Origin of the sequence: Parafrankia sp. EUN1f (assembly GCF_000177675.1) — a bacterium.
In the GTDB taxonomy this organism is placed as follows: domain Bacteria; phylum Actinomycetota; class Actinomycetes; order Frankiales; family Frankiaceae; genus Parafrankia.
On record NZ_ADGX01000023.1, the window covers coordinates 1 to 57,671 of the forward strand.

At 71.9% G+C, this 57,671-nt stretch carries 43 protein-coding genes and 2 pseudogenes (1 of these 45 running past the window's edge); 19 read left to right on the plus strand and 26 right to left on the minus strand.

Translation table 11 applies throughout. The annotated features are described in order from the left end of the window. A pseudogene (locus FREUN1FDRAFT_RS09350) lies at positions 1-270 on the minus strand (3-phosphoshikimate 1-carboxyvinyltransferase); the annotation flags it as partial. Between the two features lie 26 nt (positions 271-296). Next, entirely contained in the window at positions 297-1,103 is an 807-nt protein-coding gene (locus FREUN1FDRAFT_RS09355) for a methyltransferase domain-containing protein (protein WP_006539768.1), read from the minus strand. A gap of 128 nt (positions 1,104-1,231) precedes the next feature. On the opposite strand from FREUN1FDRAFT_RS09355, the gene FREUN1FDRAFT_RS09360 reads away from it, so the two are divergent. The 5 genes from FREUN1FDRAFT_RS09360 (at position 1,232) to FREUN1FDRAFT_RS09380 (ending at position 4,594) form a co-directional block, all read left to right on the plus strand. Then, the gene (locus tag FREUN1FDRAFT_RS09360; RefSeq protein ID WP_157474547.1) at positions 1,232-1,372 is read left to right on the plus strand and encodes a hypothetical protein; all 141 of its coding nucleotides are present in this window, start codon (positions 1,232-1,234) and stop codon (positions 1,370-1,372) included. After that, positions 1,369-2,079 carry an alpha/beta family hydrolase gene (locus FREUN1FDRAFT_RS09365; RefSeq protein WP_006539770.1) on the plus strand — a complete coding sequence of 237 codons (711 nt, stop codon included), beginning with the start codon at positions 1,369-1,371 and terminating at the stop codon, positions 2,077-2,079. Before FREUN1FDRAFT_RS09360 ends, FREUN1FDRAFT_RS09365 begins: the two co-directional genes overlap by 4 nt. Positions 2,080-2,301: 222 nt before the next feature. Further along, positions 2,302-3,114 (plus strand): sigma-70 family RNA polymerase sigma factor, encoded by an 813-nt coding sequence (locus tag FREUN1FDRAFT_RS09370; RefSeq protein ID WP_006539771.1) that lies wholly within the window; start codon positions 2,302-2,304, stop codon positions 3,112-3,114. Next, a complete protein-coding gene (gene rsrA / locus FREUN1FDRAFT_RS09375; protein WP_006539772.1) occupies positions 3,111-3,398 on the plus strand; it encodes a mycothiol system anti-sigma-R factor in 288 nt (95 codons plus the stop codon). Before FREUN1FDRAFT_RS09370 ends, rsrA begins: the two co-directional genes overlap by 4 nt. A gap of 227 nt (positions 3,399-3,625) precedes the next feature. Beyond that, the gene (locus FREUN1FDRAFT_RS09380; RefSeq protein ID WP_006539773.1) at positions 3,626-4,594 is read left to right on the plus strand and encodes an NAD-dependent epimerase/dehydratase family protein; all 969 of its coding nucleotides are present in this window, start codon (positions 3,626-3,628) and stop codon (positions 4,592-4,594) included. A gap of 70 nt (positions 4,595-4,664) precedes the next feature. Here FREUN1FDRAFT_RS09380 and FREUN1FDRAFT_RS47960 read toward each other — a convergent pair whose 3' ends face one another. Next, positions 4,665-4,739, minus strand: a complete 75-nt coding sequence (locus FREUN1FDRAFT_RS47960) for a 50S ribosomal protein bL37 (RefSeq protein WP_369809780.1) — start codon at positions 4,737-4,739, stop codon at positions 4,665-4,667. A gap of 76 nt (positions 4,740-4,815) precedes the next feature. Continuing rightward, a complete protein-coding gene (locus FREUN1FDRAFT_RS45045) occupies positions 4,816-5,724 on the minus strand; it encodes a DUF5317 domain-containing protein (protein WP_232295123.1) in 909 nt (302 codons plus the stop codon). 298 nt (positions 5,725-6,022) lie between these two features. Between FREUN1FDRAFT_RS45045 and FREUN1FDRAFT_RS09390 the strand changes: the two genes are divergently transcribed. Both FREUN1FDRAFT_RS09390 and FREUN1FDRAFT_RS09395 read left to right on the plus strand, forming a co-directional pair. Next, on the plus strand, positions 6,023-6,241 hold the full coding sequence (locus tag FREUN1FDRAFT_RS09390; protein WP_006539775.1) for a biotin/lipoyl-binding carrier protein: 219 nt from the start codon (positions 6,023-6,025) through the stop codon (positions 6,239-6,241). Between the two features lie 83 nt (positions 6,242-6,324). Then, the gene (locus FREUN1FDRAFT_RS09395) at positions 6,325-6,513 is read left to right on the plus strand and encodes a hypothetical protein (protein ID WP_035951111.1); all 189 of its coding nucleotides are present in this window, start codon (positions 6,325-6,327) and stop codon (positions 6,511-6,513) included. Between the two features lie 88 nt (positions 6,514-6,601). On the opposite strand, the gene bioB is transcribed toward FREUN1FDRAFT_RS09395, so the two are convergent. From bioB to FREUN1FDRAFT_RS09410, 3 genes are all read right to left on the minus strand, one after another. Beyond that, a complete protein-coding gene (gene bioB, locus FREUN1FDRAFT_RS09400; RefSeq protein WP_006539776.1) occupies positions 6,602-7,669 on the minus strand; it encodes a biotin synthase BioB in 1,068 nt (355 codons plus the stop codon). A 147-nt stretch (positions 7,670-7,816) separates the two neighbouring features. After that, the gene (gene bioD, locus FREUN1FDRAFT_RS09405; RefSeq protein WP_006539777.1) at positions 7,817-8,533 is read right to left on the minus strand and encodes a dethiobiotin synthase; all 717 of its coding nucleotides are present in this window, start codon (positions 8,531-8,533) and stop codon (positions 7,817-7,819) included. Further along, positions 8,530-9,834: an 8-amino-7-oxononanoate synthase gene (locus FREUN1FDRAFT_RS09410; protein WP_006539778.1), complete on the minus strand. Its 1,305-nt coding sequence runs from the start codon at positions 9,832-9,834 to the stop codon at positions 8,530-8,532. The genes bioD and FREUN1FDRAFT_RS09410 overlap by 4 nt, the downstream gene beginning before the upstream one ends. A 52-nt stretch (positions 9,835-9,886) precedes the next feature. On the opposite strand from FREUN1FDRAFT_RS09410, the gene FREUN1FDRAFT_RS09415 reads away from it, so the two are divergent. Further along, entirely contained in the window at positions 9,887-11,356 is a 1,470-nt protein-coding gene (locus tag FREUN1FDRAFT_RS09415) for a sensor histidine kinase (protein ID WP_006539779.1), read from the plus strand. Between the two features lie 411 nt (positions 11,357-11,767). Here FREUN1FDRAFT_RS09415 and FREUN1FDRAFT_RS09420 read toward each other — a convergent pair whose 3' ends face one another. Continuing rightward, on the minus strand, positions 11,768-12,016 hold the full coding sequence (locus FREUN1FDRAFT_RS09420; RefSeq protein ID WP_006539780.1) for a WhiB family transcriptional regulator: 249 nt from the start codon (positions 12,014-12,016) through the stop codon (positions 11,768-11,770). A gap of 645 nt (positions 12,017-12,661) precedes the next feature. Here FREUN1FDRAFT_RS09420 and FREUN1FDRAFT_RS41275 point away from each other — a divergent pair. Further along, a pseudogene (locus tag FREUN1FDRAFT_RS41275) lies at positions 12,662-13,387 on the plus strand (glycerophosphodiester phosphodiesterase); the annotation flags it as partial. 129 nt (positions 13,388-13,516) lie between these two features. Here the strand turns inward: FREUN1FDRAFT_RS41275 and FREUN1FDRAFT_RS09430 are convergent. Beyond that, positions 13,517-14,512 carry a diacylglycerol kinase family protein gene (locus FREUN1FDRAFT_RS09430; RefSeq protein WP_006539781.1) on the minus strand — a complete coding sequence of 332 codons (996 nt, stop codon included), beginning with the start codon at positions 14,510-14,512 and terminating at the stop codon, positions 13,517-13,519. Between the two features lie 121 nt (positions 14,513-14,633). On the opposite strand from FREUN1FDRAFT_RS09430, the gene FREUN1FDRAFT_RS09435 reads away from it, so the two are divergent. Continuing rightward, positions 14,634-15,134 carry a hypothetical protein gene (locus FREUN1FDRAFT_RS09435; RefSeq protein WP_050795795.1) on the plus strand — a complete coding sequence of 167 codons (501 nt, stop codon included), beginning with the start codon at positions 14,634-14,636 and terminating at the stop codon, positions 15,132-15,134. Positions 15,135-15,170: 36 nt separating this feature from the next. On the opposite strand, the gene FREUN1FDRAFT_RS41280 is transcribed toward FREUN1FDRAFT_RS09435, so the two are convergent. From FREUN1FDRAFT_RS41280 to sodN, 4 genes are all read right to left on the minus strand, one after another. Next, complete coding sequence (locus FREUN1FDRAFT_RS41280; protein ID WP_006539783.1) at positions 15,171-16,349, minus strand: RNA polymerase sigma factor SigF; 1,179 nt, start codon at positions 16,347-16,349, stop codon at positions 15,171-15,173. Then, the gene (locus FREUN1FDRAFT_RS09445) at positions 16,346-16,882 is read right to left on the minus strand and encodes a hypothetical protein (RefSeq protein WP_006539784.1); all 537 of its coding nucleotides are present in this window, start codon (positions 16,880-16,882) and stop codon (positions 16,346-16,348) included. The genes FREUN1FDRAFT_RS41280 and FREUN1FDRAFT_RS09445 overlap by 4 nt, the downstream gene beginning before the upstream one ends. Positions 16,883-17,336: 454 nt before the next feature. Beyond that, positions 17,337-17,828, minus strand: coding sequence for a GNAT family N-acetyltransferase (locus FREUN1FDRAFT_RS09450; protein WP_006539786.1), 492 nt, complete (start codon positions 17,826-17,828; stop codon positions 17,337-17,339). A gap of 156 nt (positions 17,829-17,984) precedes the next feature. Beyond that, on the minus strand, positions 17,985-18,383 hold the full coding sequence (sodN, locus tag FREUN1FDRAFT_RS09455) for a superoxide dismutase, Ni (protein WP_035951140.1): 399 nt from the start codon (positions 18,381-18,383) through the stop codon (positions 17,985-17,987). Positions 18,384-18,495: 112 nt separating this feature from the next. Here sodN and FREUN1FDRAFT_RS09460 point away from each other — a divergent pair, with 112 nt between their 5' ends. Next, entirely contained in the window at positions 18,496-18,882 is a 387-nt protein-coding gene (locus FREUN1FDRAFT_RS09460) for a S24/S26 family peptidase (RefSeq protein WP_255348207.1), read from the plus strand. A 186-nt stretch (positions 18,883-19,068) separates the two neighbouring features. Here FREUN1FDRAFT_RS09460 and FREUN1FDRAFT_RS09465 read toward each other — a convergent pair whose 3' ends face one another. Further along, entirely contained in the window at positions 19,069-19,692 is a 624-nt protein-coding gene (locus tag FREUN1FDRAFT_RS09465; RefSeq protein ID WP_006539789.1) for a dTDP-4-dehydrorhamnose 3,5-epimerase family protein, read from the minus strand. 1,202 nt (positions 19,693-20,894) lie between these two features. Here FREUN1FDRAFT_RS09465 and FREUN1FDRAFT_RS09470 point away from each other — a divergent pair. Then, positions 20,895-22,169, plus strand: a complete 1,275-nt coding sequence (locus FREUN1FDRAFT_RS09470; protein ID WP_006539790.1) for an NADP-dependent malic enzyme — start codon at positions 20,895-20,897, stop codon at positions 22,167-22,169. A gap of 165 nt (positions 22,170-22,334) precedes the next feature. Here FREUN1FDRAFT_RS09470 and FREUN1FDRAFT_RS46080 read toward each other — a convergent pair whose 3' ends face one another. After that, positions 22,335-22,478 carry a hypothetical protein gene (locus FREUN1FDRAFT_RS46080; RefSeq protein ID WP_006539791.1) on the minus strand — a complete coding sequence of 48 codons (144 nt, stop codon included), beginning with the start codon at positions 22,476-22,478 and terminating at the stop codon, positions 22,335-22,337. A 297-nt stretch (positions 22,479-22,775) separates the two neighbouring features. On the opposite strand from FREUN1FDRAFT_RS46080, the gene FREUN1FDRAFT_RS09480 reads away from it, so the two are divergent. Continuing rightward, a complete protein-coding gene (locus FREUN1FDRAFT_RS09480; RefSeq protein ID WP_006539792.1) occupies positions 22,776-23,750 on the plus strand; it encodes a zinc-binding dehydrogenase in 975 nt (324 codons plus the stop codon). Positions 23,751-23,804: 54 nt separating this feature from the next. Here FREUN1FDRAFT_RS09480 and FREUN1FDRAFT_RS09485 read toward each other — a convergent pair whose 3' ends face one another. Both FREUN1FDRAFT_RS09485 and FREUN1FDRAFT_RS09490 read right to left on the minus strand, forming a co-directional pair. Continuing rightward, positions 23,805-23,984, minus strand: a complete 180-nt coding sequence (locus tag FREUN1FDRAFT_RS09485) for a DUF6104 family protein (protein WP_006539793.1) — start codon at positions 23,982-23,984, stop codon at positions 23,805-23,807. Positions 23,985-24,279: 295 nt separating this feature from the next. Beyond that, positions 24,280-27,990, minus strand: a complete 3,711-nt coding sequence (locus FREUN1FDRAFT_RS09490) for a multifunctional oxoglutarate decarboxylase/oxoglutarate dehydrogenase thiamine pyrophosphate-binding subunit/dihydrolipoyllysine-residue succinyltransferase subunit (RefSeq protein ID WP_006539794.1) — start codon at positions 27,988-27,990, stop codon at positions 24,280-24,282. A 406-nt stretch (positions 27,991-28,396) separates the two neighbouring features. Between FREUN1FDRAFT_RS09490 and FREUN1FDRAFT_RS09495 the strand changes: the two genes are divergently transcribed. Both FREUN1FDRAFT_RS09495 and FREUN1FDRAFT_RS09500 read left to right on the plus strand, forming a co-directional pair. After that, the gene (locus FREUN1FDRAFT_RS09495; RefSeq protein WP_083828637.1) at positions 28,397-30,583 is read left to right on the plus strand and encodes a hydantoinase/oxoprolinase family protein; all 2,187 of its coding nucleotides are present in this window, start codon (positions 28,397-28,399) and stop codon (positions 30,581-30,583) included. 385 nt (positions 30,584-30,968) lie between these two features. Further along, entirely contained in the window at positions 30,969-31,613 is a 645-nt protein-coding gene (locus FREUN1FDRAFT_RS09500; protein ID WP_006539796.1) for a thymidylate kinase, read from the plus strand. Between the two features lie 108 nt (positions 31,614-31,721). Here the strand turns inward: FREUN1FDRAFT_RS09500 and FREUN1FDRAFT_RS09505 are convergent, their stop codons facing one another. Beyond that, entirely contained in the window at positions 31,722-32,780 is a 1,059-nt protein-coding gene (locus FREUN1FDRAFT_RS09505) for a thiamine-phosphate kinase (protein ID WP_050795796.1), read from the minus strand. 342 nt (positions 32,781-33,122) lie between these two features. Between FREUN1FDRAFT_RS09505 and FREUN1FDRAFT_RS09510 the strand changes: the two genes are divergently transcribed. After that, on the plus strand, positions 33,123-34,463 hold the full coding sequence (locus FREUN1FDRAFT_RS09510) for an acetamidase/formamidase family protein (RefSeq protein WP_006539798.1): 1,341 nt from the start codon (positions 33,123-33,125) through the stop codon (positions 34,461-34,463). Between the two features lie 511 nt (positions 34,464-34,974). On the opposite strand, the gene FREUN1FDRAFT_RS09515 is transcribed toward FREUN1FDRAFT_RS09510, so the two are convergent. After that, positions 34,975-41,889 carry an AAA domain-containing protein gene (locus FREUN1FDRAFT_RS09515; protein WP_006539800.1) on the minus strand — a complete coding sequence of 2,305 codons (6,915 nt, stop codon included), beginning with the start codon at positions 41,887-41,889 and terminating at the stop codon, positions 34,975-34,977. A gap of 379 nt (positions 41,890-42,268) precedes the next feature. Between FREUN1FDRAFT_RS09515 and FREUN1FDRAFT_RS09520 the strand changes: the two genes are divergently transcribed. Beyond that, positions 42,269-45,742 carry a UvrD-helicase domain-containing protein gene (locus tag FREUN1FDRAFT_RS09520; RefSeq protein WP_006539801.1) on the plus strand — a complete coding sequence of 1,158 codons (3,474 nt, stop codon included), beginning with the start codon at positions 42,269-42,271 and terminating at the stop codon, positions 45,740-45,742. A 30-nt stretch (positions 45,743-45,772) separates the two neighbouring features. On the opposite strand, the gene FREUN1FDRAFT_RS09525 is transcribed toward FREUN1FDRAFT_RS09520, so the two are convergent. From FREUN1FDRAFT_RS09525 to FREUN1FDRAFT_RS09540, 4 genes are all read right to left on the minus strand, one after another. Then, complete coding sequence (locus tag FREUN1FDRAFT_RS09525; RefSeq protein ID WP_006539802.1) at positions 45,773-46,546, minus strand: MerR family transcriptional regulator; 774 nt, start codon at positions 46,544-46,546, stop codon at positions 45,773-45,775. A gap of 23 nt (positions 46,547-46,569) precedes the next feature. Then, positions 46,570-47,382: an ABC transporter permease gene (locus FREUN1FDRAFT_RS09530; protein ID WP_006539803.1), complete on the minus strand. Its 813-nt coding sequence runs from the start codon at positions 47,380-47,382 to the stop codon at positions 46,570-46,572. Continuing rightward, entirely contained in the window at positions 47,379-48,338 is a 960-nt protein-coding gene (locus FREUN1FDRAFT_RS09535; RefSeq protein ID WP_006539804.1) for an ABC transporter ATP-binding protein, read from the minus strand. The genes FREUN1FDRAFT_RS09530 and FREUN1FDRAFT_RS09535 overlap by 4 nt, the downstream gene beginning before the upstream one ends. Positions 48,339-48,488: 150 nt before the next feature. Then, entirely contained in the window at positions 48,489-49,850 is a 1,362-nt protein-coding gene (locus tag FREUN1FDRAFT_RS09540) for a pyridoxal phosphate-dependent aminotransferase family protein (RefSeq protein ID WP_006539805.1), read from the minus strand. 678 nt (positions 49,851-50,528) lie between these two features. Here FREUN1FDRAFT_RS09540 and FREUN1FDRAFT_RS09545 point away from each other — a divergent pair. Beyond that, positions 50,529-51,266, plus strand: a complete 738-nt coding sequence (locus tag FREUN1FDRAFT_RS09545; RefSeq protein ID WP_035951143.1) for a class I SAM-dependent methyltransferase — start codon at positions 50,529-50,531, stop codon at positions 51,264-51,266. A gap of 201 nt (positions 51,267-51,467) precedes the next feature. On the opposite strand, the gene FREUN1FDRAFT_RS09550 is transcribed toward FREUN1FDRAFT_RS09545, so the two are convergent. The 3 genes from FREUN1FDRAFT_RS09550 to FREUN1FDRAFT_RS09560 all read right to left on the minus strand — a co-directional run bounded on the left by FREUN1FDRAFT_RS09550 (position 51,468) and on the right by FREUN1FDRAFT_RS09560 (position 56,573). Then, positions 51,468-52,745: an ABC transporter substrate-binding protein gene (locus FREUN1FDRAFT_RS09550; RefSeq protein ID WP_006539807.1), complete on the minus strand. Its 1,278-nt coding sequence runs from the start codon at positions 52,743-52,745 to the stop codon at positions 51,468-51,470. 649 nt (positions 52,746-53,394) lie between these two features. Beyond that, positions 53,395-54,273, minus strand: a complete 879-nt coding sequence (aat, locus tag FREUN1FDRAFT_RS09555; protein WP_006539808.1) for a leucyl/phenylalanyl-tRNA--protein transferase — start codon at positions 54,271-54,273, stop codon at positions 53,395-53,397. Then, positions 54,267-56,573 carry a putative bifunctional diguanylate cyclase/phosphodiesterase gene (locus FREUN1FDRAFT_RS09560; RefSeq protein WP_369809779.1) on the minus strand — a complete coding sequence of 769 codons (2,307 nt, stop codon included), beginning with the start codon at positions 56,571-56,573 and terminating at the stop codon, positions 54,267-54,269. Before FREUN1FDRAFT_RS09560 ends, aat begins: the two co-directional genes overlap by 7 nt. A 276-nt stretch (positions 56,574-56,849) precedes the next feature. On the opposite strand from FREUN1FDRAFT_RS09560, the gene FREUN1FDRAFT_RS09565 reads away from it, so the two are divergent. Continuing rightward, positions 56,850-57,671, plus strand: the 5' portion of a protein-coding gene (locus FREUN1FDRAFT_RS09565) for an LLM class F420-dependent oxidoreductase (protein ID WP_006539810.1). The gene runs 51 nt beyond the window's last position; 822 of the gene's 873 nt are visible here — the first part of the coding sequence; it begins with the start codon at positions 56,850-56,852; its stop codon lies beyond the right edge, outside the window.

Genomic DNA, 57,671 nt, shown 5'->3' on the forward strand with positions numbered 1-57,671 from the left:
GCCGCCCGGACCGGGGTCGGTGGCGGTGCCGGGCGCGTCCGTCACCTGCGCGCCCAGATTGCGCAGTGCGGCCGCCATCAGCAGCGTGTCCCGTGAGCGGAGCGGACCACGCAGCCGGGAGACCCCGTCCGCGAGGGCGGCTAGGACCAGCGCGCGGTTGGTGCCGGATTTGGAGCCGGGTACCGCGACGGTTGCTCTGACCGGCCCGGTCGCTACCGGCGCCGGCCACGGGTCGTGTTGCTCGCGCTGCTCGCGGGTGGTGGTGGTCACGGTGCCAGCATGCCGGATTCCGGCCGTCAGTCAGGCCGGCGGGCCGAGGCGATCAGATGAATACCGATCGACTCCCCCTCGCGCTCGGCGGCCAGTTCGACCTCGGTACGGACCAGGGTGGGGAAGCATGAGACGTCCTCGGCGACGGCCCGGCGGACCGCCTCGGCCGAGAGCACGGTGCGCGGGCGGATCCAGTCGACCTCCAGCCCGGCACTGGTCAGCAGGGCACGCAGCTCCTCGGGCCAGAAGCAGCGCGTGATGCTGCCGTCCTCGGCCGGAACCAGGACGACGTCCGCGCGTGGCACGTCCGACAGCTCTGCCCACCGGTGCTGCTCGGCGAGCCGGGCGAGGCCCAGCAGCAGCGAGTCGACACAGAGCAGCAGACGGCCACCTGGCCGCAGCATCTGGTAGATCTCCTCGAGGGTCGTCTCCGTCGCCAGGCAGAACGACAGCGCGCGTGCCTCGGCGAGGACGGCGTCGAAGGACCCGGGCCGGAACCAGTCGAGCGAGCGCGCGTCGCCGACGACCCGCTGCAGCCGGCCGGAGCCGGGCGCCGGGGCGCTCGCACCCGGTGCGTCATCAATGGTCAGGCTGCTGACCACCCGCACCACCTCGTGACCCGCGGCGGCCATCTGGCGTGCGAACCTGGCACGCGGGCCGGAGACGTCGAGGACGCGGACCGGCCCGGTGGGCAGCCATTCCCGCAGCTGGGCCGAGGCGACTTCCTCGTAGAAGGCCCAGTAGGGGTCGTCACTGTTGGCCGGGGCCTCACAGACCAGCGTGTTCGTGTTCGCCCGGGACGAGTGAGCGTCGGCTTCGGCGCCAGACAGCATGGACCGTTCCTACCCTTCGAGGGGCAATGATGCGAGGCATGTCACACACGCAAGGTGAAATTCTGACAGATGTTCGGGCCGACCACGCAGTGTCCTTCCATAGCGGTTCGGGCAACAGGGAGACCCGCGTGCCGCTGGTGCACGTTCCGGTTCCCCTGTTCGCCGTTTCCCCGCTCGCCGCGAAGGCCCGTCCGGCGCGGGCCACGACCGGCGGGCCGGTGACTGACAGGCTGGTGGCCGACGCCAGCCCGGTGGAGCGCTCGCGGTGATCGGAGATCTCATCTCTGTCGACGGCGGACGCCTGCGGCTAGTTCCCGCTCCGCTGGACGCGGGTCCGGGGTCTGCCCAGGCCAGCGCCCCGCTCGCGGGTATCGCCGCACCTCCCGGAGCGACGGTGGTGCTGCTGCACGGTGCTGGCAGCGGCACCGACACGCCGGTGCTGACCGCGCTCGCCGGCCGCCTGGCGGGGGCCGGAACACGGGTCGCCACGCTGGAGATGCCCTACCGGGTGGCCGGTCGCCGCGCGCCGGACCGCCCGAGCCGGCTGGACGGGGTCCTCACGGCCGCGGTGGCGGCCCTGGGCTCCCCGGCGTTCCTCGGGCTCGCCGGCGCGTCGATGGGGTCCCGCGTGGCGGTCCGCTGTGCCCGCACGGTCGGGGCCCGCGCGGTGCTGGCGCTGGGCTTCCCGCTGCAGCCGCCGGGTGGGCGGCCCTCGCGCGAGCCGGAGCTGGCCGACGCCGGTGTGCCGGTGCTGGTGATCCAGGGTGAACGTGACGCCTTCGGCACCCCGGCGGCCGACCCGTCCCGACAGGTCGAGGTGCGGATCGTGGCCGGTGCCGACCACTCGTTCCGGGTTCGGGTCCGTGACGCGAGGACGGTGGACGAGGTGGCCGACGAGGCCGCGGATCTCGGTTCGTCCTGGCTGCTCGGGCAGTTGGCCGGCGCCGCCGGCGTTGGCACCGGTGCCGAGGGCTGAGGCGGCCCCGGAAGGGCCGAAGGCCGTGGCGGACCGCAGGAGAGCGTGGCGCGCCCCGGATGTGTGCTCACGTCCACCTCTGGTACCCAGGTTCGCGTCGCTGGAACCGGGAATTGCGGCCGACGTTCGCTGGTTTGCCGGAGTGGAAGGGCAAGAGGCAGGCACCGGGCGAGGGGCACCGAGGTGGTGCGGCTCCCACGGTGGCCGCGTCGTGGAGGTTCGATGAGGTCCCACCACATTGTTCCGGCTGCGCCGCCGACGGAATGTCGTCCGCCGCGCCCGGGGCACGGAGGTAACGCCGCGGCGCCGCCACGCGCATGGTCCGTGGCAGGGGTATCGTCCGGCGCGGAGAGTTGGGCGGTCCGGGCAGTCGTCGGTGGGCCGGTGACTGGTACCGGGCACGGTGAAGGAGTGATCCTGGTCGACGAGACCGGCGACGAGACAGCCGAGGCACGCGGCGCTCGCTTTGAGCGGGATGCGCTGCCGTTCCTCGACCAGCTTTACGCGGCCGCGTTGCGGATGACGCGCAACCCCGCGGACGCGGAGGATCTCGTCCAGGAGACCTTCGTCAAGGCGTTCGCGGCGTTTCACCAGTTCCAGGAGGGCACCAACCTCAAGGCCTGGCTGTACCGCATCCTGACGAACACCTTCATCAACACCTACCGGAAGCGCCAGCGCCAGCCGTTGCAGAGTCCGACCGAGCAGGTCGAGGACTGGCAGCTCGCCGAGGCCGAGTCACACACGTCGACCGGCCTCAAAAGCGCCGAGGCTGAGGCGCTGGAGCATCTGCCTGACAGCGACATCACCGAGGCGCTCCAGGCCCTGCCCGAGGATTTCCGGATGGCGGTCTACCTGGCCGATGTCGAAGGGTTCTCCTACAAGGAGATCGCTGAGATCATGGGCACGCCGATCGGAACGGTCATGTCCCGGTTGCACCGTGGGCGGCGTGGTCTGCGGAAGTCGCTGGAGCAGTACGCGCAGGAGCGCGGGCTTGTTCCGGCCGGGTCCGCCGAGAACGAGGGCGGTGGGTCGTGAGCTGTGGAGCAAGCCACAACATTGACTGCCGGAAGGTGCTCGACGCCGTTTTTCTTTACCTGGACGGCGAGTGCAACGGTTCACAGCAGAACCTCATCCGGTCGCATCTCGACGAGTGTTCGCCATGCCTGCGGGAGTTCGGCGTGGAACACGAGGTGAAAATGCTTGTCGCCCGCAAGTGCGGCGGTGAGCGGGCGCCGGATTCGCTGCGGTTGAGCGTGCTCGCGCGCCTGCGGGCGGCCCGCTCCGATACCGACGCAGCCGCCGAGTTCCAGCCGGAGTAGGGGGCAGCCGCCGGCGGGTCTGGAGCGGGGTGCCTGCGGCGGCTGCGTGTGCGGCGCCGTCCCGGGTGCGCCCGGGTGTCTCGACACCTCCGGCGACCCCCGGCGTGGAGTGGGGCGAGCAGGTGCCGGGTCGGCCGGCAGGCCGGCGGTGGCCGTGAGCGCGGAAGCGGTGCTTTTCAGGTGCGGTGCTTATCGGGCTCACAGCCGCTGCGGTTAGGCTTCTGTGCGTGCGTATCCTCGTGACCGGCGCGGCCGGTTTCATCGGTTCCACGGTCGTTGACCGGATGCTTGCCGATGGTCATTCGGTCGTCGGGCTTGACGACCTGTCGTCCGGGCGAATGGAAAATCTCGCGCAGGCGGGGTCGGATGCCCGTTTCTCCTTCGAGAAGGGCGATATCACGGCCACCGGCCTCACCGACTTCGTCGCGCGGGTGCGGCCGGATGTCGTGGCTCATCTCGCCGCGCAGATCGACGTCCGGGTGAGTGTGGCCGATCCGCTGCGCGACGCACGCCTCAATGTGCTGGGCACGATCAACGTGCTGGAGGCGGCGCGACTGGCGGGTGCGTCGAAGGTGATCCACACGTCGTCGGGCGGGTCGATCTACGGCACCCCGGCCGTGCTGCCGGTCAGCGAGGCCGTCGCGCCGTCCCCGGAATCGCCGTACGCGGCCGGCAAGGCCGCGGGCGAGCTCTACCTCAACGTCTACCGCGCGACCTACGGCCTGGCCAGCACCGCGCTGGCGCTGGGCAACGTCTTCGGCCCGCGGCAGGATCCGCACGGCGAGGCCGGCGTGGTCGCGATCTTCGGCACCGCGCTGCTGGAGGGCCGCCCGACCAAGATCTTCGGTGACGGCACGACCAGCCGGGACTACGTCTACGTCGCGGACGTCGCGGACGCCTTCGCCCGGTGCGTGCCGGCCGAGGCCGCCAACGGCCTCCGGCTCAACATCGGGACGGCGGTCGAGACCACGGTGCGGGACCTGCACAGCCGTGTCGCGCGTCTGGTGGGTGTGCCGGACGATCCGCAGTTCGCCGCGCCGCGGCCCGGGGAGCTCCAGCGCATCGCGCTGGATGTCGCCCTCGCCCAGCGGGCGATCGGCTGGCACCCGCAGATCAGCCTGGACGCCGGGCTCGGGCACACCATCGACTGGATCCGGGGCCGGCTCGGCAGCACGGCCACCGCCGCCGGCGTCTAGCAAGCCCAGGGCCCGGGTGGCCCGGTGAGAGACGCGTCAACGCCCGCCGCCGGCCCACCCGGACCACCTGTCAGGTGTTCGGGCGCTTGCCGTGGTTGGCCTTGTGCTTGGCCCTGGCGCGCCGCTTGCGCTTCTTCTTCGCCATGACGCCCTCCTCTCATTCCTTCGGCCACATACTGCCAGCCCGTCGGCGTACGTCGTCGTGACGGTTCGGTCGACGATCAGGGGGTGTCGACCGGGTGACGGGGGCCGTTCCCGGTGACGTGGTCCGTGGCCGTGTCGGTCCCGGCGGCCTCGACGGCCCCCGCGGCTTCGGCCGCTCCGGCGGCGCCGGCGGCCTGGGCCGCGGGCGCGCCCGCCGCGGTCACGTTGTCGGTCCAGCCGTCCTCGGCGAAGCTGTCGTCCTCGGCGAAGTCGTCGCCCTCCGGGAATCCGTCATCCCCGGCGAGGTCACCGACCGGCTCGGTGCGGACGGCGACTGCCGCCGCGAGGTCGTCGCCGGCCTCCGCGGGTCCGTCGCCGATGGTGCCCTGACCGGGGCCCGCCGCCGCGGCCCGGCCGGCCCGGCCGGCCCGCGTACCGCGCTCCGCCGAGTCCGCGTTCGCCGTTCTGCGTGGCCGGTCGAGGCCGGCGACCATCCGCGACTGCAGGGTCCGGCGTGCCCGCACCGGGCCGACGCCGCCGAACAGGCCCAGCCCCGCGGCCATCAGGACGTCCCCGAAGCTCACCACCGCCGCGGACCCGGGCATGGGCAGCGGCAGGATGTCGCTGAGGAGGCGCAGCGAGGTCTGCGAGTCCGCCACGGTGTGGAAATGCGAGGCCGTGACCTCCTCGATGGGCACCCCCGCCCGGTCCGCGGCCCAGGCCGAGACCGGCATGTCCCCGCCGTTGGCGTTGATCACGACAGCGTTGAGGATCACGCCGGCACAGAGCAGCCCCAGCCCGGGAAGCCGGCGGTTCGTCAGGGTGAAGACCACCAGGCTGGCCGACGCGAGGATCCATGCGGGGCCGTGCAGTGGGCCTATGAGCCGGCCAACCGCCAGGACGGCCACCGCTGCGACGAACAGCGGGGGCCGGGCGACATACACGCGGCTGAGGGCGTCCAGGGTTCCGCCCCTCGCGAGACCCACGGCCAACCCGCACAGAAGGGTCAGTAGGAGGAGTACGAGCACATCCGTAAGTGTGGCCGGTGGTGGCCCGGGCGCACACCACCGCCCGCCGGTGTGACCTGTCCGCGGAGACACGGTGAGTCCCACACGCCGCTGAGCGGCGCTCGCGTCGCGACGCCCGAGCGGGTCCGCGGGTGCCCCCGGGGCGCGCCATGGCCCACTCGTGGCGCGGTGACCGAAGGGCACCAGGTCACCACTACGCTGATGTCAGCAGCGCCGCAGCGCCGCAGCGCGGTCGAGGCGAGGGAAGGGAAGCCTGATGGCTGAGGAAGTCCGTGCCGAGATGGTTGCCAATGTCTGGAAGGTCGTCGTCGGAGTCGGTGACTCCGTCGCGGCCGGTGACGCGCTGGTCATTCTCGACTCCATGAAGATGGAGATCCCGGTGATCAGCGAGGAGGGTGGCACGGTCGCGAGCATCGCCGTCAACGAGGGCGATGTCGTGCAGGACGGGGACCTGATCGCCGTCGTGGAGTCCTGACCCGCGAGTCCTGACCCGCTCCAGGTGCGGCGCGGCGTCCGGGGAGGGCGCGAGCGGGTGGCCCTGCCCTACGCTGGTGCCCTATGGACGCCTCGTTCTGTGACCGCTGTGGCCAGCTTGCGAGCATCGGGAGCCACGAGGCCTGCGCGCGTGCCCGGGCGCTCGAACCGCCGCGGTACTGCCAGTCCTGCCGGCGCCGCCTGGTCGTCCAGGTGACCCCGCTGGGGTGGAGCGCCCGGTGCGCGGAGCACGGGACGTCCGTGTCGAACTGACGGGCGGGCTGCCCGGGCCGGCGACGCGACGCCGGCGGCGTCACGCCGCGCGCCGGGCGGCCCGGCCCGGGCCCGTGTGTTCGGCGTGCTACAGGGTGGCCTGCAACGACTTGATCGGCATGCGCAGGTCGGCGAGCATCTCCAGGTCGCTGCCGGGGTCCTTGCCCAGCGTGGTCAGGTAGTTCCCGACGATCACCGCGTTGATGCCGCCGAGCATGCCCCGTACGTCGAGATCGCCCAGGGTGATCTCCCGTCCTCCCGCGTAGCGCAGGATCGTGCGCGGCAGCGCGAGCCGGAAGGCGGCGATGGTGCGCAGCGCGTCGCGGGCGTCGACCGGCGGCAGGTCTCCGAAGGGAGTGCCCGGTCGCGGGTTCAGGAAGTTCAGCGGTACCTCGTCGGGCTCCAGCATCGCCAGCTGGGCGGCGAGCTCCGCGCGCTGCTCCAGCGACTCGCCCACCCCGATGATCGCCCCGCAGCACAGCTCCATGCCGGCGGCGCGGACGAGCTCACACGTCTCCCACCGCTCCTCCCAGCTGTGGGTCGTCACGACCTGGGGGAAGTACGAGCGCGCTGTTTCCAGGTTGTGGTTGTAGCGGTGCACGCCGAGCTCGGCGAGTTCGTCCACCTGCTCCTGGGTGAGCATGCCGAGCGAGCAGGCCACGTGGATGTCGACGGCTTCGCGGATCGCGGCCACACCTTCGCGGATCTGCGCCATCAGCCGCTCGTCGGGCCCGCGGACGGCGGCGACGATGCAGAACTCGGTGGCACCGGTCGCGGCTGTGGCCTTGGCGGCGTCGACGAGCGAGGGGATGTCCAGCCAGGCCGACCGCACCGGCGAGTCGAAGCGCCCGGACTGTGAGCAGAAGTGGCAGTCCTCGGGGCAGCCGCCGGTCTTGAGGCTGATGATGCCCTCGACCTCGACCTCGGGGCCGCACCAGCGCAGCCGGACTTCGTGGGCCAGCGCGAGCAGGTCGTTGAGGGATTCGTCCGGCAGCCGGAGGACCGCCAGCACGTCCTGCTCGGCGAGCCCTCGGCCGGCCTCGAGGACCTGTTCGCGTGCGCGGGCGAGCAGGTCGTCGGGTGCGTCGTCGGGAGCATCGACGGCCGGGGACGTTTCCACTGGCGTGGTCACAGGTGCGGTCACAGGGATCCCCATCGCAAAGTCGGGTGTGGCTGCCGGTGGGTGTGGAGGCGGAGGCTTCGGCCTGGGCCATGGTGCCCGTGCCGCCACCATTGTTCAGTCATCCGTGCTGATCGTGCCGGTGTTGTGACGTGTGTCTGCCGGTGCCGTCACGCGGTGCCGTCATGCGGCGTGCAGGGCCCGGAACGCGGCGGCGTCGAAGGCGCCGCCGAGCGCTGGTTCGAGCGAGGCCCGCGCCACGCTCAGGAACCGCTGCGGGTCGAGCAGGCCCGCGCCGGCCGGGACGGCTCCGGCGAGCGGGCGCGCCGCCAGCAGCTCCAGGTCGGTGATGTTGCTGCGGGCGGCCAGGTCGGGCGTCGCCGGCCAGGAGCCGATCACGACGCCGGCCAGGTCGAGGCCGCGGTGCGCCATGGCCTCCAGGGTGAGCGCGGTAGCGTTGAGACTGCCCAGCCCGGCGGTGGTCACCACGAGCACGGGCGCCTTCAGCATGCGGGCGAGGTCGGCGACGGTGGCGCCGTCCTCGTCGTAGCGGACCAGCAGGCCGCCGGCGCCCTCGACGAGGACGAGGCGGCGGTCGGCCCGCAGCGTGTGGACGGTGTCGGCCACCGTGGCGAGGTCGAGGGTGGGCCGGCCGGCCCGGCGCGCGGCGCTGACCGGCGCCAGCGGGTCGCCGTAGCGCACCAGCTCGTGGACGTCCCCGACCCCGGACAGGTCCCGGACAAGATCCACATCGCCGAGCTCGTCGGCGCGGACACCGGTCTGCGCCGGTTTGACGACGGCCACCGTGGTTCCGCGGTCCGCGGCGAGTGCCGCCAGCGCGGCCGTCACCACGGTCTTGCCCACCTCGGTCCCGGTTCCTGTGACGATTATCACACTCATGGTGCGGGGAAGCGTGCGATCGATCCGGTGATCACCCCGACCGCGCGGGCCACGTCGGCGTCGGTGAGATCGGCCCGGGCGGCGACCCGCAGCCGGCTGGTGCCGGCGGGGACCGTCGGCGGGCGGAAGCACCCGACGGCGACGCCGGCCTCGCGGCAGGCCGCGGCGACGCCGACCGCCCGTTCGGGGTCGCCGAGCACCACGGAGACCACAGCTCCGGCCGGTTCCGGAGCCCCCGTCGCCGCCGCGATCTCGTGTGCGCGCCGCCGGACCTGCTCCGGAAGCTGCGGTCGTTCGGTCAGCAGCCGCAGCGCGGCGAGCGCCGAGCCCGCGCAGGCCGGCGCCAGGCCGGTGTCGAAGATGAACGTCCGGGCGGTGTCGATGAGGTGGTCGCGCAGCGCGGCCGGGCCGAGGACGGCGCCACCCTGGCTGCCCAGCGACTTGGAGAGGGTGACGGTGGCGATCACGTCGGGCTGGCCGGCAAGCCCGGCGGCGGCCAGGGCGCCCCGGCCGCCGTCGCCCACCACTCCGAGCCCGTGCGCCTCGTCGACGAGCAGCACGGCGCCGTGCCGTCTGACAACTCCGTGCAGGGCGGCCAGCGGAGCCAGGTCGCCGTCGGCGGAGAAGACCGAGTCGCTGAGGACGAACGCGCGCCGCCAGGTGCCGGTCGCGAGCGCCTTGTCGACCGCCTCCACGTCCGCGTGCGGGGTGACCACGACGTCGGCGCGGGACAGCCGGCAGGCGTCCACCAGCGAGGCATGGTTGTGCTCGTCCGAGACCACCAGGTCGCCGGGGCCGGTCAGCGCGGTGATCATCGCGAGGTTGGCGGCGTACCCGGAGGAGAAGACCAGCGCCGAGGCGAAGCCGAGATGCTCGGCCAGCGCGGCCTCGAGATCGCCGTGCAGCGTCGTGGTGCCGCTCACCAGGCGGCTGCCGGTGGACCCGGCGCCGAACGCGCGCAACGCCGCGATCCCACCCTCGATAACGGCGGGATGGCGGGCGAGCCCGAGGTAGTCGTTGCCGGCCAGGTCGAGCAGGAGGTCGCCGTCCGTCCAAGGCTGCAGGGAGCCCTGCGCCGGCAGCGCCGCGGGCGCCGCGCCCCCCGGCGTGTCGTCCGGAGTGCCGCCCGGCCGCGGGCGTGGTGCCCGGGGGCGCAGGACCCGGTGCAGCCCGGCCTCGGATCGCTGCCGTGCCGCCGCCGCCAGCCAGCCGAGTGGATCGGCGTCGGGGGGTCCGTCGGGCTGGCTGGCTGGTGACGTGGAGCTGGTGTGTTCGGGCATCACGTCGGCGAGCGTACGCATTCCGACCCGGCCGCCCGGCACGCCACCGCGGGCGTCTGGCAGTCTGCGTCCCGTGGGAACCCTGGCCGACGCCCTGCGAGCGGGCACCGATCTCAGCGACGACGACATCGACCATCTCCACGCGCTCGTCGCGGACTGGGCGCTGCTGGCCGACCTGTCCTTCGCGGACCTGCTACTGCTCGTGCCCGCACGGTCCGGTTCGGTACGCGCGGGTCACGCCGGTGGCATGGAGTTCCAGGTCGTGGCCCAGGTGCGTCCGACGACCGGGCCGACGGCGTACCACAACGACGAGGTGGGCAGCGTCGTCATCAACCGCTGGGTGGTGCAGAACGCCTGGCGTGAGCACCGCATCGCCCGGGAGGGCGAGCCCGAGTGGGACGGTGGCGTCCCGGTTCGGACCGAGGCGATTCCGGTCCGGCACGGCAACCGGGTGATCGCGGTCCTGGCGCGCGACACCAACCTCGCGACGACGCGCACGCCGAGCGCGCTGGAGTCCGCGTACCTGCAGGCGGCGAACAACCTGGCGCTGATGATCGCGGAGGGGGCGTTCCCGTTCCTGGGCGGCTCCGCGGAGCTGCCCGAGCCTCCGCGGGTCGGCGACGGGATGATGCGCCTGGACGGCGCCGGCAAGGTCATCTTCGCCAGCCCGAACGCGTTGTCGGCCTACCGACGCCTCGGCTACACCGGGAACGTCACCGGCGAGGACCTGCGCACCGTGCACCGGGCGCTGAACCTGCCGGCGACGACACCCGCGGTGTGGCACGCGATCAGCCGGCGCCGGCCGGTCGAGGTCGAGCTGGAGGTGGGCAGCACGGTGGTGCTGCTGCGGGCGATCCCGCTGTACCCGGGCGCGATCCGGGAGGTTCTGGTCCTCGTCCGGGACGTCTCGGAGCTGCGGCGCCGCGAGGCCCAGCTGCTGAGCAAGGACGCGACGATCCGCGAGATCCATCATCGGGTCAAGAACAACCTGCAGACGGTGGCCGCGCTGCTGCGCCTGCAGATGCGGCGTACCAAGGCGGACGAGGCCAGGGACGCGCTGCGGGAGTCCGTGCGCCGGGTCACCTCGATCGCGGTCGTGCACGAGACGCTCTCCCAGACCCTCGGCGAGTCGGTGCCCTTCGACGAGATCGCGGACCAGATCACCTCGGTGACGGTGGACCTCGCCTCGACCGGGACACGCGCTACGACGCGGCGGACGGGGTCGTTCGGACGGCTGCCCGGCGAACTCGCCACGCCGTTGGCACTTGTGCTTTCGGAGCTTCTGCAGAATGCTGTCGAACATGCGTTCGACGGATCCTCGGGGGCGATCGAGCTCCGGGTGCGGCGTGAGGGTGACCGCCTCGACATCGTCATCGCCGACGACGGCGCGGGCCTGCCGGATGACTTCCAGCTCGAGCACTCGCCCCGGCTCGGGCTGCAGATCGTGCGGCAGCTGGTGCTCGGGGAGATGCGGGGAACCATCCGGCTGCAGGCCGGTCCGGAGCGGGGGACCGAGGCGCTGCTTTCGATTCCACTTTCTTGAAGTCGTGTGTTTGGGCCTTGCGTGGCGGGGTACACCCAGATCCGTGACCTCCGTCCGCGGCCGACGCCTGCTGGTCGAGTCGTCTCCGTCGGCGGGGTCGTCGGGTGGGAAAGTGGCCCAGAAAGATTTTTCGGCCGCTCCGTCCGTGTCCGTGCAGGCGACTGCGGCGGACCAGCGGACAGAGCGGCCGATGGTGTTACTCTTCGCGGCTCCCGCGCTGAGCGCGCGCGGGGACCACGCCTCGGTAGCGGACGCGGGCGACCTCTCCCACCGGGGGCGAGATCCAGCTCATCCGTGTACGTCGAGGCTGTCAGAGATCATTGTTTGGTTGTGGTCGGCCTGCCCGAAGCAGGCGCGTTCCGTGCTGGCGCCGACTGGCGCGGTGTCGCCCAGGTCAGGGCGCTACCGAGCTCAGGCGGTGCGAACTCGCAGGCGTTCCTGGCGCTTGAGCGCCCGGCGTTCATCCTCGCTGAGACCGCCCCAGACTCCGGAGTCCTGCCCGGTGTCAAGAGCCCAGTTGAGACAGTCACTCGTGACTGCGCATCGCCTGCAGACTGCCTTCGCTTCTTCGACCTGGCGTTCTGCCGGACCGGTCGTACCGATCGGGAAGAAGAGCTCGGGATCCTCGTCACGGCAGAGCGCGCGGTGGCGCCAGTCCATGCGTACTACTCCCTCTCTCGTCTCGGACCACACTGCACATCAGACGCTCGGTGAGCCGCCTTGGTTGCGTCGCGTCCCGGAAGAAAATTTCGGATGTCTGGTTGGGGCGTGACGATCGGGGCTTGTGCGAGTGCATGCGCGTGGTCCCAGGTGCACGTGCATCTACCTCGGACATTCGCCACCCTCCCACCGGAACGGGCAGGTGCGCAAGAACCTGCATGCGTCTTCACACCGGGTCTGGCCGGTACCTGTCCACCAGGGACACGGGCGGACCACGGCTGAGCCGACCCTTCACCCAGGATTGGCCGTGGGGAGAGAATCCCTTGTCCTGTAGCTCTTTTTGGCCTACCGGATCATGTCTGACCGTTGTGGGGTGACTCGGCGCCGCGCGTCGCTGCCAGGCTAGCTGATCTTGTGAATCCGGACCATGACGCTTGGTCATTCTGTGCTACGCTGTCGCTTTGGTGTTGATTCTCGCTGTGCATAGGCCGCCCGTGCAAGGCGTCTGCGCCTCGAACCACGTCCACTCCTGGGAACGATGCCGGCGCCCACTGAGATCGAGCTCACCGGCGCCCTGAGGCGGGCCGTGGCAGCCCGGCGTGCCGCCGGCTACCGATCGCGGGTGCCTCCGTGCAGGATGGAGCGATGGAGGTTCTGGGGCATCGTGGCAGCCGGTCGCCCGGCCCGGAGAACACGGTCGAGGCCGTGGATGCCGCGTTACGAGCCGGTGCGGACGGAGTCGAGCTGGACGTCCGCCGCAGCGCCGACGGTGACCTGGTGTGCGTGCACGACGCTCGGCTGCCGCGTGTGGGGGGCCTCGGTGGGCGTGCGGTCATCCGCCGGTCGACGCGGGAGCTGGCCAGCCAGGGCATCCCCGCGCTCACCGAGATGCTCGACGCCTGGGGCGGCCGCGGGCGGCTCATTCTGGAGATCAAGAACCAGCCGGGCCAGCCGGACTTCGACGCGCCGAGGGAGCGGACGGCCCAGGCGCTGATCGAGCTCCTGCGCGCCAGGGGCGACGGCCACGCTGATGCCACGGCGGCGGGGATCACGGTGTCGTCCTTCGACTGGTTCGCGATCGAGGCGGTCCGGGACGCCGGGATCGGTGTCGGGACCGCGTTTCTGACAATGCCGCGCATGTCGGTCAGTGGCGGGATCGCCTACGTCCGCGCGGCCGGCCACACGGAGCTGCACGCGCACCTGTCCGCCGTGCGCCGTGCGCCGGACGCCGTGGCGCGGGCGCGTCGTGCCGGCATCCGGCTGGTCACCTGGACGGTCACCGACCCGGCGGCCGCGCTGGAGCTTCAGAACGCCGGAGTCGACGCCATCATCTGCGACGACCCGACCGCCATCCGCCGCGCGCTCGGGCGAGGAGAACCGACCGGCGGTGGGCCTGATGGTCGCGGGCCTGATGGCAACCGAGCCGATGGCAACGGAGCCGATGGCAGTGGGCCCCACGGCAGCGGGGCCGACGGGGGAAGGGCGCGCGCTGAGCGCGCGTCAGGCGATCACCCGCAGCGCGCTCGCCTCGTTGGCGAGCTCCACGGACTCGAAGAGTCCGAGTACCTCACCGTCCATCTGTACCGTGACGGGGCGGTCGGCGTCCAGCGTGATGGACGACGCGTTATGGAGCCCGAAGACGTTGCGCCCGTGCGGATCGGGATTGTCGCCGAGCATCTGCAGGCCGGTGCGCACCACGCTGGTCAGCCGGGCCCGCCGCAGGCCCACCAGGTCCAGGCCGGTGTCGAAGGACGCCTGGGGGCACGCGGCTACCGGCCGGTTGTTCAGGTAGGTCCAGGGCCGGGTGTTGCACACGATCGCCAGCGACACCTCGGCGGGAGCGGCGTCGTCCGCCGTGCCCTCGGCCGCCGGGGCGCCCTCGGCCGGTGTGGCGCCGTCGGCTGGGATGGCTGCCTCCGTGACCGTGATGGTCGGGCCGGAGCGCCCGGTGCGCTTCACCATCTCGGCGAGTGCGCAGCGCAGGAACAGCCCGGGCGTGCTGCGGCGCCCCTTCTCGCGACGGCGTTCGACCGCGGCCACCACATCGGCGTCCAGGCCCATGCCCAGGCAGAAGGCGAAGTAGCGCTGCTGGTCGCCGTAGTGGGCCAGCCCGACGCTGACGTCGCGGGAACGGCCTTCGCGCAGCGCGGCGAGCAGCTCGCCGGTCGCCTCGACGGGCGACGGGGAGTACCCGAGCGCGCGCGCGAACACGTTGGTGCTGCCGCCGGGCACCACGGCGAGTGCGGGGCCGTCGCTCGCCGGGCCGCTGCTGACCAGGCCGTTGACGACCTCGTTGACGGTTCCGTCACCGCCGAGCACGATCACCACGTCGACGCCCAGCTCACGGGCGTGGACACCGAGCTCCACCCCGTGGCCGCGCCCCTTGGTGACGACCGTCTCCAAGGCGACGTCCGCGGTCAGAGCGGTGGCGAGCACGTCTCGGACCCGCTCGGTAGTCGTGGTCGCGACCGGATTGACGACCAGCAGCCCGTGCATACGAATACGGTAGCCTGCGCAAACATTCGGGGCAGTGGGGAGGGAAAACTCTCACACCGTGCGTCCGACGGCCGTGACGCAGCGCCCGGGTGTGGCGCTGTCCGGCACGTAATCTTGGCGGATGGGTACCAACCGTGGCGCCGTGGGGGAGTCCGGCCGTGGGCCGGAGCCGGCGGCGGAGCCGCGCGCGAGGCCGCGGCCTGTGCTCGTGGCAGGGGCGTTGCTAGGCATCGAGACGGCGGTTCTGGCCGGCCTCGGCGTGCTGCTGGTGGTTCGTGGCTTCGGGTCCGACATTGACGACGTCGGGCGGGCGGAGACCGGCGGGCTGCTGGCGCTGGTGGGCGCGGCCTGCCTCGGTCTCGTCACGTGGGGAGTGTTCCGAGGGCGGGAGGGGTTCCGGACCCCGGCTCTCGTGACCCAGATCCTGTGTCTTCCTGTTGCCTGGGGGCTGCTCCAGGGCGGCCTGTACGGCTACGGTGTGCCGCTGGTGGCGGTGCCGATCACCATCGTCATCGCCCTGGGGCTTGGCGGCGGGTACTTCCGGTCGGGCGATGACGCCGATCAGCCGGCCGCCGATGCGCCGGATGGTGGCCGGCGGGCGCCCAGGCGGACGTCGACCTGAGCCGACCCGGGGCCCGGGGTCGGCCGGCGCTGCGGATCAGCCGTCCTCCAGCAGCCCGCGGCGCAGCTGGGCCAGGGTGCGGGCAAGCAGCCGGGACACGTGCATCTGCGAGATCCCGAGCTCGTTCGCGATCTGCGACTGCGTCATGTTGCCGAAGAAGCGGAGCAGCAGGATGCGCTTCTCGCGCGGCGGCAGCTTCTCCAGGAGCGGCTTGAGGGACTCGCGGTACTCCACGCCCTCCAGGGACTCGTCCTGCACCCCGAGGGTGTCGGCGACAGCCGGGGCCTCGTCGTCGCCGGAGTCCGGTGCGTCGAGCGAGACCGCGGAGTAGGCGTTCGCGGACTCCAGGCCCTCGAGCACCTCCTCCTCGGTCATCTCCAGATGGCGGGCGATCTCGCTGACGGTCGGCGACCGGCCGAGCGACTGGGACAGCTCGGAGGTCGCCTTCGTCAGCGAGAGCTTCAGCTCCTGGAGCCGGCGCGGAACCCGGATGGCCCAGCCCTTGTCCCGGAAGTGCCGCTTGATCTCACCGACGATCGTCGGCGTCGCGTAGGTCGAGAACTCGACGCCACGCTCCGGATCGAACCGGTCCACCGACTTGATGAGGCCGATCGTCGCGACCTGCACCAGGTCGTCGAGCGGCTCGCCGCGGTTTCGGAACCGACGAGCGAGGTATTCGACCAGCGGTAGGTGCATGCGGACGAGCTGGTCGCGCAGCGCCGCCCGCTCGGGGTCGCCCTCGGGCAGGGAGACCAGGCGGGCGAACAGGAGGCGGGCCCGGACCCGGTCCGGCGAGGTGCTGCCGGACCGCTCGGAGCTGTCGGATCCATCCGAATCCGAGTCCGAACCCGGTTCGGCATCCGACCGGGCTGAACCGGATTCGTCCGACCCGCCCGGGCCGGCTGGCCCGGCCGCGTCGACGGCGTCGTCCGGATGGGCCTGCTCGCCGAGGGCCGAGGCCGTCGACGCCTCCGAGGCGGGTGGCCCGCCTGCCGCGGACCCGCGCTCGGAGCGTGGGCCGACGGTTGGCTCGGCGTGGCCGAGGCCGCCGCGGTCGGTTCCCGCCCCGGACAGCGCGGTCACGCCGGCGACGTCGTCGGCGCTGCGCTGGCTGATCGCGGTGACGGGGTCGCCCGCGCCCGCGGAATCGAGGCCGCCCGCGTGGCCCGCGGGCGCTGATCGAGGTGTGGTGGGTGTTCTGCCGGCTGAAGTCACAACGTGCCTACCGTGTCGCCGAGGGCCGCTGCGGAGGCCGCGCCTGAGCCGCGTACGTGCCCGGCCGGGGGCTCACCCAGGTCGGCCCGGACGCCGCGACGCTTCTGAAGGGCAATGCTGACCCGGGAACCCGGGCCCGTCGAGCTGGAGACGTCACCGGCCAGCGCGGTCAGGACCGTCCAGGCGAACGTCTCCCTGGACGGCGGCTCGCCGTCCAGGCTTTCGACTGTGACCAGGACCTTCATAACGCCAGGTTCCAGGGCGAATCTGCATTCCAGCGACGAACCGGGAACAGCGGAGACGAGCAGCAGTGCGCAGGCCTCGTCCACCGCGATACGAAGATCCTCGATGTCGTCGAGAGTGAAGTCCAAGCGGGCCGCGAGGGACGCCGTGGCCGTCCGCAGGACGGTCAGATAGGCGCTCGCGGCGGGCAGGGTGAGCTGGACGACGTCGTGCGGGCCACCCTGGTGGGTGGCTTCGCCCGAGATGCCGTCGGAGTTCTCCGCGCCGCCGGTAGAAGGCGTCGGATTCACGTTCCTACCCCCAAGAGCCCGGGTCGTGCGAGGAAGGTCCTCGTCGATGATGTATGTCGTCGTGCCGGGCGCCGTCGCCGCGACCAGTCATGTCATCCGGGGCGCCGTGTCCGTTTCCGGACGACACTCCGGTGCTGACCCATGCCCCGTTCCGCGGGGCGGTACTCCGATGATGGTCCTGCTGATGGTTCTGCCCGGGAGGAACATCTGGCGCGGCCTCCCGTGGTTCACCACCGTACCCAGCCTCCCTGGGGTGTCGCAGGTCGGGTGATCAGAACGCGCCGCCTGGGGTCCGACTGGTCGCGGATGGCCGATTCATACTCGGCCAACTGGGAATTCATCCGCGCGGCTCGGCCGGATGCCGGCCGGCCGACAGGTCAGCGTGGATGGGCGGCCAGCCGGGGTGATACGGGTGCGAGTCCTGGATGACCGGCTCGGCCGGCGAAAGGGCATGTCAGCCGATATCGGGGGACCGGCGCGGGCCGGCCAGCGCGTTGATCGCGGCGGCATCCAGGCGCCAGGTGGTCCACTCGGAGGTGGGTGCCGCCCCCACCGACCGGTAGAAGGCGTGTGCGGGGGTGTTCCAGTCCAGCACAGCCCATTCGAGGCGCTGGTACCCGTGTTGGACGCAGAGCTGGGCCAGTTCCGCGAGCAGGGCCCGACCGTGCCCATGGCGGCGGTGCTCGGGTCGTATGAACAGGTCGATCAGGTACATGCCGGCCTTGCCGGTCCAGGTCGAGAAGGTCGGGTGCCACAGCGCGCACCCCACGACCGCGCCGGCGTCGAGGGCGACCAGGCAGTACGCCGCGGGCGGGTCGCCGAACAGCGCGGTGGCGAGATCCTCGTCGGTCATCGACACGGCGTCCGGTTCCCGCTCATAGGCGGCGAGGCCATGGACCAGGGCCAGAACGGCAGCGACGTCCGCGCGCTGCGCTGCTCTGATCATGTCGGCTCCGAAGGTGGCGTCAGGTGGCGTCAGATGGCAGGCACGGGGCTGGGCGGGTGTGGCGAGGTCCACCGAAGGGCCTGGACGTGGGACGTCCCCACCGGGTGGCGTTGTGTGCCTCCGGCGGGGACGTCCGTCGTGCTGGTCGGGTGACCGTCAGGCGGCGGCCTTCGTCTCCCAGAAGATCGTCGAGATCTCGTCGATCAGGTCCAGGAGCTGCTGGCCCTGGGCCGGGTCGACCGAGCCCTTCGCACCGGCGGCGCCGGCGGCCTTCGTGGCCTTCCAGAACAGATCGTGCAGCTGCGGGTACTTCTCGATGTGGTTCGGCTTGAAGTAGTCGGTCCAGAGCACCCAGAGGTGGTGCTTGACGAGCTCCGCGCGCTCCTCCTTGATGGCCAGCGCGCGGGCCCGGAACTCGGGGTCGGTGTTGCCCTGGTACTTCTCCTGGATGGCCTTGACCGACTGGGCCTCGACCTTCGCCTGCGCGGGGTCGTAGACGCCGCAGGGCAGGTCGCAGTGGGCGTTGACGCTGATGGCGGGCTTGAGCAGGCTCATTCCGCTTCCTCTCTGTACGCCTCGGGTCTCAGGTCGCCCCAGGGCGGCCGTGTCCTCCGTACAGCGGGACAGGCCGGCCCGGGTGGGTGCGATCGCGGGATCCGGGTCGCGGATGTGCAGCTCGTGGACCCGGTTTTCCGCCTTCTGGCAACCTACCCCTGTGAGGCCGAGCATTTCTCCGCGGGCGGTGTCCGTTCGCGGCGAGTCCATGCGTCCGACACTGCGCGATGGCGACGCGTGCCTCGTGTTGTGGGGAGCGCCACCCAGGCCGGGAGACGTGGTGGTCGCCCGGCTGCCGGAACGAGGACTCGGAATCAAACGGGCCGAGTTCGCGGACCCGGACGGTTCCTGGTGGCTGCGTTCGGACAACGTGGGGGTCGGAACCGACAGCGCGACGTTCGGCATGGTCGCGGCCACCGACATCCTGGGCCGGGTGGTCGCTCGGTACTGGCCGCGGCCACGTCCGTTGCGCCGTCGCCGCGTGCGGCCGCTGCCCTAGTACGGCACCTGTCTTCGTGACCTGTCTTCGTGCGGCCACAGTCGTAGCGCGGCCACGGTCGTGGCGCGGCCACGGTCGTGGCGCGGCCACGGTCGTGGTGCGGGGCTGCCGTGGTGGGGCAGGTCGGAGCCGCCGGGGCCGTTCTGGGGCCGCGGAGGTGGTCTGCCGGCCGGGCGCGTGGCTGGTTCAGGCGCGGCCGACGCCGCTGCCGAGCGGGCGCAGCGATTCGTAGAAGGCCCTGCAGTCGGCGTAGTCGGGAAGGATTCCGGCGGCGGCGGCCTGCGACAGGCTCGGCGCCGCGACGTCCTTCTCGGACAGCAGCGGCGTGATGTCGGGTGGCCAGGGCAGGTCGAGGTCGGGGTCGAGTGGGTTGATCCCGTACTCACGGGCCGGCGTGTAGGGGGCCGAGCACAGATAGGTGATCACCGCGTTGTCGGTGAGGGCCATGAAGGCATGCCCGAGGCCTTCCGCGATGTACAGCCCGCGGCGGTCGACGTCGTCGAGGATGACGGCCGCGTGCGCGCCGAAGGTCGGCGAGCCGAGCCGTATGTCGACCACACAGTCCAGAACGCGACCACTCACGCAGGTCACGTACTTTGCCTGGCTGGGCGGCACCTGGGCGTAGTGCACTCCGCGCAGAGTTCCCGCGCGGCTGACGCTCGCGTTCGCCTGGGCGAGTTCGAGACGGTGCCCGGCCACTGATTCCAGCGCGTCGGTGCGGAACCATTCGAGGAATGTCCCGCGAGGGTCGGAGTGCTTGCGCGGGGTGAACAACCAGGTATCGGCTATCGGCAGCTCGGTGACCTCCACGAGAACATACGCTACTAGGTTTAGCTCGCCGATTCCTCGTGACGCTCGTCCGGGAAGGCGTGCTCTGGGTGAACGAGATGACACCTTTGGTTATCATCTTGACCGCGGGTTGTCGGGGATCTCCCGAAATATGTCGCCGCGCCGTACGGGGGGTTACGGTGTTGACGCTGGACCTGTTCCTGGATCCTCTTTGTGTCGCCTCCCGCACTCCACCAATCCACGGACGAACAACATTTGTGCGAGCGTGAATCGTCTCACGATTCATCTGTGCTGCGTGTGTCGCGAACCCGTGATCATTGGGCTGTCTCGACGGGAAACAAGCAGGAAACGCACCGGAATCAGCCCCGCCGATGCGCCCGGGCTTTCGGCCCGATTGGGAAACCCGGATGACATGGGTGGCGGGAGGCCTGGCGACGGGGAAGGCGTGCGGCCGCGGCGCGGTCTCTCCCGGCGATCCGGTCGGTTGCCGGGCCTGGTGTGGTGGCCTCCGGAATCTGGTGCGGTGGTCTCCGGGCCCTGGTGCGGTGGCCTCCGGAACCCGGCACGGGCGCGGCCACGACCGGTTCCGGGCATCGCGACTGGTCTGAACATCGCGATTGGTTCCGGGCATGAGGTGATTCGTGACCTGCGCCGTGATGTCCGTCTCACGGTTCCATCGTGATCAGATGGCGTGTTCCCCGGCCCGCCGGATGAGGCTCGCGGCGGCGCCGAGAAGGCCGGCGGCGGCGTCGCCACCGCGCCGGGTGTGCCGGACCGGTGGCGGTTGTGATGCTCGTGACCGGCCCGAATCGAGTCGGATGGGCGACAGGTACCGTCGCCGGGCGGCCTGTCGCCGCGGCGCGCGACGGTGTCGCGTGCCGCCCGAGACGCCTACAAGCACAGTCATGTCACGAGCACGCTACGTCGGTGGCCTCGGTTCACGTCTGTCGGTTTCGCGCAGGAGACATCCATGGCCGGTCGGTGGCGAACCAGACAGCCGGGCTCGGGGCGCTGCACGTGCCATATTGGAAGCTGCGCCGGGCCACCCCCGCCGCAGACATGTGGCACAACCAGCCGCCTCACACGCCGAGGCGACAGCGCAAGGCCCGCCGCCCCGCGAACGCGTGATCTTCGCCGGGGTCCCGGGAACGTCCTAGCCACGTCCGGGCAGTGACACCGTTCGCCGGACGGTACCGCCGTGGCTTGTCCGAGGAGCCCCTTTCGTGACCGCAACGACCGACCACACGACCCTCGACCAGTCCATCGCCGCCCCGGTCCAGGGCACGGCCTCGCCGCAGTCGCCGGCAGTGTCGCCGGGCTTCGACGGGCCGAGCCCGCGCCCCTCCGACGACGATCCCGCCTTCGCGCTGCACCGGGGCGGAAAGATCGGGATCGGCCTGACCGCGCCGCTGAACAACCGTGAAGACCTCTCCCTCGCCTACACGCCAGGCGTGGCCAGGGTGTGCATGGCGATCGCCGAGGCGCCGGCACTGGCTGACGATTACACCTGGCGTGCCAACACGGTCGCCGTTGTGACCGACGGAACCGCTGTGCTCGGCCTCGGCGACATCGGGCCCGCCGCGGCGCTGCCGGTCATGGAGGGCAAGGCCGCGCTGTTCAAGCACTTCGGCGGCGTGGACGCGGTGCCGATCTGCCTCGACTGCACCGACGTCGAGGAGATCGTCGACACCGTCGCGAGGCTCGCCCCGGGCTTCGGCGGTGTCAACCTGGAGGACATCTCGGCGCCGCGCTGCTTCGAGATCGAGGCGCTGCTCCAGGAGCGCGTCGACATCCCCGTCTTCCATGACGACCAGCACGGCACCGCGATCGTGGCGCTCGCCGCGCTGGAGAACGCCGCGCGGCTCACCGGCCGGAACCTCTCGGACCTGCGGGCCGTGGTGTCGGGGGCGGGCGCCGCCGGGATCGCCGTGACCCGCATCCTGCTCGCGGCGGGGATCGGTGACATCGCCGTCGGTGACAGCCGCGGCATGATCTACGCCGGCCGCGATGGCCTGACGCCGATCAAGGCCGCGCTCGCCGCGGACACGAACAAGGCCGGCAAGCAGGGCTCGATCAACGAGGCCCTCGCCGGTGCGGACGTCTACCTCGGCCTCTCCGCCGGCAAGGTGCCCGAGGAGGTCGTGGCGACGATGGCGCCGGAGGCGATCATCTTCGCGATGGCGAACCCCGACCCCGAGATCGACCCCGAGGTCGCGCACAAGTACGCCCGCATCGTCGCGACCGGCCGGAGCGACTACCCCAACCAGATCAACAACGTCCTGGCCTTCCCCGGGGTGTTCCGCGGTGCGCTGGATGTCCGCGCGAGCCGGGTCACCGAGGGGATGAAGCTGGCGGCCGCCCGGGCGCTCGCCGATGTGATCGCCGACGAGCTCAGCGAGGACAACATCATCCCGAGCGTCTTCGACGCGCGGGTCGCCCCCGCGGTCTCGGCGGCGGTGGCCGCCGCGGCCCGTGCCGACGGAGTCGCACGCCGCTGACCAGGCGAACCTGAGGATGGCCGCCGAGGGTTTCCCGCCCTCGGCGGCCACACTCGCCTCCGGCCGGCTGCAGGCCCTGTCAGGGAGCCGGCTCGCAGGCCCCTGCCAGGGCCGCTGGCTGGCCGGCAGGGCCCAGCCGAGCGGCCGGGACCTGGCCTGGAACGGTCAGACCCGGCCGCAGCCCAGACAGGGCCGGTTCTCGTTCACCTCGGCCAGCGGGCGCAGCGCGCCGCAGCCCTTGTAGGAGCAGCACACAAAATCCGCCGACGGGACGATGATGATCCGGTCGCCGTCGGTCGCGAGCGTCATCGGCGGCTCGGGGGCTGGCACCGGCCGATGCCGACGCCAGCCGAATCGGCGACCGCCCCCGTCACGGCCGACCGCAGCCGGCGTTCCTCCCTGTGTTGCCACGGGACTGAGTTCAACACATCCGCGGGGTCGGCGCGACGGCCGGGGCCAACGGAACGTGCGGCCACGGGCCGCCGGGCTGCGCGGAGGCTCGTCGGGTGCGGGCTGAAGCCGCCCGAACCCGGACGAACTCCGAGGCACCGAGAGGGCACGGAGCGTCCGAGCGCCAGGCGTCACCGGCGCAATAGGGTCGGGCTCGTGCTTGCCGCTGCCGCAGTCGCGATCAACCCAGACGACCCGCTCTCAGGCCTGCGCGTCGGTGATCAGCCCGCGCCGGTGGTCCCGGAGGGCTGGACCACGGTCTCGGTGCGGGCCGCCGCGCTCAACCATCACGATCTTTTCAGCCTGCGCGGTGTCGGCCTGCCCGCCGAGCGGCTGCCGATGATCCTGGGCTGCGATGCCGCCGGGGTCAGCGCCGACGGTGCGGAGGTCATCGTCCACGCGGTCATCGGCGACCCGGCCCGGGGCGGCGGCGACGAGACCCTGGACCCGTCCCGGACGCTGCTTTCCGAGCTGCATCCGGGAACACTCGCCGAGCAGGTGGCCGTCCCACGGGCGAATCTCGTCCCGAAACCGGCGTCGCTGTCGTGGGAGGAGGCGGCCTGCCTGCCGACCGCCTGGCTGACCGCCTACCGCATGGTGGTCAGCCGCTCGGGCCTGCCCGCGAGCGGCGGTGGCACGATGCTGGTCCAGGGGGCCGGCGGCGGGGTGGCGACGGCGGCCCTGATGATCGGTAAGGCGGTCGGGCACACCGTCTTCGTCACCTCGCGGGACGAGGCCAAGCGCCGCCGTGCGCTCGATCTCGGCGCCGACCTCGCGGTCGCGACGGGGGAGCGTCTGCCTGCCCGTGTCGACACGGTGATCGAAACGGTCGGTGCCGCCACCTGGTCGCATTCGGTGCGTTCGCTGCGCCCGGGCGGCCGGATCGTCTGCTCCGGGGCGACCAGCGGGCCGAACCCGCCGGCGGAGCTGAACCGGATCTTCTTTCTCCAGCTCTCGGTGGTCGGGTCGACGATGGGCACCCGCGGCGAGCTGGCCGACCTGGTGAGCCTTCTGGACCGCACCGGCACCCGCCCGCTGGTCGACGATGTCCGCCCGCTCGCGGACGCACGAGCCTCGTTCGAACGTCTCGCTCAGGGCGAGGTGTTCGGCAAGCTCGTCCTCACCGTCTAGTGTCTAGGCCGGGTTCTCCGGGAGCGGTGCGGCGGGCGCAGCGCGGGTGCGGCGCTAGAGGTCGGGGTCCTCGTCGGGCCGGGCGAGCCAGGTCGCGAGCTGTTCGACGGCGTCCTCGAACTGCGGGTGCAGGTCGACGAAGGTGCGCAGCGCGTCCGCGAGCCATTCGAAGGACACCGACTCCTCGCCGCGCCGGTTGGCGAGCTCCTCGATGCCACGGTCGGTGAAGTACATGCCTGGACGGTATCGGGTCGTACGAGTCGCGGAGCCGTGCAAGGTCGCGGAAACGAGATCCGGCGGTGGGCCGGGCCCGTGGCAGTCAGGGCCCGGCCCACCGCCGGCTTGGGTCGCTGTCGTCGCGTGTCCTGCTATGCGCCGCTGTGCGTACGCTTGCTGCTATGTAGCCGCCCGGTCGCCTGCCGCGGACCAGCTCAGGTGCTGCGGCCGCAGCAGGCTGGCGGGTCGGAGCCGCGCCGATCGTGCACTGCGGCCGCCTGGCGCCAGGCGGCCGCAGTGGCACGGTCAGGCGTCAGTCGCTGAAGGCCGCCTCGACGAGAGCTGCCTGCTCCCGCTCGTGCACCCGGGACGAGCCGGAGGCCGGGGCGGCCGAGGCCCGCCGCGAGACCCGCCGCAGCCGCAGACCCTCGGGCAGCGACTCGGGCAGGTTCAGCGCCATGTGCGGGTAGGCGCCCTGGTTCGCCGGCTCCTCCTGGACCCAGACGAGGTCGGTCACGTTCGGGTACCTGCTCAGCAGTGCGGCGAGCTCCGGCCCGGGGGTCGGGTAGAGCTGCTCGACGCGCAGCAGGGCGAAGCGCTGGGCGTCGTTGCGCTTCTCCTTGGCGGCGGCGAGGTCGTAGTAGACCTTGCCGGCCGACAGCAGCACCCGCCGCACGCTGGCCGGGTCGCTGACCGAAGCGTCGTCGATGATCGGCTGCCAGGCTCCGCCGGTGAGCTCCTCGACAGTGCAGGCGGCCGCCTTCAGGCGCAGCATCGACTTCGGCGTGAAGACGATCAGCGGCCGGCGCACCGGTGACAGCGCCTGCCGGCGCAGCAGGTGGAAGTAGCTGGCCGGGCTGGACGGGGCGGAGACGGTCATGTTGCCGTCGGCGCACAGCGAGAGGAAGCGCTCGATGCGGGCCGAGGAGTGGTCCGGCCCCTGGCCCTCGTACCCGTGCGGCAGCAGCAGGGTCAGTGAGGAACGCTGGCCCCACTTCGCCTCACCCGCCGAGATGAACTCGTCGATGATCGACTGTGCGCCGTTGGCGAAGTCGCCGAACTGCGCCTCCCACAGCACCAGGGTGTCGTCCCGGGCCACCGAGTAGCCGTATTCGAACCCCATCGCGGCGAACTCGGAGAGCAGCGAGTCGTAGGTGTAGAAGGTGCCGACCCGCGACCCGTCATCGTTGCGCAGGGTGCGCAGCGGCGTGTGGTCCTCCGCGGTGTAGCGGTCGACCAGCACGGAGTGCCGCTGGCCGAAGGTGCCGCGGCGGCTGTCCTGGCCGGTGAGCCGCACCGAGGTGCCGCCCAGCAGCAGGCTGCCGAACGCGATCATCTCGGCGAGCGCCCAGTCGATGGCCCCGGTCTCGACCATCTGCGGGCGGCGTTCGATCTGCGGCCGCAGGCGCGGGTGCACGACGAAGCCGTCCGGCAGATTGACCTGGGTGTCGACGATCTTCTTGACGGTCTCGAGCGACACTGCGGTGGTGACTGCGGCAGCTGCGGCGGCCTCGGCCGGGGTGGTGACGATCCGCGGCTGCGGCGTGGGCCGGGTCGTGGTCTCCCTGGTCTCGGAGAACGCCTTCTCCAGCTCGGCCCGGTAGCTCTTCATCGCGTGTTCGGCCTCGTCGCGGGTGATGTCCCCACGGCCGATCAGGGCCTCGGTGTAGACCTTGCGCACCGAACGCTTGGAGGCGATCGTGTCGTACATCAGCGGCTGGGTGAAGGACGGCTCGTCCATCTCGTTGTGACCCCGCCGGCGGTAGCAGACCAGGTCGATGACGACGTCCTTGTTGAACTCCTGCCGGTAGGCGAACGCCAGCGCCGCCACCCGGACGCACGCCTCCGGGTCGTCCCCGTTGACGTGGAAGATCGGCGCCTGCACCATGCGCGCCACGTCGGTCGCGTAGACCGAGGACCGGCTGGACGTCGGTGACGTGGTGAAGCCGACCTGGTTGTTGATGACCACGTGCACGGTGCCACCGGTGCGGTAGCCGCGCAGCTGGGAGAGGTTCAGCGTCTCGGCGACCACACCCTGGCCGGCGAACGCGGCGTCACCGTGGATCAGCACCGGCAGCACCGTGAAGCCTTCGAAGCCCTTGTCCAGGACGTCCTGCTTCGCGCGGGCGACACCTTCGAGGACGCCGTCGACGGCCTCCAGGTGCGACGGGTTGGCGACCACCGAGACGGGGACGGTGCGCCCCTCCTGGTCGGTGTAGACGCCGTCGGCACCCAGGTGATACTTGACGTCACCCGAGCCGTGCGCGGTCTGCGGGTCGACGTAGCCCTCGAACTCGTCGAAGATCTGCCGGTACGACTTGCCGACGATGTTGGCGAGCACGTTGAGCCGCCCGCGGTGCGCCATCCCGATGACGACCTCGTCGAGCCTGGCCTCCGCCGCCCGGCCGAGGATCTCGTCCAGCAGCGGGATCGTCGACTCGGCGCCCTCCAGCGAGAACCGGCGCTGGCCGACGTACTTGGTCTGCAGGAACGACTCGAAGGCCTCGGCGGCGCCGAGGCGCTCCAGCACGTACAGCTGCTCGGCCGGGTCGGGCCGCTCGGCGGAGCGCTCCACCCGGGCCTGGATCCAGGTGCGCTCCTCCGGCTCCTGGATGTGCATGTACTCGATGCCGACCCGGCGGCAGTAGGAGTCACGCAGGACGCCGAGGATGTCACGCAGCCGCATCGTGCGCTGCCCGGCGAAACCACCCACCGCGAACTCGCGGTCGAGGTCCCACAGAGTCAGGCCGTGGCCGATGATGTCCAGGTCGGGGTGGCTGCGGATGGCGAACTCGAGCGGGTTCGTGTCGGCCATCAGGTGACCACGCACCCGGTAGGCGTGGATGAGCTCCATCACCCGGGCGCCGTGGTCGAGGTCGCCCTCGTGGTGGGCGGAGATGTCGGGCAGCCATCGGATCGGCACGTAGGGGACGCGCAGCGAGGCGAAGATCTCGTCGTAGAACCCGTCGGCGCCCAGCAGCAGCTGGTGGATGCGCCGCAGGTACTCGCCGGACTGCGCGCCCTGGATGATCCGGTGGTCGTAGGTGCTGGTCAGCGTCATGATCTTGGAGATCGCGAGCTTCGTCAGGGTCTGCTCGGAGGCACCCTGGAACTCGGCCGGATACTCCATGGCGCCGACGCCGATGATGGTGCCCTGACCCTCCATGAGGCGCGGGACGGAGTGCACCGTCCCGATGCCGCCGGGGTTGGTCAGGCTGATCGTGACGCCGGTGAAGTCGTCCATGGTCAGCTTGTTCGTGCGGGCGCGGCGGACGAGGTCCTCATACGCCAGCCAGAACTGGCTGAAGTCGAGGGTCTCGGCCTTCTTCACCGCGGCGACGACGAGCTGGCGCCCCTTGGGCGTGACCAGGTCGATGGCGAGACCGAGGTTGATGTGCTCCGGCTGAACGAGCGTCGGCTTGCCGTCGATCTCGGCGTAGGACGCGTTCATCGCCGGGTGGTCGATCAGGGCCTTCACCATGGCGTAGCCGATCACATGGGTGAAGGAGATCTTCCCGCCGCTGGACCGGGCCAGGTGCCGGTTGATGACGATGCGGTTGTCGGCCAGCAGCTTCGCCGGCACCGCACGCACGGACGTCGCGGTCGGGACGTGCAGCGAGGTCTCCATGTTGGAGACCACCCGGGCGGACGCGCCGCGCAACGGGGTGCGCTCCCCGGCGGCGACCGCGGCGGCGGGCTTGGCCGGCGCGGATGCCGGCTTCGCGCTCGCGGCGGCAGGCGCCGGTGCCGGTGCCGGTGGCGCCGTGACCGGTGCCACGCTCGCGGTGGCAGCCGGAGCGGAGGGGGTCGAAGGCGTCGGCGTTGACGCGGGACTGGGGACGGTGGCACCGCTCGCCTGCGCGTTCCCGGCAGCCGGGTTCGCGGGGCGGTAGTCGGAGAGGAACTCGCGCCATTCGGGGGAGACGCTCTCCGGGTCCTCGAGATACTGCTGGTAGATCTCGAAGACCAGCCACTCGTTAGGGCCGAAGTCAGGTTCTGACGCGGGTACCGTCGGTGCTGTCACGGAGCCAATCGCCTCTATCCACGGTGTACATCTCAGCCTGTTCGCAGGCCCTTCGCTACCGTCTGCTCAGATTACCCGCTGTGGACGGACACCCCGAAGCTGCCCTCCCCGGCGTCGCGTCACATTCGTCCCGTTGTGTCAGGGCTGATCGCCTCCTGCCGGCGCCACGATCCACTGGCTCGGCCCGATGGCGATCTCGCCTGTGCCGCTGGCAAAGGCGGGTTGTCCACGCGATTCCCCGCCGGCCTTCGGCGCTGCGCGCGAGGTCACACGAAGACCCAACAGGTGGTTCCGTACCTGGTGCCGGCTCAGCCTTACCGGCCGCCCGGTACCGCTTCACGTTGTTGCTCTGGGTAATCAGTGCTCTGGGTGGCCGCTGCTGCCACCGGCCGGCCAGGGCGCCAGCATGTCAGGGACGCCGTCGGAAGTCAGGGAAGCAGGAGGCCGAGTGCCCGATCACCAGGAGCCGTCCGGCGAGCGGGTCCGGCTCGGAGTGGATGTCGGCGGCACCTTCACCGATCTGGTGGCGGTGGATCCGGACGGTGGGGTGCGGTTCGCCAAGGTGCCGTCCGTTCCCACCGACCCGTCCGACGCGGTGCTGGCCGCGGTGGCCGCGGCCGGCCTCGCCCCGACACAGGTCGGCACCTTCGCCCACGGGACCACGGTGGCCACCAACACGCTGCTGGAACGCGCCGGGGCCCGCACCGCGCTGGTGACCACACGGGGCTTCCGGGACGTGATCGAGATCGGCCGGCAGAACAGGCCGTCCCTCTACGACCTGACCAGGGACCGCCCGCCCAGCCTCGTCCCGCGCGAGCTGCGCTTCACCGTCGCCGAGCGGTGCGGGCCGACCGGGGTGATCGAGCCGTTGCGCGACGAGGACGTCGCCCGGGTCGTCGAGGAGGTGGCGGCCGTCCCCGACCTCGCGGCGGTCGCCGTCTGCCTGCTGTTCTCCTTCGCCTTCCCCGCCCATGAACAGGCCGTCGCCACGGCGCTGCGGCGGCGGTTGCCGGGCATCACGGTGGTCGCCTCCAGCGAGGTGCTGCCGGTGTTCCGCGAATACGAGCGCTTCACCACGGCTGTCGCGGACGCCTATCTGACCCCCGGACTCTCCACCTATCTGCGGCGCCTGGAGCACCGGTGCGCGCGGCGGTCGCTCACCGTCCCCATGATCATGCAGTCGTCGGGCGGTGTCACCGAGCTCGCCGAGGCGGCCGGGCACGCCGCCCGCTGTGTGCTGTCCGGCCCGGCCGGGGGCGTCGTCGGCGCCGCCTACGTCGCCGGCCTCTCCGGCGTCCGTGACCTGCTGACCTTTGACATGGGCGGGACGTCGACCGATGTCGCGCCCGTGCTCGGCGGGCGGGCGCTCACCACGTCCGAGTCGGTGCTCGCCGGGGTGCCGATCATGCTGCCCACGGTGGACGTCCACTCGGTCAGCGCGGGCGGCGGCTCGATCGCCTGGGCGGACGCCGGCGGCGCCCTGCGGGTCGGCCCGCGTTCGGCGGGAGCCGACCCCGGCCCGGCCTGCTACGGGCGCGGCGGCACCCGGCCGACGGTCACCGACGCCGACCTCTATCTGGGCTACCTCGCCGACGGCGCGGGACTCGGTGGCGAGGTCACGCTCTCCCGGGCAGCGGCCGAAGCGGCGCTGAGCGGGCTCGGTGCCGAGCTGGGCCTCACCCCGGCACAGGCCGCCGCCGGGGTGGTGGCCGTCGCCGACGCGGAGATGACCCGGGCGCTGCGGGTCGTCTCCGTCGAACGCGGCATCGACCCGCGTGAGCTGGTGCTGGTGGCCTTCGGTGGGGCCGGTGGGACGCACGCCTGCGCGTTGGCCGAGGAACTCGGCATGTCCCGGGTGCTGGTCCCGCTGGCCGCCGGGGTGCTGTCGGCGCTGGGGCTGGCGATCGGGGACGTCCGGCGTGACCATGCCCGCCCGCTGATCGGCCGGCTCGGCGAGGTCGATCTCGCCCGCGCCTTCGCCGACCTGGCCGCGGACGCGACCGCGGACGCAGACGCTGCCACGACCACGACCACGACCACGACCACGGCCACGGCCACGGATGCGGCTGCGTCCGCCGAGCCGGGGCAGGCGTCGGAGGAATCGCCGGCCGTGCTCCAGCGGCGCGTCGACTGCCGGTACGCGGGCCAGTCCCACGAGCTGACCATCGACGTCGCCGAGCCGGAGGACGCCGAGCTGCGGGAGGCCGAGGCCGGGGACGCGGTCGGCGCCGCCTCGATGGCCCAGGCCGTGCGTGTCGCCTTCGAAGCCGAGCATCTGCGCAGATACGGGCACATCGCGCCGGAGCGTGAGATCGAGACCGTGGCGGTGCGCCTGGTGGTGACCGTGCGCGGCCCACGTCCCGTCCCGGTGGCCCCACCCGCCGACCCGACCGTTCGGCGCGGACGCCGGCAGGCCTGGCTGGACGGTGCGTGGCAGGACGTCGACGTGGTCCCGCGCGCCGCGCTCGGCGTCGGTGACGTCGTCGCAGGCCCGGCGGTGGTCGAGTTCGCCGAGGCGACCTGTCTGCTCCGCCCCGGCTGGACGGGCACCGTCGACGACGTCGGGACGCTCGTCCTCACCCGTCAGTTGTAACGGAGGGGAACAGGAGGGCGCAGTGCCGCGTTAGGATAAGCAGTGCCGGTCCGTATCATGGCCCCCGGACCCATATTGAGTCGCTACGTGCGACATCACGCCGTGAGGCGACCTGGCGGGCCGGCACCCACAATCCTGGTTTGGCGTGTTCGCCCCGCTTTTGGCGGGGCTTCCCGGAGGGGCTTGTGGGATGTTGGTCGGGGGGCCGAGCCCCCCCGGGACCCCCCACGGGAAACCCTCGGTAGGTGGTCGGTAGGTGGTAGGTGGCGGGGGCTGGGGGTTCGGGAATGTGCCGGGAAGACACGGCCCCGGAGATACTGGGCCTGTCAAACGAAGTGCGCCGTCTCGCCAATGCTTCGGCGACCACCTTGCTTACGCTTGTCGGGTGCGACGCCGGCCGATCATTGCTCTGCTCGGGGTGGACGGGTCGGGCAAGACGACCCAGGCCAGGCGGCTCGCGGTCTGGTTGAACGGACAGGGTGTGCCGGCCCGCTACTTCGAGAACGCCGGCGGTCGCCCGATCTGGGATGCGCTGGCGCGACGGCTCGACCGTGCTGACGGGCAGGCGCTGTTCGGCCGCCGCGCCTACGTCGCGGTCGAGGCTTCCATGCGCTGGGTGGCGGTCAGCCGGGCGCTCGCGCTTTCCTGGCTGACCGGCCGCGTCGCGGTGATGGACCGCTACGCCTACTGTCAGTATGCGATCATGCGTGCCCGCGGCGATCGTGGCGAACGTCGAGTGCGTGGCGCGTTCCGCCGGTTCCCTGCGCCTGACCTGGTCTGCTATCTGTCCGTCCCCGCCGGGCTCGCGCAGCGGCGGGTGGAGCAGCGTGGACGCGACCGTGAGGAACTCGGCTACCTCGTCGCCTTCGACGAGGCGTACCGCTCCCTGCCGGAGGCGTCGTCGTTCGTCGTCGTCTCGGCCGAGGGATCGTCCGAGGACGTCCAAACAGCCTTGCGGGCGACCGTCCTACCGGTGCTCGCCCGGTTTCGGGGGACGGCGGGCCGTCGTCCAGGCTGTGATTGGAGGTAGGGCCGTGCCGTTCACCTGGAATGAGGTGCGGGCCCGGCGCCCCGCGGGGACAGCGTCGCCGAGCACCGTGTCCGGATCGACGCCGAGGTACGTGCCTACCGGTTCGGATCAGGCGAAGTGGTCCCAGCCGGGCTGGTCGTGCTGGTCCCGGCCGTTGACGAGGACGCCGTGGTGGCGCGTGCCGGCGCCGGTGGGCCGCTCGTTCAGGACACGCCCGATCACCGTGCAGCCCGCCGGCAGTTCCGTGCCGGGGGCGACACAGGCGACGAGTGCGTGATCGTCCCCGCCGGTCAGCACCCAGTCGAATGGATCCGCGCCCAGTGCCGCGGCGGCGGCGCTTATCCGCGCGGGTACCGGTATGAGGGCGGTGTCGAGATCGATCCACACCGATGAGGCCGCGGCGATGTGGCCGAGATCGGCGAGCAGGCCGTCGGACACGTCGCACATCGCGTGCGCGCCGGCCGCGGCCAGCTGCGGGCCGAGTGGATAGGGCGGCTGTGGCCGCCGGTGGGCGGCGAGCAGCTCGACGTACCCGGGATCGTCCAGATTCACCGCGGATCCGCCGGTAGCGCCGGTAGCGCCGGCAGCGGCGGCGCGGAGCAGCGCGAGGCCGGCCTGGGCCCAGCCGAGCCGGCCGGCCAGGACGACGAGATCCCCGCCGCGTGCGGTGTCCCGGCGTACCGGTGCGCGGCCGGCCAGATCGCCGAGCGCGGTGATCCCGAGCACGATGGTGTCGGAGGAACTGATGTCGCCTCCGGCGACCGAGGCGCCGACCAGCTCGCATTCGTCGCGCAGGCCGTCGGCGAACTGCTCGGCCCAGGCGATCGGCAGGCTCCGCGGAGCCCCCAGCCCGACGACCAGGGCGGTCGGCCGGGCGCCCATCGCGACCACGTCGGCGAGGTTCTGCGCTGCGGCCTTGCGGCCCACGTCGTAGGCGGAGGACCAGTCCCGCCGGAAATGTCGGCCTTCGAGGAGCAGGTCGGTCGTGATGACGACCCGGCCGTCCGCGCTGGCCACCACGGCGGCGTCGTCGCCGGGCCCGAGCAGGACGTCCGGGCCGGCCGGCAGGCGTCGGGTGATCGCCTGGATCAGCCCGAACTCGCCGAGATCCGCGACAGTCGTGGCGTCGGGCGTGGTGTCGGCGGTGTCTGGTCTGCTGGCGCTCATGGCCCGGCCCACGCTATCGGTCCGGGCTGTGGTCGCCGCGCGGGTCGGTGTTCTGTCGGGATTCAGGCGGGATTCGGCGCTGTTAACGAGGTAATTGACGCCGACTGCAACATCCACGACATCGTGACGTCATCTTCCGCTGCGACTCTGACGCGCGTGCATCACCCTCAGCATCGTTGTCGGCGGCCGGCTCGTCCGGTAGTCGTGCGCGTCGTCCGCGAGCCCGTGGGGCCTCGCGCCGGCGTCCGTCCCAGCGTGGGCGGCGAGCGATGACCGGGCTCCCGCGGGTGTGCACAGGGCGCCGACCCGGCCTCGCCGGGCGTCGGCACGGGTAGGGCGCGAGTGGCCCTGCAGCCGGGACGAGGAAAGATCGAGGGCCGGCACTATCTGCCGTCCACCCCGGAGACGATCAGCTGGGGTGCCCTCCCGAACGCGCGGACGCGACCGGTGCTCAGCGTGGACTCTGGCACGACCGTCACCATCGACACGGTCAGCCAGGAAGGCATTCTCGAGGACCAGGGCCGCGATCCCGATGCCTTTCTCGGAGGTTTCGGGGTCGTCCCCTCGGAGGTGTTGGAGGACGCGCGGGCCATCGCCGCGTCCGGCGTTCCACACCGGTTCGGCACGGACGGCTCGGATGTGGTGACGGGCCCGATCCACGTACGCGGCGCCATCCCCGGCGACATGCTGCGGATCGACATCCTCACACTGCACCCGCGGGCCCGTTATGGCGTGATCTCCACCCGGCACGGCGCGGGCCTGCTCGCCGGGGAGTTCCCGGAGACGCCGGCACCGGCCCTCGACGCCGACGCGCGGCGCTGGCAGGGCTATCGCACGGTGACATCCTTCTGCGCCGTGGAGCGCCGGCGGGGGCGGCTGTTCGGGGCCATGCCGAGCGGGAGCCACGGGCGCATCCGCTTTCCGCTGAACCCGTGCCTGGGGATCATGGCTGTCGCGGCCGACGTGACGGACGATACGGTCACGTCGCGCTCGACCGGCGCCTTCGGCGGTGCGCTGGACTGTCGGGAGCTCGGCCCCGGCGCGCATCTGTACCTGCCCGTCCAGGTGGCGGGGGCGCTTTTCGCGGTCGGCGACCCCCACTATTCCGTGGGCGACGGGATGATCGGGGCGACCGCGCTGGAGGGTCCGCTGCGGGCCACCCTGCGGCTGGTCACCCTGCGAGAGGCGGCGGCGACCGCCGCGCTCGGCGCGCTGCGTGAGCCGTTCATCGAGACCGAGGAGCTGTGGATCACCACGGGCTTCGACCCTGATCCGCGGGAGGCGGTGCGCCGGGCGGCGCGGGCCGCGGTGAGGTTCCTCCAGACCAGGGGCGGCCTGCAGCGGGCGGACGCGGTCGCGTACCTCGCGGCGGCGGCGGACTTCGGCATCGGCCGGCTGACCGACGGCCACGGGACCGGCTTCTGCCGGCTCCGCCGCTCGGACTTCAACGAGCCGGCGCCGGTCAAGTCACGGCTGCCGCGCGGCGGCTTCGCCCGGATCGTCGGTGCCTCCGACTCCGACTCCGACCCGACGCCCGACTCCGACCCGACGCCCGAAGTCGAGTCGATGCCCGAAGCCGAGCTCGGACGTCCCGACGCTGACCGTCAGGTCATCGTGCCGGAGCCGACCCGCGAGGCGGTGACCGCCGTCGGCCAGTCCGGGACCGACGAACCGGCCACCTAGTTCGGGCGCAAGACGCCAATCGGACGGACGTGGCTGAGGTCGCCACGGGTGGTGGGCGACCCCCGGGGCCGCTCGAAGCGTCGACGCTTCTGGTCGGTCTGGTTTTGGAGCGCGTAGCAGAATCCGGAGAAGCGGCGGATCCGACCCCCGATATCGACCTGGCGGTCCGTGCCCACCCGCCACAGGCCGACCCACCGGGGATTCAGTGCCGCCGCGCAGAGCCAGCAATTCATGCCAATTCGGACAACAAGGGCAGGGGAGTCGCTTGGCAATCCGCAAAAAGTGAGGCTTTTGGCTGCCGCGGCAGCCAAAAGCCTCATTTCTTTCTCGTAAGCAGCGGCATCGGCGGAAGCTCGAGGCTCGAGGCTCGGGAATCTGCGACGGGCTCGCTGGCGCCCGAAATCCTCAGATATTGCTCGGTAGCAACGGCGCGGCGGTCCGGCGGCCACCCGATCGGGGAGCTGCCGGACCGCCGTGGGCCGACACCGGAGCCAGGCGGCTCCGGAGCGGCTCAGTCCGCCGTGGGAGGAACGTCGTCGAGGCCCTCCAGCTCGGAGAGCTGGATGGGATGCCACCGCTGGCGGCGTTCGTCCGGGTCGGCGTGCACCGAGGCCACACCGGGACCAGCCGTGTCGGATGTGGCGGGAGCGTGGTCGGCCGACGGACGGCTGGACTCGAGGTCGTCCGCGTCAGCCGTGCCACCGGTCGCCCCACCGGTCGCCGTGGCGGAGGCTGCTGGTCCGGTGTCGGCCTTCCCGCCGGTCGGCACCGCCGTGATGTTCGCCTCCGGGACGACCGGTGCGCCGGGCGAGACAGCGTCCTCCGACCACTGATCCGGCCCGGAGGGGAGGTCGTGCATGGCGGGGAAGCCGCTGGGTGACGTCCCCACGGACGCCCAGCCGGTGGGCGAGCCACCGGACGTCGACCAGGCGCCGGTCGTGCCGGAGCCGGCGGCGCCGGAGCCGGTCGTGCCGCCCGCGGACGGTCGCGGCAGGCCCGGTGTGCTCGGGAACAGGTCCCGCGCGGTGAACCTCCCCGCGTCCCGTGGTTCCGGAACCGGCAGGGCCGAGGGGCGCACGGGAGCTGAATCCCGCCCGGGTGCGGTGGTGTCACCGGCGGGCCGTGGTGCCGGCCTCGACCCGCTCTCCGGCCGCACCGGGCCGGCCGGAGCGGCCGCCGACAGGGCCTCCGCCGCGGCGGCCGGCGACCCCGCCGGAGCGGACGTCGCGGGAGCGGATGTCGCGGGAGCGGATGTCGCGGGAGCGGATGTCGCGGGAGCGGACGGCGCCGCGATGGACGTCGCCGAAGCCGCCGGTGGGAGGGCCCTGGGTGCCGGGGCCGCGGGTACGGCGGTGCCGGCGGGTACCGGGCTCGCGTACTCGGGCGCGGTCAGGAGCTGGGTCACGTGCATCGCCGGGTCGGGATGGTTCGGCGTCACGGGCAGGTGCGCAGGGAGGGCGATCGGCAGGATGCCCGCGGCGGCGAGCCGGGGCCACAGCGGGGCGAGCGCCGCCTCCGGGTCGATCTCGAACTCGGACCGGCGGATCCGCCAGATCCGCCAGCCGACCCGGCGCAGCTCCCGCTCGCGGGTCAGGTCGCGCTCGACATCCTCGGTGGATCGGGTGGTGTCCCCGTCGCACTCGACGGCGAGCCGGGCCCGCCCCCCGGACACGACCAGGTCGAACCGGCGGCCGTTGATCTCGACCTGCGGTGTCACGTGGTATCCGCGGGTGGCCAGGGCGAGGAAGACCCGCTGCTCGAACAGGGAGTCGAAGCGCGGATGCGGCAGGACCGGGCTGACCTCGGACGCGGCGACCGGCGCCGCCGAGATGGCCGTCGGCGCCGACCCCGAATGCGCCAGCACGTAGCTGAGGTAGCTGTGCCGCAGGTCGACGGGGTCGAGGTCGGAGGCCGAGACCGAGTGGAACAGCCAGACCTGGTCGCGGGCCCGGGACGCGGCCACGTTGAACCTGCGCTGGTACTCCAGGCGGGTCAGCGAGGTGTTCGACGTGCCGGGCGAGATGACCAGGGAGAGGAAGATGACGTCCCGCTCGTCGCCCTGGAAGTCGGGTGGCGATCCGACCCGCAGCCGGCGCCGCTGCTGCTCGGCGGCGGACATCCGGGAGACGAGCTCGGAGCGGATGAGCTCGGCCTGGGCGGTGCCCTGCAGCACGACGATGCCGAACGTCAGGCCCCGGTAACGCGGATCCTCGGCGCATTTCAGCACCTGGGTGACCAGCGCCTCCGCCTCGACGGGGTTGCGTGGGCCGTCCGCCGTCGGGGTGGTGTAGGCATGCGGGACGTACTGGGCGCGCAGCGGGGTGAGCCGGTCGACACCGAACTGCCGCAGCGGGATCAGCGGTGCGTCGCGGTAGAACATCGCCGACGACCACTCGATGATCTCCGGCATGCAGCGGAAGTGCTCGCGCAGCCGGACGACGTCGCCGAACCTGGTCCGCAGCAGGGAGAACAGGCTGGACCGTGGGGTGAAGCCGACCCGCAGCCAGCTGGGGATGTCCGGCAGCAGGGTGTCGAGCCGGTTGAAGACCGGTTCGAGCTCCTCGGCGGAGGCGTCCGGCGGCGTGCACTGCCGGTCGTCGCCGACGACGATCACCCGCGGCGCGAGCCAGAGCAGAAAGAGGCTCTCGAGGCCGGCCTGGCTTCCCTCGTCGACGATCACCACGTCGAAGCTGTCCCGTACCGCCGGGATGGTCGACAGCACCTCGCTGATCGGCATCACCCAGGCCGGGACGGCCGTCTGCGCGATCCGCATCGCCTCCCGGGCGGCCTGCCGGTAGCGCTCGGCGTGCCGGCCGGTGAAACGGCCGCCGGCGGCCATCGCGTCGGCGTAGGCGCGCAGGGCCGCCGACTGCTCGGTGCCCATCCGTTCCAGGCAGTGCTTCCAGGCCAGCGATCCGGCCAGCTCGGCGGTCGCGGAGGCGACCAGCTCGTCGGCGGCGTCGAGGTCGGCGTCCAGATCGGCCTGATCCGTGCCGCGGACGCGGGCGAGCCAGGTCGCGGCGACGGCGTGCGACCATGCCTTGCCGAAGGACTCGAACAGCTCCCCGAGGGCCGCCGGGCCGGTGGAGGCCTGGCCGCTCTGACCGGTCTGACCGGCCTGACCCGCGTGACCTGCCTGGCCGGACGTCGCGTGGCTGGCCGCGCCCTGGCCGGCGAACAGACGTCCCGCCTGCAGCAGGTCGGCCAGGACGGGGTGGGCCTCCCGGACCCGGCCGAGCAGCTCGTCGCGGCGGCGGGCACGGGCGCGGCCGTTCAGCGCGTCCGCCGTGGCCTCCAGCGCCGCGACATAGCCGGCCGGGTCGCGGGCCTCGACCGCCATGGCGAGCAGGGCCAGCTCGTCGACGGCATCCGGCTGGGCGGCGGCGGCGACGAGCTCGGCGGTGAGGTCCCGCAGCCCGGTGCCCGCGGCCGTGGCGGCCTGCCGCAGCCGGTACGCGTTCGCGGCCGCACCCACGTCGAAGCACGCCGTGGGGGAGTCCAGCGGGATCCCGTGCGCGCCGAGCGCGTCGAGCAGCGCCGCCAGCCGGCCGCGGGCCGCGACGGCGACGTCGATGGCCCGTGCCACGTCCTGCGCCTCGGTGAGACGGGCCAGCCGGACCTCCAGCTCCGCGGACGGGTCCGGGGCGACGCTGAGCAAAGACCAGGCGCGGGTCGCCGCGTCGAGCGCGACCTCCGCGCGCAGCCGGAACAGCGCCAGGTCCAGCAGCTCCGGGGTGCGGGGCGGGACCCCGTCGACGCTCGTCTCCTCGAGCAGGATCCGGGCGTCCTTCTGTGCCTTCGACCGGAAGAACCGGCGCAGCGTGCCGCCGGCGTCCATGTGCTCGCGCAGCGCGATGGCGGAGGACAGCAGCGCGATCGCGTCGGGCCCGCGACCGTCGGGGTAGCGGGGGAGCTCCACCTGGTGCAGGCCGAGCTCGACCACCGCCGCGGTCGCCTCCGCGATCGCGGGCGCCGCGGCGGCGACCTTCGTCCACAGCACCGCGGCCCGGCCGGCGAAGGCGTCGGCGAGCGCGTCCGCCGCCCACGGCTGCCGGACGGTGAGCCGGGCGATGATCTCCGCCGCGCGCAGCACGCCATCGACGGCGTCGGCCAGCCGGTCGGCCGCCTCGTCGCCGGCCAGGGCGAGTGCGTGCGCCAGCACCGGAACCATGGTCGCCGCCTGGCGGGACAGCGCATGCTCGGCGGTCTCGGCGGCGTGCAGGGCACCCTGCTCGGCGTAGGCCAGCGCGGTCAGCTCGGAGCGGGTGGGCAGTTCGCCGAGCTCAGGCGGCAGCCCGAACGCCCGCTGCTCACGCAGCGCGGACAGCGCGATCGCCGAGGTGATCGGGGATGGGACGGTCGGCGGGTCGGACGGTCCCGTGGACTCCGCCCCGACGGCCTGACCGGCCTGACCGGCCTGGGCCCCCGTCCCGGCCGAAGCGCCCGAACCACCCTCGCGACCTGCGCCGGCCGCGTCCGGGGCACGTTCCGGCCCGGCGCCACCGCCACCATGGCCCGGTTGGGCGGGTTGACCTGATCGCGTGGACTGTCCCGGCTGCGTGGACTGTCCCGGCTGGGCAGGCTGCGCCTGGCCGTCCGCCGGCACCGGCGGGGCGGGCAACGCGGGTGGTGCGGGCGGTGCTGGGAGGGTGGCGGGAATGGTCCGGACGAGCCGTCCCCCGATGGTGATCCGCAGCGGCGTGGTCGGCACGTTGGACGGATCGTGGGGTCCGCCGGGCGGCTGCCCGGGGCCACCGAAGCCACGCAGCGCCGAGGAGACGGGGTCGGGTGTCGTCAGCAGGCGCCAGAGCTCGGCGGCTTCGGAGTCGTTGAGCGGCGGGCGTGGCCAGCCACCACCCTCCGGCCCGGGCACGGGAACGGGGATCCATCCGTGCTCGGCGGCCTCGTCGCGCAGCCGCGCGGCGATCTCGGCGCGGGTGCCCGACCAGCCGGCACCGACCTCATACGTGCCGTGCCGGCGCCACTCGGCCGCCCGCCGTGCCGCCACCGCGGTCGCGATCCGCTCCCGCTCGGAGACCGCCGAGTTCCGGCGCTGGCGCGCCGTCCGGATCCGCTCATCCTGGGATCCGGCGTCGTAGACGGCCTTCTGGGCGGCCAGCGCGCTGACGCTGGTGGCGAGCTCGCCGGCGCCGCTCTCGGCGTCCTCGGTGAGCGAGACGCACAGCCGGCGCAGCTCGGGCGGGAGCTTCTCCTGCAGCACCCGGAGGGCCTGGCCCTTCTGGCTGGTCACCAGGACCCGGCGGCCTTCGGCGAGCAGCGCGCTGATCAGGTTCGCGATGGTGTGGGTCTTGCCGGTGCCCGGTGGGCCCTCGACGACGACCCCGTTGTCCAGGCGCAGCCTGCGCATCACCCGGGTCTGCTCCGGGCTGATCGGGAGTGGCGAGAGCCAGTCCCCGGCCACGTCGGCATCGGACGCATCGGACGAATCCGGCGAGCCGGGGGAGCTGGATGAGCCGGAGCCGGTGGAGTCGGTGGGGCCGGCGAGGGTGCCCGCGGAGCGGGGTGCGAGGGCCAGGCGGCCTGGTTCGGCGCCCTCCGCCGTGGCGAGCCAGGCCAGCCGCTCGGACGTGTCGAGGGTTTCCACGAGCTGGGCGAGTCCCAGCGGCGGCAGGCCTTCGCCGCGCAGCGCGTCCAGCATCTGCTCGTAGTAGTTGAGCAGCGCGGCATGCCCGCGGGAGCGCAGGATGAGCGCCGGCGCGAGGGTGAGCGAGGCGCTGGGGCCGGCCGGGCCGGGCGGTGGCCAGTTCGGGCGGTAGCCCTCGGTCGGGCCGTCGACGGCGAGCGTGAGCCAGTCCCGCAGGAGTCGCTCGTCGTCGGCCCCCAGCGGCGCCGCGTCACGTGAGCGGAGGCGCTCGTGCAACGCGTTGGTCCGTTCCGGCCGGAACGCCGGGACCCGGTCGAGGAAGGCGCTGTCCTCCAGCCGGGTGGAGGTACCCGCCGGCACCCGCAGCCGGATGGCTGACGTCATCGGATCGGTCTCGACCACGAGCCGGGTGACGAGCAGATGCCGTCGGACCGGGCGGGGCAGCTTCCAGGTCAGCAGGCCGGTGGCGAGCACCAGCTCCAGGGTGTCGCCTTCCTGGGCCAGACGCTGCGCAACCCCGTACAGCGTCGTGTGCAGGTGGCGTCGGTCGGCGTCGGCCCGCGCCCGTGAGCTCCACACCTGCCACGCCCGCGCCCATTCCGCGAACGCGGCCGCGACGTCCGCCGGAACCGGCGTGGCGCTCGGATAGGTGGTTGCGGGCTCGCCGGAGGTGCCGGCGCGCCCGTTGCCGGCGGCGCCGGCTGTGCTCGGCTGCCGCGGGCCGGTCACCTCACCGGTGCGCGGCCGGGTGCCGTTGGAACGACGGCCGTTGGACGTCGGCGAGCCACCCTTGGACGCCGGCCCCGAGCCGTTCGAGGTCGGTCCCTGGCCGTTCGAGGTTGGCCCGCTGCCGTTGGCGGAGGGCGCCGTGCCGTTGGAGGAGGGCGCCGTGCCGTTGGACGAAGATGCCGTGCCGTTGGATGAAGGTGCCGTGCCGTTGGATGAAGGTGCGGCGCCGTTGGACATCGGAGAGGAACCGTTCAGGGCACCCGATGGCGCGTCACCCGGGCCCGCCGCGTCATCCTGGCCGGGCTGGTCGTCGCCGTGGCCGGCATCGTCGGTGGGGTGGCCCGCGGCCCGGTCCGCCGGGCTCACAGCGGGCAGGTCGTAGACGAGGAGCGGGGCCGCGGTCAGGTCCACGTCGGCCGGGGGCACCGGCCCGTGCAGGACGATGCCGTGCTGCGCCCGGCCGGCGGACGCCTCCGAGCCACGGACGGGCAGCCGGACCCGGCCACGGAGGATCTCGGGCAGCGGTGGCGCGGGCGGAAGCAACGCGGCGGCGGGTGCCTCGAGCAGGACCTCGCCGGCACCGGCGGCTTCGAACAGCGACAGGCCGGAGGGCAGGCCGGCGAGCCAGATCACCAACGGGTTCTCGTCGACGTCGACGATCTGCTCGGACTGGGAGACCGCCACCTCGTGCAGGAAGCGCACGAGCCGGTGGCAGCGGTCGGTCAGCGCGGCGTAGCGCTCACGACGGGCGAGGTCCAGCGCCCTGGCGTCAGCGGCGTCGGCCGCGGTGGCGTCGCTCCTGCCACCGTCACCGCTGTCACCGGCGTCACCGGCGTCACCGGCGTCCGGGCCAGGGCGGCCGGTGCCGGTGCTGCTGTGGCTCTCGGTGCGACCGCGGCTCTCGGTTCCGCCGCGGCCCGCCGCGTGGTCGGCGCCGATGCCCGGCCGTGGCGTGTCGGAGCTGGCACGGGCCGTGGTCCGGGCGGTCACCCGTGCCGGACGGCGCTCCGCCCCGTCTGTGCCGACGTCCGCCGTGTCCGTGGCCCCTGCGTGAGCCACTCCGGAGTCCACCGAACCCGAGTCCGTCGTCATCTAGTCTCTCCCCGATTCCGGCCGGCGCGTGCCGGCGGCGGAACTCGTGACGGGGCGTCGCGAACGCCCTGTTCCGATCGTTCCGGGACCGGAACACCCGATACCAGAACTAGTGCAAGCCTCCCGGACGAACCAGGACGGTGGCGCCGCGACCCACTGTTTGCGGCACTCGTCCGTATGCGGAGTTGGCCCAGGGGGTGTAGCGGCTGAAATCGATGGCCCGGCGGTGGCCGGCCGTCGTGGGCGGAAGTCGCCTGCGGCTGGGCATGGTTGGCCGTGGTCGGTCCGTGGTCGGGTGCGGGATTCTGCGTGTTCGGTGGGGTGTCCACCGGCGTGCCGCTGCCCGGCCCGAAGGTGGGATGCGACAACATACGCATCCGTGAGGTCACGGTTCTTTGCCGACACCCACGTGCACTCCAGGTACTCGCGGGCCTGCAGCCGCGACTGCGACCTGGAGCATCTGGCGTGGTGGGCGGCCAGAAAAGGCATCCGCGTCGTCGGCACCGGCGACTTCACCCATCCGGCGTGGTCGCAGGAGCTGGCGACCAAGCTGGTGCCGGCGGAGCCGGGGCTCTTCCGGCTGCGCCCCGATCTGGAGCGCGACGTGCTCGCGACGCTGCCGGCCTCGTGCCGGACGGCGACGCGATTCATGATCTCCACTGAGATCTCCACGATCTACAAGCGTGGTGAGCGCACCAGAAAGGTCCATCACCTCCTCTACGCACCCGATCGGGAGTCGGCCGGTCGGATCACGTCCGCACTGGCCCGAATCGGCAATCTGGCCGCCGACGGACGCCCGATTCTCGGCCTGGACTCCCGCGACCTGCTGGAGACAACGCTCGCCGCGGGCGATGGCTGCTACCTCGTCCCCGCCCACGTGTGGACCCCGTGGTTCGCCGTTCTCGGCTCGAAGTCGGGGTTCGACGCGGTCGAGGACTGCTACGCCGATCTCGCCGACCACGTCTTCGCGCTGGAGACCGGGCTCTCGGCCGACCCGGAGATGTTCTGGCGGATCTCCGGGCTGGACCGGTACCGGCTCGTCAGCAACTCCGACGCGCATTCGCCGCCGATGCTCGGCCGCGAGGCGACGGCCTTCACCTGCGATCCGGACTACTTCTCGATTCTCGCCGCGCTGCGCACCGGGGACGGTTTCGGCGGCACCGTCGAGTTCTTCCCCGAGGAGGGGAAGTACCACCACGACGGGCACCGCAAGTGCGGGGTCGCACTGACCCCGGAGCAGACCCGTGAGCTCGGCGGGCTCTGCCCGGAGTGCGGCCGCGGGCTGACCGTCGGCGTGCTGAACCGGGTCGACACGCTGGCCGACCGGACCGAGTCCACCCGCCCCGAGACCGCGGGGGACGTCACCTCGCTCGTCGCGCTGCCGGAGATCGTCGGCGAGATCCTCGGTGTCGGCCCGAAGAGCAAGGCGGTCGCCTCCCAGGTGACGACGCTGGTCTCGCGGCTGGGCCCGGAGCTGGGCATCCTCTCGGACGTCCCGCTCGACGCGATCGCCGAGGTCGGCTCACCGACGCTGGTGGAGGGCATCGGGCGCCTGCGCCGGGGCGAGGTGATCCGCCAGGCGGGGTACGACGGTGAGTACGGCGTCATCCGGCTCTTCCAGCCGAACGAGCTGAGCGCGGACGCGGGCACGCTGTTCGACGTGCACCCGACGGCCCCCCGGCCGGCCTCCACCGCCGGTGGCGGCGGCAGCGGCGGCGCCGGCGGTCCGGGTGGACGTAGGGCCCGGGGCTCCGCCCGGCGCAGCGCGCTGGTTCCCGAGGCCGCCACCCCTGTCCCGGAGGCCCCCACCCCTGTCCCGGAGGCGCCAGGACCCGTCCCGGATGTCCTCGGCTCGGAACCGGGCGGACCCGGCTCTGGCTCCGGCTCCGCGCCGGATGCCGCTCCTGGCGACCGTTCCGTCCTCGACGGCCTGGATCCGGACCAGCGGCGCGCGGCGGAGCAGGTCGGTGGGCCGATGCTGGTCCTCGCCGGTCCCGGCACGGGCAAGACCCGCACGCTGGTGCACGCCATCGCGTACCGGGTGCGGGAGCTTGCGGTGCCCGCCGAGCAGTGCCTCGCCGTGACCTTCACCCGCCGGGCCGCCGGTGAGCTGCGGGAGCGTCTCGACCTGCTGCTCGGCACGGACACGGCCGGGTCCGTGGCCGGATCCACGGCCGGCTCCGCGGTGACCGCGACGACGTTCCACGGCCTCGGCCTCGCGATCATCCGCGAGCGGCACGAGGCGCTCGCGCGGGCCGCCGAGGTGCGGGTGGCCGACGACGCCGTCCGCGACGAACTGGTGGACGAGGCCCTGCACGGTGCCGAGAGCCCGCAGGCCCGGCGCCGGGTCGTTGCCGAGCTGGCCGACCTCAAACGGCGGCGCGCGTTGGGCCGGTCCTACCGGGACCATCCGTCGGCCGGGGTGCTCGCGCGCTACGACGCCGCGCTGCGCGACCGTAACATGGTCGACCTGGACGATCTGGTGACCCTCCCGCTCGGGCTGCTGAGGTCGTCCCCCGAGCTGGCCCGGGAGTACCAGCGGCGCTGGCGGCACGTCTGGGTCGACGAGTTCCAGGACATCGACGAGGTGCAGTACGGGCTGCTGCGGGAGCTGTGCCCGCCCGACGGCGACCTGTGCGCGATCGGTGACCCGGACCAGGCCATCTACAGCTTCCGCGGCGCCGAGGTCGGCTTCTTCCTGCGGTTCGAGCAGGACCGTCCGGGCGCTCGCCGGGTCTCGCTGACCCGCAACTACCGGTCGACGCCGACGATCGTCGGGGCCGCGCTGGACGCGATCGCGCCCAGCACGTTCGTCCCCGACCGGGAGCTGCGCGCGGTCACCGGCCAGGACACCGACGGTCCCGTCGTGATCCGGCCGTGCGGGAGCGAGGCGGAGGAGGCGATCGCCGTCGTCGACCTCATCGAGGAGGCGCTGGGCGGCACCTCGTTCCACTCCCTCGACTCCGGTGCGGTGGACGGATCGGAGCGGGGCAAGCTGTCCTTCGCCGACATCGCGGTGCTGTACCGCACGGCCCGCCAGGCCGAGCCCGTGGTCGACGCGCTGCTGCGCCGGGGGTTTCCGTTCCGCCAGCACGGCCACACCCCGCTCGCGGAGCTGCCCGCGGTGGGGGCCCTGCTCGCGGACCTGCGGGAGCGGGCCGGCGAACCGCCGCGCTCCGTGTCGACCTCCCTGCGGGACGCCGCCGCGCGGCTGACCGATCTCGCGGCCGGTTCGGACACCGCTCTGGGGGCGGTCCTGCGCTCCGAAGCCGCCGACGGCGGCGGCGGTCGGTCGCCCGGTGCGGCGGAGCTACGCCGGGCGGTGGAGCTCCTGGCCCCGGCGGCCGCGGCCGCGGGAACAGATCTCGGCTCCTTCCTCACCGCGGTCGCGCTGGGGACGGAGGTCGACGACCTGGATCCCCGGGCGGACCGGATCTCCCTGCTCACGCTGCACGCGTCCAAAGGGCTGGAGTTCGGGCTCGTCATCATCGTCGGCTGCGAGGACGGGCTGCTGCCGTTGCGCTGGGGCGGGCCGGTGCCCGCCGCAGGGACCACCTCCACCGCCGCAGGGCCTACCGCCGCAGGGGCGACCGCTGCCGCTGCCGTGGCCGCGGCAGCCGAGGCGGAGGCGGAGGAGCGACGACTGCTGTTCGTGGGTATCACCCGGGCGCGCACCCAGCTCGTTCTCACCCACGCCACGCGACGTCGCCGCGGCGGAGAGGTCGTCCAGACCGGGCCCTCGCCGTTCCTCTCCGCCATCGACGGGCGGTACCTGGAGAAGCGGACCGGATCGGCGCCGTCCGCCGCGCAGGTCCGCCGCAGGTCGGAGGGCCGGCAGCTCCGACTGATCTGACGTCGGCCTGATCTGACGTCGGCCCGCGTGCTACCGCGGCTGGATTCGCTCGATCTTGGTCCAGCCGCGCCAGCCGCGTTCCTCGAGCTGTTTGAGGAGCCTGCGTGCGATCGGCACCGACTCGAGGAAGACGGAGTCGAGGAGCTCCGCGAGATCGTCGGTGATCTCCCAGTCGCGGTTCTCCGCATCCGTCTCCGTGGTGTCGGCGGCCTCGAAGGAGGCGACGAGCCGGTCTCCCAGGGCCGCCACCCGCGGGTCGTCGGCATCCCAGTCGATCACCATGGCGAGATCGCGGTAGAGCGCGACGATCGCCGGGTCGTCGAGCTGCTGCCGCTTCAGCTTCATGAGGAGCGGCATGCGGTCCGGGAGCTGGGCGGCGACCAGGATCCAGGCGTCCCGCTCGCCCGCGATCATCAGCTCCGGAAGTCCGAGCTCGCGCAGCCGGTCGAGGTAGGCCACCGCCTCCGGCGGAAGGGCCAGGCTGTCGCCGGCAGCCAGCGCCGCGATCCGCTCGCGGTGGCGTTGCCGCTCCCTGATCTCCGCGCGTAGGCGCCGGTCGATGTCGGTGACAGCGGCGCCGAACTCCTCCTCGCCCGCGTCCAGCAGCTCCCGGACGCGCGCGAGCGGTACTCCGGCGTTGGCCAGGGTGCGGATCTTGATGAGCTCGACGACGGCGCGGGCGTCGTAGCGCCGGTAGCCGGCGTGGTCGCGTTCCGGCTCCGGCAGCAGACCCCTGGCGTGATAGTGCCGCACCGCGCGCACGGTGACGCCCGCGTACGACGCCAGCTGGCTGATCGTGAGCACCGTGCCAGTCTCCTCTTTCTCGCCTATTTCACGGGCACGCGCAGGAACAGGCGACGTGACCACAGGAAGCCGAGCAGTGCGATCAGGGCGCACCAGCCGATCGCGAGCCACAGGTCGGAGCCTGCCGACGTACCCGTGACCAGGGCGCGCAGGGTGTCGATCATCGGGGTGAACGGCTGATGCTCCGCGAACTGGCGCAACCCGGTGGGCATCGCGTCGGTCGGCACGAAGCCGCTGCTGATGAACGGCAGGATCACCAGGAACAACGGCGTGTTGCTGGCTGTCTCGACGCTGTCCGCCGCCAGGCCCATGCCGACGGTCAGCCAGGTGAGCGCGAACGAGACACCGACCAGCAGCCCGATCGCGCCGAGCCAGTCGAGCGGGCCGGCGTCGGAGCGGAACCCGAGCCCGAACGCGACCGCCGCCACGATCACCACGGCGAAACCGGTCCTGATGACGGCGCCCAGCACATGGCCGGTGAGCACCGAAACCCGGGCGATGTTCATCGTGCGGAACCGGGCGATGATCCCGGTGGTCATGTCGGTCGCGGTCGAGATCGCGGTGCCGAGCGCGATGCTGGTGACGGTCATGAACAGGATGCCCGGCGTGATGAACTCCAGGTAGTCGCCGCGGTCCCCGGCGCCGGCCCGGCCCACCACGCCCTCGGGGCCCGGCAGGCCGGCGCCCAGGGTCCCGCCGAACACGTACACGAACAGCAGCAGGAACACGATCGGCTGCGCGACCAGCATGATCGACAGCGAGGGGTAGCGGCGGATGTGCACCAGGTTGCGCCGCAGCATCGTCGCCGAGTCCCGGACGGCGTAGGCGGTGCTCATGCGGGGATCCCCTCTGCGGTGGGCGCTGCCGCGGCCGTGCGGCCGGTGAGCGCGAGAAACACGTCGTCGAGGTCGGCGGACTGGACCGTGAGGCCGGCGACGGCGTCGTCGTCGAGGCCGGCGAGCAGGCGGCGCAGCCCGGCGACGCTGCCGTCGCCCGGCACCTGCAGGGTGAGCGCCTCGACGTTGGACGAGGCCTGCGGATGCGCGGCCGCCGCGGCGGCCAGCCCCGCGGCGTCGGTGAACTGCACCGTCACGTGCCCACCGGGCACCCGCCGCTTCAGCTCGGCGGCCGTACCCTCGGCGACGAGGCGGCCACCGTCGAGCACTCCGATCCGGTCGGCGAGCTGGTCGGCCTCGTCGAGGTACTGCGTCGTCAGCAGCACCGTCACGCCGTCGGCGACCTGCTCGCGCACGATCGCCCACAGGTCGCGCCGGCTGCGCGGGTCGAGGCCGGCCGTCGGCTCGTCGAGGAAGATCAGTCGGGGCCGGGCGATGAGCGTCATCGCCAGGTCGAGGCGACGCTTCATGCCGCCCGAGTAGGTCTGCGCCCGCCGGTCGGCCGCGGCGACGAGGTCGAACCGCTCCAGCAGCACCGTCACCGCGGCGGTCGCGGTCGCCCGCTCCAGGTGGGCGAGCTCGGCCATCAGCCGCAGGTTCTCACGCCCGGTGAGCAACTCGTCGATCGCGGAGAACTGCCCGGTCACACCGATCGTGGCACGCACCCCGGCAGGCTCGCGCCGGACGTCGAAGCCGCCGACACGGATCTCGCCGCCATCCGGGGCCAGCAGGGTGGAGAGGATGTTGACGATGGTCGTCTTACCGGCACCGTTGGGCCCGAGGAGCGCGTAGACGGAGCCCTGCGGAACGGTCAGGTCGACGCCGTTGAGCACAGCGTGTTGCCCGTAGGACTTGGTAAGCCCGGAAACCTCGATCGCGGGCCTGATGGCGGTCATGGGGCCATGCTGGAGGCCTGACGCAGGGTCAAGGTCAAGCCTGCGCCCGGAAAGAAATCAGTGAGCCTTTTCCATCTCGCGATGCGCGGCTGGCAGGCCGCGAGTCCGAGTCGACGATGGAAGAGGCTCAGTCCAGGCGGCGCAGGGGAATCAGTCCAGGCGGCGCAGGGGAAAACGCCGGGCCGCGTCGCTCAGGACGTCCAGGAGCGTGTCGATTTCGGCCTCGGTGTTCGCGGCGGTCACCTGGACCCGCACGCCGACCTGGTCCCGGGGCACCAGCGGGAACGGCGCCACCGTGACGTAGATGCCCCGTTCGAAGAGGAACGCGCCGAGTGCGTCCGCGTCGTCGGGGCCGGGGTCGGTGAGCGGAATCTCGATGATCGGATGGCCGGAGCTGTTCAGGGTGGCCAGCCCGAGCGAGCGGATCCCGGCCAGCGCCCGGGCGGTCAGGGTGTGCAGGGCCAGCCTGGCCTGTTCGCCGCGCTCGGCGTTGACCCGTAGCCCGACCTGCGCGGTCGCCAGCGACGCGACCGGCGGCGGGCCGGAGAAGATGTACGGGTTGGCCATGGTCTTCAGGTAGTCCTTCAGCTCGGTCGGGCAGGTCGCGAAGGCGAGCAGCGAGGAATACGACTTCGAGAAGCCGCCGACCATGACGACGTCGTCGTAGGACTGCCCGAGATGGCGGACGACGCCGTTCCCGCGCAGCCCGTACGGAGTGGGCTCCGCCGGGGAGCGCTCGCCGATGACGCCGAACCCGTGCGCGTCATCGATGTAGACGACGGCTTCATGCGACCGGGCGACGGCGAGAATCTCGGCCAGCTGTGGCCCGTTGCCCGTCATGCTGTTCACGCCGTCGATTGCGATGACCCGGGGGAAGAGCCGGCACGCGCGCAGCGCGCGGTCCAGCCGGTCCAGCCGGGCCTCCCGGAAGCGGCGCACGGTGGCGCCTCGGCCCGACGCCATCGCCGCCCCGTCGTGCACGGAGCTGTGGGCATGCACCTCGACGAAGAGGGCACCCTGGCCGACAAGCGCGGGCAGCACGGACAGATGTATGTGGCTGATCGTCGGCAGCAGCAGGGTGTCGGGCGCGCCGAGAAGCTCGGAGAGGCTCTGCTCGATCTCGGTGAACAGCCGCGGATTGGCGATGATCCGGGACCAGCTGGGGTGTGTTCCCCAACGGTCGAGATACTCCGGCACGGCTTCGATGATTTCGCGGTCCAGATCGAAACCCAGATAGTTGCAGGACGCGAAGTCGATCAGCCATCGGCCGTCGATGCGAATGCGTCGCCCCGCGATCTCGTCGACCCGCGAGTCGTAGAACGGTGACTGGCGGCGCATCCGGGCCATTTCCGCCATGACACCGTAGGGACGGGCCAGCACGTGGCGAAGACCTGCGCCGTCGGCCTGCCGGGCCGGCGCCACGGCCTGCGCCGCGAGCCGCGGATCGTCGGCGGTGGCCGTGGCGCGGATCGACTCGGCTCCGGCCGGGGCGGAATCCGAGATCTGGGTCACTCGGACCAGCTTTCGTTCTGCGGGTGACGCAGAGCCGTCGGGGTCATCGCCGGCACCGACCTTTCGGGACGCCCGAAAGTCCGGTCTCCGGGCATGGGAAACGAGAAAAACCGACGAAAGGCTGCCCGAGTCGTCGGGAAGTCAGGTGAGGGTGACGCTTGACGAAGAGCCAAGGAAGAACATAGCGGGTCGAACCGGTGCCTTCCACCGCTTTCATGTTTTCTTGGGCGCTATCGCGGGGGCGGCGCGGGGCGTCCCACGACGACCGGCGCCCCGGGCGGTCTCCGGGCCCTCTCCGGGTGTCCGTGGGGTGGCCTCCTGCGGGCATTCGGGCCCGCCCCGGCCACCTCGTCCGGCTGGTCCGCGGGCACTCGTCCGGCTGGTGTGCAGGCACTCGTCCGGCTGGTCCGCGGGCACTCGTCCGGCTGGTGTGCAGGCAGCGCAACGACCGGCCGAACGGCAGGGCGAACGAGGGCACCGGATCGGGCCGCGTGCCGACCCGCGGCGGGCCCGTCGGCGCCCGCCGCGGGAGCAGGCCTTTCGACGCGGCCACAGGAAACAACCCGGCGCGGCAGTGGTGTTATCGTGCCCGGCATGTCCGAGACCGTGTCCGCTTCGAACAGCCCGTCGTCGAGCGCGCCGGCTTCGGCCAGGCCCGCGCATGAGGGCCCGCCGCCCATCCGTGACCTCCCGTACGCGGGCTTCGGCCTGAACAGGTCGGTCACGCTCTTCAAGGCTCACCGCAAGGAGCCGGTCGACCCGGCCGGGTTCTATTCGCTCATCGCGGCCGACTCCGTCCGCCAGCTGGAGCGGTACACCTCCCTGGCCGGCCAGCTGGTGCTCGACGTCGGCGGCGGCCCGGGTTACTTCCGGTCCGCCTTCCTGGACGCGGGCGCCCGGTATTACTGGGTTGAGCCCGACGTCTCCGAGATGGAGGCCGGCGGCATCGACGTTCCGGGGCGAGTCCGCGGCAGCGCGCTCGAACTGCCGTTCCGCTCCGACTCGATCGACCTCTGCTACAGCTCGAACGTCCTTGAGCATGTGCCCGACCCGTGGCGGATGTGCTCGGAGCTGGTGCGGGTCACCCAGCCCGGTGGGCTCATCTTCCTCAGCTACACCAACTGGCTCTCCCCGTGGGGCGGCCACGAGACCGCGCCGTGGCACTACCTCGGGGGCCACCGGGCCGCCGAGCGGTTCCGCAAGCGTGAGGGCAAGGCACCGAAGAACCGGTTCGGCGAGACCCTGTTCCCGGTTTCCGTCGCCGGCACCCTCGCCTGGGCACGCCAGCGCAACGACGTCGTGGTCGTCGACGCGATGCCGCGCTATCTGCCGGACTGGGCGAAGGTCATCCTCCGCGTCCCCGGCGCCCGCGAGGTCGTCACCTGGAACCTCGCGATGGTCCTGCGCAAGGTTTAGCGCAGCGTCGTCTGGCTCAGCGTCTCAGCAGGGCCTCGCCGTCGACCGGGAGCAGCACCCGCCCGAAGTGCCCGCCCGAAGTGCCCGCCCGAAGTGCCCGCCCGAAGTGTGGAGGATTTCGGTCGTTCCGACGACCGAGATCCTCCACACTTGTCTGGCAGCAAAGCCAGGTGTGGCGGGCGGCCAGCGGCCGCGGCCAGCTCAGTGGTCGAGGCGCTGGCCGCACCACAGGGAGGCGTTCTGGGCGCCGGGCGCCTCGTTGCGGACGATGTCGTAGCCGGTGCCCGCGTTGTTGACCTGTACGAAGCTGTAGCAGCTGCTGATCTTGCCGAAGTCGTTGCGGAAGTCCACGTCGCCGGCCAGCAGGCCGGAGGCGTTGTAGCCCTTGGACCCGCGCAGGGTGTCGATGAAACCGGTGCGGGTCGGGCAGGGGCCGGCGAGTTCGAGCCCGTGCACGAAGACGTCCGTGAGGATGTAGGACACCAGCGCGAGTTCCTGGTCGGGCCGGTCCAGCTGGGGCGCGAACTCGCTCATCGCGTTCAGGTAGATCTGCTGTGACGGGGTGCGTGCCTCGAAGGGCACGTAGTTGACGAAGGTGCTCAGGCCGGCCAGCGCGTTGCCCTGCCGGGCCAGCAGGCTCGGGTCGTAGCCGTTGGCGGCGAGCATGACTCTCGGCCTCAGTTCGATCCGCTGCCCCGCCCGCATGATGTCGGCGAGCTCGTCACTGGAGATGGGCGCGATGATCGTGTCCGCGCCCGAGGCCTTGAGTTGCTGGGCCATCGCCTCGGGCGTGATCGTGTTCAGGTTCCAGATGAACGGGCCGGGCAGGATTCTGATTCCGGTGGCGACGAGACTATCCACGATCTTGCTGCTGAAGTCCTGCGGGGCGTCACCGATATCGGTCCTGATGACGGCGGCGGTGGTACCTCCCCGTGCTTTCACGTACCGGCCGAAGGTGTCGACGGACGGGCCGCTGCTGAACACGTAGGAGTACGCGAACATGTTCTGGTATTCGGACCACACGCCCTCGGCTGGCAGCCCGGCAACCGGAATATTGAGGTCGTGAAGGTAGTCAGCGCCGCCGGAGGCCGCCGTTGTCGCCTCCACCAGGCCGAAGACCTTTTTCCGATCGATGAGGTCACGGACGACCTCATTATTCGTGGCCGGGCTGGACTCGTCATCCCGCACGGTGGCGACGATGCGCCGGCCGTGGATTCCACCGTCGGCGTTCGCCAGGCCGATGCGTGCGTCGAAGCCGCTGCGCATCGCCGCCAGTGGTTTCGCCAGCGGGCCCGTGTCCGGGACGACGAACCCGATCTGGATCTCGTCGTCCGTCACTCCAGGTGCGATACAGCCGGCCTTCCGTGAGCTGGCGCCGTCGTCGGCGGACCCGACCAGGGAACACCCGGTGAGAGCGATCACGGCGGATGCGACGAGCCCGCCTGCCACTCGTAGCTTCCGGTGGTGACGACGGGCCATCTGTGCTCCTCCGCAGGATGCGATTAGTCAGGATCGGTGGCCTGGGCGGGACCTGGATCCGGATGTCGAACGGGCGTCTTCGAGCCCGTGGCGACCGCGATCCAGGGCACGAAAACAACGTTTCTGGCCAGGAGCTTCGTGATTCTCGTCCTGGGTGATGCGTGCGCGCGGCCTGGTTGTCCTTTTCGGGTACGGGCATGCCGGAGCTGCCCGGGTCTTCTGTTTGGTTGGACGACTTCCGGTCGCCAGGTTCACGGTGAACCGGCGTTCATTTGATGAACCGCCGTTCAATGCCCCTCGTCCATCTCGCGGTCCGAGGCCGGGATGCCGCGGGTCCGAGTCGACGATGGAAGAAGATCAATGCGGTCGATCGATTTCGACCACAATACAGATGGCTGTCGCTTTGTGCATGGAATGCCTTCAGGTGTACTTGTTACGTCAAAGCTGACATCGACTCAGAATTTCGGGGCGCAACGGATGTACCGGCCTATTTCGACTTCGACCTCGACTTCGGCGCGGACCTGATCGATCGCGGCCGGAATCAGAGCGCGTCCCGCGGAATCAGGGCGCGTCCCGGATGCGTACAAGGTGTGCCCCGCGTTTCGGTGGTGCGGGGCGCGGGCTGGCGCGCCGGATGCGTCCGGTTCGCTCAGGCGTCGGCCGGCCGGGGCCGGCTCTGCGGTGGCCTGCGCGGCGGCGCGAGGCGGGAGACAGGCAGGCGGTCGCATTCGAGGCGGATGCGGTCATCACGGACCGCCCGCAGGGTCGCGAGGAACTCCGCGCGCGGAATCTCCTGCACGCCGAGCGTGATCAGGTGCTCGGTGGTGAGCTGCGTGTCGAGGAGCACCCCGCCGGCCTGCCCGAAGCGGTCCAGGAAGTCGACCAGGGCGACCTTCGACGCGTCCGAGGCGCGGTGGAACATGGACTCACCGCAGAAGATCCGCCCGACGAGCACGCCGTACATCCCGCCGACCAGGCGGTCGTCGTCCCAGATCTCGATGCTGTGGGCCCAGCCGCAGGCATGCAGTTCGGCGAAGCCCTCAATGAGGTCCTCGGTTATCCACTGGTGCGGGCCGTCCCGCCGGCAGTGGCGCACGACATCCACGAAGGATTCGTTCATGGTGCTGGTCCAGCTGCTGTTGCGCAGACGTTTGACCAGCGAGCGGCGGACCCGCATCGTGCCGGGCGCGAGCACGGTCCGCGGATCCGGGCACCACCAGGGCGGGTCCAGCAGCTCCGGGTTCCCACCGGCGGTCCGGCGGCGGCGACCGGTCCGCGCGGCCGGGATCCGGGGAATCGCCCCGCGGGCGACGGCCACGCCCAGTGCCGCGCGCAGCTCGTCGGCCTCGGCGGGATCGTCGGTCGGCCACGGGAAGGCCCCCTGGCGGTAGGCCCCGACCAGGGTCGCCGGGGTCATCCCGCCGCCGGCGGCGACCGGCCCGTATGACGGGGCCTGATCCAGGTACCGGGCCAGGATCGGATGGTCCCAGCCCGAGGAGGGCGGTTCGGGGCTCGGTGGGGTCAGCATCGCAGCGGACCCATCGGAGTCGGGGCCGGAGCCGGCGTCGGGGTCAGCTGCTGCGCGCAGTCCTGGTGGCCGAGCGCGGACAGGGTCGCCGTCAGCTCGGTCGCGGGCCGCGGCTGGCCCAGGAAGTAGCCCTGGGCCAGGTCACACCCGTAGCTGCGCAGCTTGGCGAGCACGCTCGCACTGTCCACGCCCTCCACCACGATCCGCAGGCCCAGCGCGTGCGCGAGCCCGATCGTCGACCGCACGATCGCCTCCGCCTTCTGCCGGCGCCGCTCGGACCCGTCCTCCAGCCGTGTGACGAACGACTTGTCCAGCTTCAGGATGTCGACCGGAAGCTCCTGGAGGTACGCGAGCGAGGAGTAGCCCGTGCCGTAGTCGTCGACGGCGATCTTCACCCCGAGCTCGCGCAGCTCGTCCAGCACCGCGGCGGAGCGCACGAGGTCGCGCATCAGCGTCGTCTCGGTGATCTCCACCTCCAGCGCCGAGGGCGGCAGGCCGTACTGGTGCAGCAGCCCGCGGACCTGGTCCGGGAAGGCGCGGTCGAGCAGGTCCGAGGCGGCGAGGTTGACGGCGACCGTCATGTCGACACCGCCGTCCCACCAGCGCCGGCACTGGGCGAGCGCCAGCTCCAGCACCTCGATGGTGAGCTTGCGCATCAGCCCCGCCTGCTCGGCGAGCGGCACGAAGGCGTCCGGTGCCAGCAGGCCCCGGGTCGGGTGCCGCCAGCGGACGAGGGCCTCCACACCGTGCGGGCTCCCGGAGCCGAGATCGACCTTCACCTGGTAGTGGACCTCGATCTGGCCGGTCCCCAGCGCCGCCCGCAGCGACTCGATCATGTCGAGGCGCAGCAGCGTGTCGACCTCCGCGCCGGGCCGGTAGTAGCCGACGCCGGTCCGGCCGGCCTTCGCGCCGTACATGGCGACATCCGCACGTTGGAGCAACGTCTGCGCGTCGAGCGCGTGTTCCGGGTAGAGGGCCGCGCCGATGCTCGCGCCGACGTGCAGGGTCATCCCGCCGACCTCGAACGGGCCCGACAGCGCCTGCAGCACCCGCTCGGCCACCAGTCGGGCGGCGTCGGCATCGGCGTCCTCCAGCAGCACGGCGAACTCGTCTCCGCCGAGGCGAGCCTGTAGATCACCGGGCCGCAGGGCGCCCGAGATGCGGGCGCCGACCTCGATGAGCAGCGCGTCGCCCAGGTGGTGGCCGAACGAGTCGTTGATCTCCTTGAAGCGGTCCAGGTCGAGCAGGAGCAGCGCGGACGAGTCGCCCTGCCCGGAGTTCATCTCCATCTGGGAGAGCCGTTCGAGGAAACCCCGCCGGTTCGTCAGCCCGGTGAGATCGTCGGTGTGGGCCAGCGCCCTGCTCTCGGCGAGCTGCTGGACCTCGATGAAGGTCATCGCGGCGCGGGCGAGCGCGGCGAGCACGGTCGTCGCCGCCAGGATCACCGTCACCAGCGGAAGGTCCACGGTCGATCCGAGCACGAGCAGCGCGATCGCCACGACGCTGAGCACCAGCGGGACGGTGATCACGCTCCAGCCGGACATCCGCGCCGGTCTGCGCCAGGGCTGGCGTTGCCAGGCCGCGAACGCGGGGGTCAGCAGTGACAGCACCCAGACGATGTCCACCAGGCCCCCCTGTGTGTACCCCCCGTTTGCGATCAGGTACAGGACGTAGGAGTCGGCCAGCGCGAAGCCGCCGAGCCCGGTGCCGAGCAGCCACCACACCTGCCCCGGGCGCCAGTCCATCAGCCCGAAGGCGGTGACGACCAGCAGGAGCAGCAGCAGGTCGGCGAGCGGGTAGATGAGCCCGAACACGATGGTCGCGGTGTCACCGGGATCCGCCTCCGAGATCCACGGGGTGATTCCGCTGCACAGCGCGGCCACCCCGAGGACACCGACCAGGGCGTCCAGCCACACGCTCGGGTGAAAGCGAAGGATCCGCTGCCGCAGCAAAAGGATGACCGCGACATAGCAGGCGGGGTAGAAGAGGAGCCATCCGATGTCGGCCGCCGAGACGATGCTGTTCTCACCGCTGCCCGCACCGCCCGTGGGCTCTTCGACCACCAGGCTGAAATAGACGCCGGCGAGGCCGTAGCTGATGATCCCGGCGCCGAACAGTGCCCACGGGGCCCGCGCACCACGCAGCAGCACCGCGCGCAGGATGCACAGCAGACCCGACACGACGATGATGGACGTCCGCAGCGCCAGGACGGCCGGCTCGTCGCCGGAGGTGCCGGCCAGCGTGAGCACCGCGTACAGCCCGGCGGCGAGCAGCAGTGAAAGCTGCGCCAGCCGGATCACGCGGAATCGGCGCGGTGCTGGTGGGGAGACGTTCAACCGCCACTCGCCCGATCTCCGCAAACGGCACGGCTGGTGGCTGGCCTGGACATAGGCCAAATTCTGCTGCACGCGACCTCGTGAGCTGCAATGGGTGGTGGTCCGTGGCGGGAGGTCTGGGTGCACGTTGTCCGGGGTGGACGTCGCACGGGCGGATGCTGGTGTCGACAGCGTCGCCGCGTGGTCTGATGACGGGAACAAACCGAGTCCCGGACGGCCGCGCCGTTGGGAGGAGACGACGTGCGACTTGGCGTTCAGATTCCGGACTTCACCCGTCCCACGGGGCCCGCGGACCTCGGGCCCGCGCTCGCCGAGGTCGCCCGGGAGGTGGACACGGCGGGGTTCGACTATCTGGCGGTGATGGACCACTTCTTCCAGATCGCCTTCGTCGGCCCGCCCGAGCACGACATGCTGGAGGCTTACACGACACTCGGCTTTCTGGCGGCGAACACGAGCCGGGTCACCCTCCTGACGTTGGTCACGGGGACCGTTTACCGGGAACCGGGGGTTCTGGCCAAAATCATCAGCACCCTCGACGTGCTCTCCGGCGGCCGGGCGATGCTCGGCATCGGCGCGGCCTGGAACGAGGAGGAATCGGTCGGGCTGGGCATTCCCTTTCCGCCCGTCGCGGAGCGGTTCGAGCGGCTCGAGGAGACCCTGCAGATCTGCCTGCGGATGTGGTCGGAGGACGAAAGCCCCTGGTCCGGGAAGCACTACCAGCTGGCCCGGCCGCTGAACGTTCCCGCGCCGCTCACCCGCCCGCACCCGCCGATCATGATCGGCGGTGGGGGAGAGAAGAAGACGCTGCGGCTGGTGGCGAAATACGGGCAGGCCTGCAACCTCTTCTTCGGTCCGGAGCTGCGGCACAAGCTGGACGTCCTGCGCCGGCACTGTGACGCCGAGGGGCGCGATTACGACGAGATCACCAAGACCTGCTACTACTCGTTCGACGTGGGTCCCTCCGGCGAGAACGTCGGGCGAATCCTGGACGATCTCGGTTCGCTGGCCGACCTCGGCGTGTCGGTCGCGCTCGGGAGCGTCGCCGGCGTGTGGGACGTCGAA

Bases quoted from the DNA above. Each gene is read 5' to 3' on its own strand.
- FREUN1FDRAFT_RS09355 (WP_006539768.1), bottom strand. From the start codon at position 1,103: ATGCTGTCTGGCGCCGAAGCCGACGCTCACTCGTCCCGGGCGAACACG.
- FREUN1FDRAFT_RS09370 (WP_006539771.1), top strand. From the start codon at position 2,302: ATGAGGTCCCACCACATTGTTCCGGCTGCGCCGCCGACGGAATGTCGT.
- FREUN1FDRAFT_RS09390 (WP_006539775.1), top strand. From the start codon at position 6,023: ATGGCTGAGGAAGTCCGTGCCGAGATGGTTGCCAATGTCTGGAAGGTC.
- FREUN1FDRAFT_RS09395 (WP_035951111.1), top strand. From the start codon at position 6,325: ATGGACGCCTCGTTCTGTGACCGCTGTGGCCAGCTTGCGAGCATCGGG.
- bioB (WP_006539776.1), bottom strand. From the start codon at position 7,669: ATGGGGATCCCTGTGACCGCACCTGTGACCACGCCAGTGGAAACGTCC.
- bioD (WP_006539777.1), bottom strand. From the start codon at position 8,533: ATGAGTGTGATAATCGTCACAGGAACCGGGACCGAGGTGGGCAAGACC.
- FREUN1FDRAFT_RS09410 (WP_006539778.1), bottom strand. From the start codon at position 9,834: ATGCGTACGCTCGCCGACGTGATGCCCGAACACACCAGCTCCACGTCA.
- FREUN1FDRAFT_RS09420 (WP_006539780.1), bottom strand. From the start codon at position 12,016: ATGGACTGGCGCCACCGCGCGCTCTGCCGTGACGAGGATCCCGAGCTC.
- FREUN1FDRAFT_RS09430 (WP_006539781.1), bottom strand. From the start codon at position 14,512: ATGCACGGGCTGCTGGTCGTCAATCCGGTCGCGACCACGACTACCGAG.
- FREUN1FDRAFT_RS09435 (WP_050795795.1), top strand. From the start codon at position 14,634: ATGGGTACCAACCGTGGCGCCGTGGGGGAGTCCGGCCGTGGGCCGGAG.
- FREUN1FDRAFT_RS09450 (WP_006539786.1), bottom strand. From the start codon at position 17,828: ATGATCAGAGCAGCGCAGCGCGCGGACGTCGCTGCCGTTCTGGCCCTG.
- sodN (WP_035951140.1), bottom strand. From the start codon at position 18,383: ATGAGCCTGCTCAAGCCCGCCATCAGCGTCAACGCCCACTGCGACCTG.
- FREUN1FDRAFT_RS09460 (WP_255348207.1), top strand. From the start codon at position 18,496: ATGTGCAGCTCGTGGACCCGGTTTTCCGCCTTCTGGCAACCTACCCCT.
- FREUN1FDRAFT_RS46080 (WP_006539791.1), bottom strand. From the start codon at position 22,478: ATGACGCTCGCGACCGACGGCGACCGGATCATCATCGTCCCGTCGGCG.
- FREUN1FDRAFT_RS09485 (WP_006539793.1), bottom strand. From the start codon at position 23,984: ATGTACTTCACCGACCGTGGCATCGAGGAGCTCGCCAACCGGCGCGGC.
- FREUN1FDRAFT_RS09495 (WP_083828637.1), top strand. From the start codon at position 28,397: ATGTCAGGGACGCCGTCGGAAGTCAGGGAAGCAGGAGGCCGAGTGCCC.
- FREUN1FDRAFT_RS09505 (WP_050795796.1), bottom strand. From the start codon at position 32,780: ATGAGCGCCAGCAGACCAGACACCGCCGACACCACGCCCGACGCCACG.
- FREUN1FDRAFT_RS09515 (WP_006539800.1), bottom strand. From the start codon at position 41,889: ATGACGACGGACTCGGGTTCGGTGGACTCCGGAGTGGCTCACGCAGGG.
- FREUN1FDRAFT_RS09530 (WP_006539803.1), bottom strand. From the start codon at position 47,382: ATGAGCACCGCCTACGCCGTCCGGGACTCGGCGACGATGCTGCGGCGC.
- FREUN1FDRAFT_RS09535 (WP_006539804.1), bottom strand. From the start codon at position 48,338: ATGACCGCCATCAGGCCCGCGATCGAGGTTTCCGGGCTTACCAAGTCC.
- FREUN1FDRAFT_RS09550 (WP_006539807.1), bottom strand. From the start codon at position 52,745: ATGGCCCGTCGTCACCACCGGAAGCTACGAGTGGCAGGCGGGCTCGTC.
- aat (WP_006539808.1), bottom strand. From the start codon at position 54,273: ATGCTGACCCCACCGAGCCCCGAACCGCCCTCCTCGGGCTGGGACCAT.